The organism is Streptomyces cyaneofuscatus, from assembly GCF_042718795.1.
Classification (GTDB): Bacteria; Actinomycetota; Actinomycetes; order Streptomycetales; family Streptomycetaceae; genus Streptomyces; species Streptomyces cyaneofuscatus_A.
The window spans coordinates 55808-110482 of record NZ_JBHXOX010000020.1 but is presented as its reverse complement, the minus strand read 5'-3'; the positions used below and the strand labels follow the sequence as shown (position 1 = coordinate 110482).

Here is a 54675-nt window from a genome sequence, read left to right as displayed (position 1 = left end):
ACTCCGGTCGTGCCCCCCGGAGCGGACTCCGGGGACGCCTTCTCGGCAGCCTCGATCCGCTCGTCACTCTCCGCATTCATGGAGCTCAACCTACCCGACCCGTCGTCGTCACTTGAATGGGCGCATGACTCAAAGTTACACACCGCTGAGCGAGGGACCCGAAGCATCACAAATGGGTCAGAGGGGTTTACAACGCCACCGTAGGTGGCATGTCGATTTCGCCGACGTGCGAATCCCCGAGCGCACACTGAGCGAAAGGCCCTGGCGCTTATGAACACCACGGTCAGCTGCGAGCTGCACCTGCGCCTCGTTGTGTCGAGCGAGTCCTCACTGCCTGTACCCGCGGGCCTGCGGTATGACACGGCCGATCCCTATGCCGTGCACGCCACCTTCCACACCGGAGCGGAGGAGACGGTCGAGTGGGTTTTCGCCCGTGACCTCCTTGCCGAGGGGCTGCACCGGCCCACCGGCACCGGAGACGTCCGCGTCTGGCCATCTCGTAGTCACGGTCAAGGCGTCGTCTGCATCGCCCTGAGCTCTCCAGAGGGAGAAGCCCTGCTCGAAGCTCCGGCGCGAGCCCTGGAGTCGTTCCTGAAGAGGACCGACGCCGCGGTTCCGCCCGGCACCGAGCATCGTCACTTCGATCTCGACACGGAGCTCTCCCACATCCTGGCCGAGAGCTGAGCCAGGCCGATAGCTGCCCGGCGCCGTCCGACTCGGGGAGACGGCGTCGCGCGGACAACCACATAAGGCAGACACCGGCGCCGTCGCCGCGGAATCCACCGCGGTGACGGCGCCTGTGCGTGCGCCACGCCCCCAGGAGCGGATCGGTGGCCTCCTGCATGCCGACGGCCTCGGTGAGGTGTCTCCGCTCGCCCGCAGGCCCGCACCGGGCCGGGGAGCGGCCGGGTGAGCCAGTAGAGTCAGCCGCCATCGGCGGGCGCCCGCCCGCCGGAGGCCAGGGAGCGAAGCGTGCTGATCCCTCACGACACCCGGATCGCCCTCGACACGGTGGTCGATCTGGTGAACACCGCACCGGAGAGCGAGCCGCCCGAGGACGGCTCCGGCCCGACGGACGGAACCGTGGACGGGCCCGAGGACGGGCTCGCCGATCTCCCGGCGCTGTACGCCTTCGCCGAGCGCCACCTCATCAGCGGCGTCGGCACCCTCGGCGAGAAGGACCTCGAAGCCGTACAGGCCGTACGGAGCCGCTTCGCCGAGGTCTTCGCCGCGCCCGACGCCCGTACGGCGGCCGACCTCGTGAACCGGCTCGTCGCCGCGGCCGGGACCACGCCCCAGCTCACCGACCACGACGGCTACGACTGGCACGTGCACTACTTCGCCCCGGACGCCTCGCTTTCCGACCACCTCGCGGCCGACTGCGGCATGGCGCTGGCCTTCATCATCGTGGCCGGCGAGCAGGAGCGGCTGCGGCGCTGCGAGGCGCCCGACTGCGGACGCGCCTTCGTCGACCTCTCGCGCAACCGGTCCCGGCGCTACTGCTCCAGCCGCACCTGCGGCAACCGGCTCCACGTCGCCGCGTACCGGGCCCGGCGCCGGGAGGCCGGGGCCTAGGGCCGGGTCATAACAGGAACAGGTCGTGCAGCGCCGCCATCAGCAGCAGACTCCCGACGACCGTCAGGAAGATCATCAGGGGTGGCTGGGAAAGCGCGAAGAGGCAGCCACGGGGCTCTTCGGCGGGGGGTGCGGGGGCTTCGCCCCGGGATGTGTCCACCATCTCGGGGTGATCATGACTCACCCGCGACCCGGTTGGCGGTCAACCTGACCTATTGAGCCGGGAGTTCACCGTCCCGTGGCCCTCCGGAATCGCTCCGGCGTCCGAGACGCCGTCAGGCATTCGGACCCGGCCCGGCGAAAACCGCGCGTGTTTCCGACGCCGTGCGCGTTTCCGACGCCGTGCGTGTTTTTCCGACGCCGCGCGTGTTTCCGACGCCGTGCGAGTCTCGGATGCCGTGCGAGTCTCGGATGCCGTGCGAGTCTCGGATGCCGTGCGAGTCTCGGATGCCGTGCGTGTCTCAGATGCCGTGCTTCTTCAGGATCGCCTCGATGTCGCTGAAGTCGTCGCCGGGCGCCGCCGCCTCCTGCTTCTTCTTCGGCTTCGCCGTAGCCGCCGACGGAGCCGACGCCGGCCGGGCCCGGCCGCCGGCGCCAAGCGAGGGCGCCGAGGCTCCCGGGGCGACGGCCTCGTTGCGCTCGGCGGCCCGCGCGGCCTTGCGCTCCGCGCGGGTGGTGCCGGTGCGGCGCTCGATGGCCCGGGTGGTCATGAAGAGCAGCCAGGCGAGGCCGAGCACGCCGAAGCCGATCCAGACGCTCGGCTTGAACGCGATGCCCGAGACCCACTCGACGACGCCGGTCAGGACGAGCCCTACGGGTACGAGTGAGTAGGCGGCGATCCTGGTCGCGGTGAGGAACCGCTTGCGGTACGCGGTGATCGCGGCGATGCCCAGGCCCGCCGCCGACGCCGCGGAACAGATGGTCTCGGCAAGCATCGGGGCCTCCAGGCGCAGGGGAAACGTCCCCTCCATCCTGCACCGACGACCGGCACAGGGGCCACGGCGCCGGTCCACTTCAGGGACATTTCAGGGCCGTGCTCCTCCGCAGGTGCCGGTCACCGCACTGGGCCGCAGGTGCCGATTGGGAGCTGCCGGTACGGCCTGGAAGACTGGCTCCATGAGCGAATCCACCCCTGCGGCGCCGGTCGTCCTCGACCTCTGGTGCGATCTCGAATGCCCCGACTGCCACCAGGCCCTCAGCGATGTACGCGCCGTGCGTGCCCGGTACGGCGACCTTGTCGAGATCCGGCTGCGGCACTTCCCGCTGGAGAAGCACAAGCACGCCTACGCCGCCGCGCAGGCCGCCGAGGAAGCCGCCGTCCAGGGCCAGGACTGGCCGTACATCGAGGCCCTCCTCTCCAGGACCGAGGAGCTCGGGAAGACCGGTGAGCCGGTGCTGCTCGATGCGGCCCGTGAACTGGGGCTGGACGTGGAGGAGTTCGACACCGCGCTCATCGACGGCCGCCATCTGCTGATCGTCGACGCCGACCAGGCGGAGGGCAAGGCGATCGGGGTCACCGGCACGCCCACCTATGTGATCGGGGACGAGCGGCTGGACGGCGGCAAGAGCCAGGAAGGGCTGCGCGAGCGGATCGAGGAGATCGTCGACCGCCGCCTGGCCGCACGGGGCTGACGCCCGCCTGGCCACGAACGCTGACACGCGCCTGGCCGCACAGGGCTGACGCCCGGCTGGCCATGAACGCTGACGTGCGGGCCCGGACGGCAGCGGCTACCTACAGCGCCTTGGCCAGGTTGTACCGCGTCGTCGCGTAGCCGAGCGACTCGTACAGCCGCAGCGCCGGGGTGTTGGCCGCGAAGACGTGCAGGCCGAGCCGGTCCTGGCCCCAGGAGCGGGTCTCGTCCTCGGCGAGGAGCATCAGGGCCCGCCCGAAGCCGCGGCCGCGGTGCTCCTCGCGCACCTCGACGTCGAAGACGAATCCGGCGGTCCGGCCGGGCTCCAGCTCCCGCAGGGCCAGCCAGACGTGGCCGACCACCGCGCCACCGTGGACCAGCACCCGGAACCGTACGTTCTCGGTGGCCAGCCCGTCCGGGAGGTTCCCGGCGTGGTCGGCCTCCGACTTGAGCCGGGCCTGCTCGGGCGGTACGCCGCGGTCGATCCACTCCTGCGCGTAGGACCGGACCGCCTCGCGCAGCCACTCCGCGTACTCCTGCTCGCTCATCGGCCGCGCGGTGAGGCCCTCGGGGAGCGGTACGGGGTCGGGGCCGAGGGTCTTGACCATGTTGCGGCTGCGTTCGGTGTAGCCGAGTGCGGTGGCGAGGCGGCGGGCGGGGTCATTGTCCGCCGGGACCTCGGTCCGTACGTGGGTGCAGCCCCAGCCCCGCAGCACCTCCTCGGCGGCGAGCGCGGCGATGGTGCCCCGGCCGCGCCTGCGCCGCGCCTCGTCGACGCCGAGGGAGCGCACCACCCCGGCCGAGGCGCCGAACGCGTCGTCGGTGCTGATCGACACGGCGCCGACGGGCCGGCCGTTGTCGCACACGTCGTAACTGCGCGCCCGCGCACCGTCGGCGCCTTGCTGGAGCGGCCCGGACGGCCGGAGTGTCGTGGTCATCAAGGGTTTGTATCCCCTGCGCGGTCCCACGTCACGCGCTTTTCCGGTCCGGGAGAAAGGGCTTACGGCCGGAAAACGCTTACGGGTTCGACGCTTACGGGTCCAGGTCGTTCCCGGCCCGCTCGTCGAAGATCCGCATGGCCTTCGCCGTCACCGGCCCGGGCTCCGGCGCCAGCTCCCGGTCGTCGACGCGGTGCACGGCCTGGATGTCACGGAGGGTCGAGGTCAGGAAGATCTCGTCGGCCTCGGCGAGCACCTCCATCGGCAGGTCGCTCTCCTGCGCCCCGGTCCACTCCACGGCCAGGGCCCGGGTGATCCCCGCGAGGCATCCGGAGGCGACCGGCGGGGTGTGGATGCGGCCGTCCAGCACGACGAACACGTTGGACCCGGTCCCCTCGCAGAGCCGGCCGGCCGTGTTCGGGAACAGCGCCTCGGAGGCCCCCCGCTCGCGGGCCCGGGCGAGGGCGACGACGTTCTCCGCGTACGAGGTGGTCTTGAGCCCGGTGAGCGCGCCGCGCTCGTTACGGGTCCAGGGGACCGTGATCACGGCGGTGGTGTCCGGGCGGCGGCTCACCCCGTCCAGCGCGACGACGAGGCTGGGCCCGGCGGTGCCGCGATCCGAGCCGAGCGGGGAGAGCCCGCCGGTGTACGTGATCCGGAGCCGCCCGAGGGTGACGGGGTTGGCGTCGATGACCGCCGTGGTGGCGCGCCGGACCTCGTCCAGGTCCGGGTCGGGCAGGCCGAGGCCGCGCGCGGAGCGGATGAGGCGGTCGAGGTGGCGGGTGAGGGCGAAGGGCTTGCCCTCACCGGTGCGGACCGTCTCGAAGATGCCGTCGCCCACGGTCAGCCCGTGGTCCAGCACCGACAGCCGGGCATCATCGGCGTCCCGTAGTCCGCCGTTGACCCAAATCCTCATGAAACGGTCCTTCCTGTCTGTTCGAACCCGGTCTGCTCGAACGTGCCCGACGCTACAGCGAGCAGCCGCGACGCCTTCAGTTCGGTCTCGTCCCACTCGCGCTCCGGGTCGGATCCCCAGGTGATGCCGGCGCCGGTCCCGAAGCGGAGAAGGGGCGCGGGGCCGGTGCGGTCGATCCAGAACGTCCGTATGCCCACCGCCAGGGAGGCCGTGCCCCGGTCGGCGTCGACCCAGCCGACCGCGCCGCAGTACGGCCCGCGCGGCGCTCGCTCCAGCTCCTCGATGATCCGCAGCGCACTGGACTTGGGCGCCCCGGTGACCGAACCGGGCGGGAACGCCGCCGCCAGCAGCTCCGGCCACCCCGCCCCCTCGGGCAGCTCACCCCGCACGGTGGAGACGAGGTGGACAAGGCCCGGGTGCTTCTCGACGACGCAGAGGTCGGGGACGGTGACGCTGCCGGTCGCGCAGACCCGGCCGAGGTCGTTACGGACCAGGTCCACGATCATCACGTTCTCCGCGTGGTCCTTCTCCAGCAGATCGCCCTCGGTGCGCCCGGTCCCCTTGATCGGCCCGGACTCGACGGTCCGCCCGTCCCGGCGGAGGAACAGCTCGGGGGACGCGGTGGCGACCTCCACCCCGTGGCCGGGCAGGCGGATCGTTCCTGCGTACGGGGCCGGGTTGCCGCGCGCGAGCAGGCCGGTCAGGGCGTCCACGTCGGCCCGGCCGGGCTCGGTCTCGGGCAGCGGCGCGGAGAGAACCCGGCAGAGGTTGGCCTGGTAGACCTCGCCCGCGGCGATGTATTCACGGATCCGCCGTACGCCCGCCGTGTAGGCGTCACGGTCCAGTGAGCTCGCCCACTCCCCGGCGGCGGGGCCGCGCCAGGCTCCGGGCACGGGGGCGGGCACGTCCTCCCGGCGTACGGAGGAGAAGCGGGCGCAGACGGCACGACCCTCGAAATCTGCGCATACCGCCCAGAAACCGGACGAATCCAAAGCCGAGGGATCGTGGGTCACATCCTGGAGACCGGAGGCGACGAGGCCGCCGAAGCGGGCCATGGGAGCGAGGGGGAACACCCTGCCGAGTCTAGAACCGCCCGCGATGACCTGCGTCGGGGCGACGGTACGGCGGCGCTACGGCGACCATCTGCGCAAACGCGTTTTTGTACTGGCCCGGGAATCCGCTAGAGTTCAACACGTCGCCGGGACGCGCAAGCGGGCCGGGAAAGACAAGCGGACGTAGCTCAGTTGGTAGAGCGCAACCTTGCCAAGGTTGAGGTCGCCAGTTCGAACCTGGTCGTCCGCTCGCAGAAGGTGGGGGATTCTTCCCGAACCCCCATCCCTGGTGGAGTGGCCGAGAGGCGAGGCAACGGCCTGCAAAGCCGTCTACACGGGTTCAAATCCCGTCTCCACCTCCAAGGACGATTAGCTCAGCGGGAGAGCGCTTCCCTGACACGGAAGAGGTCACTGGTTCAATCCCAGTATCGTCCACTGATCCGCAAGGATCATCGGTCCGCAAGGATCACCCGCGCGATTAGCTCAGCGGGAGAGCGCTTCCCTGACACGGAAGAGGTCACTGGTTCAATCCCAGTATCGCGCACGCAGTACACGCGGGTTCGCCCTGCGCGATTAGCTCAGCGGGAGAGCGCTTCCCTGACACGGAAGAGGTCACTGGTTCAATCCCAGTATCGCGCACCACCGAGAACCCCCGGTCGTATCGACGACCGGGGGTTCTTCTGTGCGTCTCGGAAGGCTTCGGAAGGCTCAGGACGAGAAGAGCATCCGGCCGAAGCCCTTCTGGCGGTGGTGGCCGTGGTGCCCGCCGTGCTGCTGGCCGTACTGCGGGGCGCCCCAGGCCGGGGCGTGGGCCGGCGGAGCCGCCTGCGGGTAGGCCTGGGGGGCGGGCGGCGGGGGCGGGGCCTGCTGGGCCCACTGCGACTCCAGGCGGGTCAGCGACTCCAGCTCGCCGTAGTCGAGGAATATCCCCCGGCAGCCGCTGCACTGCTCGATCTGGACGCCGTTGCGGTTGTACGTCTGCATCTGCGCGTGACACTTGGGACACTGCATCATTCGGCTCGGCTCCTCGCCCTCGTCGTACCGTCACCGGAAAGCCTGCCCGGTAGTGGTCCGTTCAGCCTACGACGCGGACCCGGCCGCCAACTCGGGCGGGAATGTAGCGATTCGGGCACAGGAATCGATCATCAGCTGCTCCATCTCGTCCGGCTCCCGCCCCTCAGCCGCGCACTTGGCGAGGGCGACGGCCGCCGTCTGGACCGTCAGCGCACGGGCGGGGACGTCCAGTTGCGGCCAGGGGTCACCCTCGGCGGGCACGGCGGGGCCACCGGCGGACCGGTAGGCGTCCAGGAACAGCAGCCAGTCCTCCGGGGCCAGCACCCCGGCCGCGTACCAGGCGGCGGGCCGGGCGAGGTCCCAGGCGGGGTCCCCCTGCCCCGCGTCGTCCACATCGATGAGCAACCAGGGCCCGTCCGGGGCGGGATGGCGGACGAGCTGCCCCAGGTGCAGGTCCCCGTGGCAGAGGAAGCCGGACCGTGCGGCAGGCGGTGCGGCCTCACCCCGCGCCCAGGCCGGCAGGGCACGCCAGGCGGCCTGTACGGGGAGGACCGCGGCGTCGCCGGGGAGGGCGGCGATCGTCCGGGCGACCGCGCGGGCCGCCTTGAGGGGGCCGCGCATCGGCGGGGCCGGGAGCGGGAGCGGGAGCGGAGAAACGGTTCGGTGGAGGCGGGCGAGCAGGACGGCGGCTTCGGCCCAGGGGGCCGCGTCGGGGTCCCGGGGATCGACCGGGGTGCCGTACGGCCAGAAGGTGACGGGGCGGGGGACGGGCCCCGCCGTATCGGGCGTCCCGGGGGTGGTGAGCGGCGCGAGGAGGATGCCCGACAGCTCCGGCGCCGAGGCCAGGGCGAGGCGGGCCGCCAGGGCGTCGCGGTCGATGTCGGCGGCGTGCGCCTTGGCTACGACGGGGCCGCTACGGACCACGGTCCCGTCCGGCCGGTCGGCCAGGAGCCGGGGCGGCCCGCAGGCGCAGGGGGTTTCGGGCGGGTGGTGGAGGCGGAGGCGGTGGGCCAGGGTGCCCAGCTCATGGATGACGGACTCGCGGGAGGCGGGCTCGGGAGTGGCGGGCTCGGGGACGGGCGACACGGCAGTGGCCGGCCCTGGAGCAACCGGCCCGGCGGCCTCGGAAGCAGCCCGCCCCCCGGGCTGGGGAGTGGGTGTTTCGGGAGCGGGCGGCCCTGGAAGAACCGGCCCGGCGGCCTCGGGGTCGGCGCGCCCCGCGGGCTCGGGAGTGGGTGGCTCACGGTCGACTGAAGTTGAGGTCATACGCAACGGCTCCCCGGCAGCGGTCGGGCCCGGCCCTGCCACCGGTCCCTGCTGAGCGTACGCCGCAGCCGGGGGCGGAAGGCGGTGCAGCCCGCTGGGCGGGGCGCCGGGGCGGGCCTCGCCCGGTTCGTACCGGCGTGTCCCGGTGCCTGTCCCGGTCTCCGTCCCCGTTCCCGGTCTCCGTTCCCGTTCCTGTTCCCGGGCATGCGGCCACATGTCCCCAACCTCGGGTCATGCGGCCACATGTCCCCAACCTCGGGTCATGCGGCCACGTGTCCCCGGCCCCGGAGCAGGCGGCCACGTGAGACCGGTCCGGACAGCGCGATGCCCGGTCAGCTCCCCAGCTGACCGGACAAACGCTGCCGTCCGCCGCACCCCCGTCCCCACGGGGCTGTTGGCCCGATACCTGGGTCCGGACCGCTCTTCCGGACCCTGGCGCCGCTCAGCGCCCCAGCATCACAGCCACGGACGACGCCTGTGTGACCACCGCGTCCCAGCCGCCGAAGGCGACTGCGAGCAGGGCCGCCAGGGGGAGAACCATGGCCGTCGCCACCAAGGGATGACGGGTGCCGGACGGGCGGGCGCCGAACGAGGCGTACGCCTTGCGTCCCTGCGTGCGGATCATGGTCCGCGTTGCCGTGTCCGCCATGGTTCCTCTCCTGACCTGATGTGGAGCGACGGGCGTGTGACCTCGGGGGACGAGTGCTCGCCCGCCGCTTGATCTCAACATTAGGTAACCGGCGAGCACGGGGCGTCATGCCCGCGTACCGAATCCCGGGCCTCCCGGAGGATGAGCCGCCGGTGGTCGGCGTACTCCCCTGGGTGGAGACGGTCCGCCCGGCGTTGGGGACATCCCGGAGGGGTCGCAGGGGGGTCACCACCCCCGGGGGAGGCCCGGGAAGGGCCCCGGCGGGTGACTTCACTCACTCCCCGCACCCTCCGAAGGAGGGTGCGTCGCGTTCCACGACAGCCCCTGAGGACGGTCACCGTGTACGTCCGGGTGGCATGCACGCGCTCTCCGACCGACGCCTCTCGGCCACCATGGCTCGATCCAACACCCTTTGTTCGAACGTTCTTTGCCGCCCCTCCCAGGCCGACGGGCCCGGAACCGCGGCCCGATGACCGCCCTTCACCTTTCCCGCCGTGCACGGACAATCGAATCCCCGGTGAGGGCGCGGCCTCTGAGCGCACCGGGCGCGGGGTACGTAAGCTGTGCCTCGTCAGGCGGACCAGGCAGCGGGGATGGGCAGACGATGGCGATGATGCGGCTCCGGCGCGAGGACCCGCGTCTCGTCGGCTCGTTCCGGCTGCACCGACGGCTCGGCGCGGGCGGCATGGGCGTGGTCTACCTCGGCTCCGACCGGCGCGGTCAGCGGGTGGCGCTCAAGGTGATCCGGCCCGATCTGGCGGAGGACCAGGAGTTCCGTTCGCGGTTCGCGCGCGAGGTGTCCGCCGCGCGGCGGATCCGGGGCGGCTGCACGGCCCGGCTGGTCGCCGCCGATCTGGAGGCGGACCGCCCCTGGTTCGCGACGCAGTACGTCCCCGGCCCCTCCCTGCACGACAAGGTCGCCGAGGAAGGCCCCCTGGCCGCGGCCGAGGTGGCCTCGATCGGCGCGGCGCTCTCCGAGGGCCTGGTCGCCGTGCACGAGGCGGGCGTGGTCCACCGGGATCTCAAGCCGTCGAACATCCTCCTCTCCCCCAAGGGCCCGCGCATCATCGACTTCGGTATCGCCTGGGCGACCGGGGCAAGCACGCTGACCCATGTCGGTACGGCGGTGGGGTCGCCCGGCTTCCTCGCGCCCGAGCAGGTCCGGGGCGCGGCGGTGACCCCCGCGACGGACGTCTTCTCGCTCGGCGCGACGCTGGCGTACGCGGCGATGGCCGACTCCCCCTTCGGGCACGGCAGTTCCGAGGTGATGCTCTACCGCGTGGTGCACGAGGAGGCACAGCTCCACGGGGTGCACGACGCGCTGGCCCCGCTGATCCGCGCCTGCCTGGCGAAGGATCCGGAGGAGCGGCCGAGCACGCTCCAACTGTCCATGCGGCTCAAGGAGATCGCGGCGCGCGAGGCGCAGGGCCTGCACGAGAGCCGGCCGCCCGCCCAGCGTTCGGCCCCGGACACGGACCGGCCCACCGGCCGGCTCGACGGCCCGTACACCGAGCAGCACACCCGCCGCGCGGAAGGCCCGTCCTCGGCCGGCCGGCCGCAGCAGGGCCGGCGGCCCGGGCCTTCGCGTTCGGGGGGCGGGGGCGCGCCGCGCACCGGTGGGTCCCGGCCGCAGCAGCGCTCGCCGCGTTCCACCACGGGGTCCGGGAAGCGGCCGGCTGCGACGAACGGCAGGCCGGGGACGCGTCCCAGGGCCCGTACGACCTCGGCGGGACGGCGTCCGGCCAACCCCAAGCTGCTGCGTCAGCGGCTGGTGGTGTTCGTGGTGGTGACGTTGCTGGTAGCGCTGGGGATCGCGGCCGCGCAGGGATGCCAGGGGCCGGCGCGCGGGCTGGGGGGCGGGGGCGAGCAGCCGAGTCGGCCGAGCGCGGTGTCGCAGGGGCAGCAGGTGCAGGTGCAGGTGCCGATGACGGTTCCGGAGCGAGTCCAGGCCGGGCTGCGTTGAGCCCGGCTCAGCTCTCCGGGCGGCCCGTCGCCACCGCGTAGAACGCGACCGCCGCCGCAGCGCCGACGTTCAGCGAGTCGACGCCGTGCGCCATCGGGATGCGGACCCACTCGTCGGCGCCCATCAGCGCCTTCGTGGACAGCCCCTCCCCCTCCGCGCCCAGCATCAGCGCGACCCGCTCCAGCCGGTGCGGGGCCGCCTCGTCGATGCTGGTGGCCTTGGGGTCGGGGGTGAGGGCGAGGAGCCGGAAGCCCGCTTCCCGTACGGACTCCAGCCCCTTGGGCCAGGCTTCGAGGCGCGCGTACGGTACGGAGAAGACCGCACCCATCGACACCTTGACCGAGCGACGGTAGAGCGGGTCCGCACAGTCCGGGGAGAGCAGGACGGCGTCCATGCCGAGGGCGGCCGCGCTGCGGAAGATCGCACCGATGTTGGTGTGGTCGTTGACCGACTCCATGACCACCACCCGGCGTGCGGTGGTGAGGAGTTCGTCGGAGGTGGGCAGCGGCTTGCGCTGCATGGAGGCGAGCGCCCCGCGGTGGACGTGGTAGCCGGTGACGCGTTCGGCGAGCTCGGGGGCGACGGCGTACACCGGGGCCGGGACCTCGTCGATGACGTCGCGCATGACGTCGACCCACTTGGCGGAGAGCAGCATCGAGCGCATCTCGTACCCGGCGTGCCGGGCGCGCCGGATGACCTTCTCACCCTCCGCGATGAAGAGGCCCTCGGCGGGCTCGCGCCGTCGCCGCAACTCGACGTCGGTCAGGCCGATGTAGTCGCTCAGGCGCGGGTCGTCGGGGTCGTCGATGGTGATGAGATCTGCCACAGGGTGATACTGCCTTGTCCGGTCTGCGGTGCCAACGCCTGGGATGGGATGCGTAACCGCGGGTTACTGGGCGGGGTCCGACTTCACTCGGTCGACTTCACTCGGTCGACTTCACTCGGCCGACGAGGCGTCGTCCGGCTGCGGCGTGGAGTCCGGGCCGACGGCGACGACCTCGCCGATGACGATCACGGCGGGCGGGCGCACGTCTTCGGCGGCCGCGCGCTCACCGACGTCCGCGAGGGTCGCGTCGACCCGGCGCTGGGCGGCGGTGGTGCCCTCCTGGACGAGGGCGACCGGGGTGGCCGGGTCCTTGCCGTGGGCGATCAGGGCGGCGGCGATGGCGCCGATCTTGTCCACGGCCATGAGGAGGACCAGGGTGCCTCGCAGCCGGGCGATCGCCTCCCAGTCGACCAGGGAGCGCGGATCCTCGGGCGCGACATGGCCGCTGACCACGGTGAACTCGTGGGCCACGCCCCGGTGGGTGACCGGGATGCCGGCCGCTCCGGGGACGGAGATGGTGCTGGAGATCCCGGGGACGACCGTGCAGGGGATGCCCTCGGCGGCCAGCGCCTGCGCCTCCTCCATGCCGCGGCCGAAGACGAACGGGTCGCCGCCCTTGAGCCGGACTACGGCCTTGCCGGCCTTGGCGTGCTCGATCAGCGCCTGGTTGATCGCCTCCTGGGCCATGAACCGGCCGTACGGGATCTTCGCCGCGTCGATCACCTCGACGTGCGGCGGCAGTTCGTCGAGCAGGTCGCGGGGGCCGAGGCGGTCGGCGATGACCACGTCGGCCTCGGCGAGGAGGCGGCGGCCGCGCACCGTGATCAGGTCCGGGTCGCCGGGGCCGCCGCCGACCAGGGCGACGCCGGGGGTGTGGTTGCGGTGGTGCGGGGCGGCGATGGTGCCGTCGCGCAGGCCCTCGACGATGGCGTCGCGGAGGGCGGCGGAGTGGCGGGGGTCGCGGCCCCGGGGGGTGGTGTTGAGGACGGCGACGGTGATGTTGTCGATACGGCCGGTGGCGGGGGTCCAGGCCGTGGCGGCCTCGGCGTCGTCGGCCCGTACGCACCAGGTGCGGGTGCGCTCGGCCTCGGCGGAGGCGGCGTCGTTGGCGGCGGTGTCGGAGGAGGCGACGAGGGCGTACCAGGTGTCGGCGAGGTCGCCGTCCTGGTAGCGGCGGCGCTCCCAGCGGATCTCGCCGGCGTCCGCCATGGCCTCGACTGAGGCCGTCGCGGACGGGGAGATCAGGGTGATGACGGCACCGGTGGCGATGAGCTGCGGGAGCCTTCGCTGGGCGACCTGGCCGCCGCCGATGACGACGGTGCGGCGGCCGTGGAGGCGCAGTCCTACGGGGTACGCGGGGTGATCGGCGTGGTCGGTGCGACCAGCGCTCTCGGCGTGACCTGCGTGGTCTGCGTGCTCGGCCATGGCGGTGCGGGCTCCTCGTGCGGGGTGCTGCGTAGGGCCGCTGCGGCGGTGGAGCGGCTGTGACGTGCGGAAGTGGGGGGGGCTGGGTGGGGAACACGATACGGGGTGGGGGCCGGGGGGTGGCTGGGGTGGGGCGCCTGCGGCGGGCCTGTCCCCTCCCCGCCCCTTCCCGAAACCGGGGCTGTGCCCCGGGCCCCCTTCGTCCTCAAGCGCCGGACGGGCTGGGGTTTCGGGGCTGTGCCCTGGGCCCCCTTCGTCCTCAAGCGCCGGACGGGCTGGGGTTTCGGGGCTCCGCCCCGGGCCCCGCTCCTCAAACGCCGGAGGGGCTGAAATGCAAGCGCCCGGAGGGGCTGGAGGGGGCTACTTCTCCGTCACTCCCGCCGCGTCGAACGTCGCCACCTCGTGCATCGCCCGTGCCGCACTCTGCACGATCGGCAGTGCCAGCAGCGCGCCCGTCCCCTCGCCCAGGCGGAGGTCGAGGTCGACCAGGGGGCGCAGGCCCAGTTTGTTGAGGGCGGCCACGTGGCCCGGTTCCGCGCTGCGGTGGCCGGCGATGCAGGCAGCCAAGGCCTCGGGGGCGATGGCGCGGGCGACCAGGGCCGCCGCGCCCGCGCTCACGCCGTCCAGGATCACCGGCGTACGCAGGGAGGCTCCGCCGAGGAGGAAGCCCGCCATCGCGGCGTGTTCCAGGCCGCCGACCGCCGCGAGCACGCCGATCGGGTCGGACGCGTCCGGCTGGTGGAGGTCGAGCGCACGCCGTACGACGTCGACCTTGCGGGCGTGCATCTCGTCGTTGATGCCGGTCCCCCGGCCGGTCACCTCGGAGGCGTCGGCCCCCGTGTAGACGCAGATCAGGGCGGCGGACGCGGTGGTGTTGGCGATGCCCATCTCACCGGTCAGCAGCGCCTTGTTGCCCGCCGCCACCAGGTCGCGGGCGGTCTCGATGCCGACCTCTATGGCGGCCAGGACCTCGTCGCGGGTGAGGGCCGGGCCCGTGGTGAAGTCCGACGTGCCCTTGCGTACCTTGCGCGGCAGCAGGCCCGGCGTCGCGGGCAGGTCCGTGGCGACGCCGACGTCGACGACGCAGACCTCCGCACCGACCTGCGCGGCGAACGCGTTGCAGACGGCTCCGCCCCCGAGGAAGTTCGCCACCATCTGCGCGGTGACCTCCTGCGGCCAGGCCGTGACGCCCTGGGCGTGCACCCCGTGGTCACCGGCGAAGATCGCGACGGCCGCGGGCTCCGGGATCGGTGGCGGGCACATCCGGGAGAGACCGGACAACTGCGCCGAGATGATCTCCAGCATGCCGAGCGCACCGGCCGGCTTGGTCATCCGCTTCTGCCGCTCCCACGCCTCGCCGAGCGCCTTCGCGTCCAGCGGGCGGATGGCGGAGATCGTCTCCTGGAGCAGGTCGTGCGGCTCCTCGCCGGGCAGCGCGCGGCGGCCGTACGTCTCCTCGTGGACGACCCAGGAGAGCGGACGGCGCTTGGACCAGCCCGCCTGGAGCAGCTCGGGCTCCTCGGGGAACTCGTCGACGTAACCGACGCAGAGGTACGCGACCACCTCCAGGTGCTCCGGCAGGCCGAGCGCGCGGACCATCTCGCGCTCGTCGAAGAAGCTCACCCAGCCGACGCCCAGACCCTCGGCACGGGCCGCCAGCCACAGGTTCTCCACAGCGAGCGCCGAGGAGTAGGGGGCCATCTGCGGCTGCGTGTGGCGGCCGAGGGTGTGGCGGCCGCCCCGGGTGGGGTCGGCGGTGACGACGATGTTCACCGGGGTGTCGAGGATCGCCTCGATCTTCAGTTCCTTGAACTGCTTCGCCCGGCCCTTGGGGAGCGACTTGGCGTACGCCTCACGCTGGCGCTGGGCCAGTTCGTGCATGGAGCGCCGCGTCTCGGCGGACCGGATGACGACGAAGTCCCAGGGCTGCGAGTGGCCGACGCTCGGCGCGGTGTGCGCGGCCTCCAGCACCCGGAGCAGGACCTCGTGCGGGATCGGGTCGCCGCGGAAGCCGTTGCGGATGTCCCGGCGCTCGCGCATGACCCGGAGCACCGCCTCGCGTTCGGCGTCGTCGTAGCCGGGAGCGGGCGGGGTCAACGGCTCCTGGGGGGCCGCCGCCTCCGCCGCAGGCTTCTCGACCGGCTGCTCGACGGGCTGCTCGACCGGCTGCTCGTCGAGCTCCGGGGTCTCGATGACCTCGGGTCCTGTGCCGCCCTCGGCGTCGGTCACGGCTGCGGCCACCGGCTCCGGGTCGACAGCGGGGGCGGGGGCAGGGGCGGGCTGTACGGGCTCCGCCGCCGTGGCGGGTTCGGGGGTCGGCTGCGGCGCCGCCTGTTCGGGCTGCGGCTCGGGCTGCGCCTCGGCCGTGGCTGCGGGCTCGGGAGCCTCTACGGCCTCCTCAACCGGCTGTACGGGGTCGGCGGCGAGCGCCTGCTCCTGTACGGGAGCCTGGGGCTCCGGGACGGAGGCGTCCACCGGGACGGACTGCACCGGCGCTTCGGGCTCGGCCGGAGCATCCGCGGGCGCGGCGGGCATCTCCACGGGCGTCTCCGCCGACGCCTCGGCGGGCAGCTCCGTCGGGGCCACCGCTTCCGCCGGAGCTTCCGGCTGCTCGGCGACGACCGGCTCCGGGACGACCGTTTCTGCCGGGGCCACCTGGTCCACCGGCTCGGGCTCCACGACGACCTGATCGGGCACCGGCGCGAGCTCGGGCTCGACCACAGCCTCGGCCTGCACCGGCTGCTCGGCCTCCACCGGCTGCTCGGCCTGCACCGGCTGCTCGGCGGGCTCGGCCGGAACGACCGCCTCGGGCTGGACCACCTCTTCGGGCTCGGCAGACGCGACCGCCTCGGCCTCCGCGGGCTGCGGCACGACCTGCGCGGGCGGGGCCACCGCCTCCGGCGCGACCGGCTGCTCGGCCTCCACCGGCGCCTCCGGCGCTGCGGCCTCGGGCACCGCGACCGGCTCGGCAGGAGCCTCGGCCTCGACGACCCCCTCGGCCGCCGTCTCAGGCTCCACGACCGGCGCGGGCCCAGCGGAAACCGCCACCGGCTCCTCGGCCACGGCCGGTACCGGCGCCTCCGGCTCGGGCTGCTGCTGCGGCGGCGGGCCCCACGGGGACGCGCCCTGCGGCGGGATCTCGCCGAGTTGCGGGCCCGGCAGCTCCGAGGCCGGGCCGGCCGGGGCTTCGAAGTATTCGGGGCCGGTCACCGGCGGGCTCGCGTGGCGGGCGGGAGGTGCCGTGCGCACCGCTCCTGCGGGGCCCCGGTCGGCCAGCGAGCGGACGACGCCGCCGCCCTGCGTGCCGCCGCCGTACGACGGGGCCTCGGCCGGTGCCGGGCCCCGGTGCAGAGGGCGGCGGGCCGGGGCAGGGGCCTGCGCCTGCGCGCCGACCGGCGTGGGGGCCTGCACGGGCGCGGGGGCGGGGGCGGGGGCCGGGATCCGTACGCCGTCGAGGTCGACGGAGCCCGTGTCGCGGCCGCCGGACTCATGGGTGCCGTACGCCTCGGCGGGGAGCGGGGCCTCCTGGCCCTGCGCGGGGACCTGCGGCTGCGTCGCGTACCGCGGCTCCTGGTGCGGGGCCTGGAACTGCGGGTCCGCCTGCTCCTGAGCCGGAGCGGCGGGGGCCGGAGCGGCAGGCGCCGAAGCGGCAGCAGCCGGAGCCGGAGCGGCGGCGGGCGCCTGCGGGGCCGCGGCCTGGGCGGGCTGAGCCCGCGGGGCCGCCACGGTCTGGACCGTCTGCGGGTCGCTCCACGCGCCCTGGGAGGTCGGCATCAGCAGAAGGTCGTCGTCCTCGGGTGCGTGCTCGGAGGGGTCGAGGAAGGTGTACGCGTCCGGGGCGGGGATGCCCGGCTGCTCCACCATGCCTGCGTTCTCCGGCAGTCCCTCGCCCGGGATCCGGCCGGTGTCAGTCATGCGTACCCCTCGCCCATCGTCAGTGCTCCTTCGGCCCTTCGCCCGGGACGCCGAGACCACGGCACGCCGGTGCTCGTCATGAAGAACGAGCGGGCTCGCCGCGCGGCACGAAGCGCCCGCGGACCTCTTCTTATTCTCGCGGCCGTTCGCCGCCGCGGCAGGAAGTTCCGCCACGGCTCGCTGTGGACTGCGCCACGTCGCGCGTCCCCCGGTTGGTGCCGTACCACAGAGCGGAACAAAAGAGTCCACTTTTCCGGACATTGACGAACGAAGCGACGAACGTCCGGGCGCGGTACAACAATCGGCCAGCCTACCTCCCGTACCAGGTGGAACGGTCAGGGGGCGACGTCCGAACGCCGTGCGGAGAGAAGGAACACGACGGACCGTTCGCGCTCGGTCCACACCTCGGTGTCCAGGTCGACGGACTGGAGCAGCGAGCACGCGACGGTGTAGCCGTTGCCGGTGAGCGCCGCGCCGACGGCCTCGGCCTCGTCCCGGGTGGAGGCGTGCGTGACGATGCGTTCCGGGCGCCGGTCCATGACGGCCCGGACCACCGGGACACCGCCGCCCCCTATCCGTACGACGTCGGGTTCGGGCAGCCGTTCCAGCACGTGCGGGGCGCGGCCGCAGACGATGTGGAGCGGTACGCCGAAGGCGCGGGCGGCCGCGTCCGTACGGGAGCAGGCTCCCGGGTCGGCGTCCACCGCCAGCACGGCCGCGCCGAAGCGGGCCGCCTCGACGGCCAGGGCGCCGCTGCCGCAGCCGATGTCCCAGACCAGGTCGCCGGTGCGGGGGCCGAGGATGGCCAACTGGGCGGCGCGCAGGTTCGGGGACTCCCCCTCGCCGGACTCCCGCATACCTGTCGCGCCGGCCTCCCGGTAGGCCTCGGAGGGCAGGGCCCAGCCCCGGATGCCTTGCGGGTGGGCAGGCTCGCGGCCGGCGAACCAGGCGGCTGTGGCGGTCGCGTCGGGGCCGCCGCCGATGACGATGACGACGTTGGGGTCGCGCCAGGTGTGGTCGGCGGCCTTCTCGGAGGTGAGGACGGTGACGCGTTCGCGGTCGGTGCCGAGCTCCTCGCAGATCACGAAGGTGCGGTGGACACCTTCGAGGAGGAGGGCCAGTTCGGCGGGGCCCGCGCCCGGTGAGGTGAGGACGGCGACCTTGTGGTGGGACCGGCAGACGTTGACGGCGCGGCGCAGGGTGCGGGGGTGGGCGACGACGATCTGGGCGTCGTCCCAGGGCATGCCGGCCCGGGCGAAGGCGGTGGCCACGGCGGAGACGGCGGGGACGACCTCGACTTCGAGGCCGTGTTCGGGGGCGCGCAGGGTGCGGACGACGCCGAAGAAGCCGGGGTCGCCGTCGGCGAGGACGACGGCGCTGCCGCGGTGGCCGGCGATGCGGCGGGCGGCCAGGTCGACGCTGCCGAGGCGGATGCGCTCGGCGCCCTCGGGCACCTCGGGCAGAGCGAGGTGGTGGGCGGCGCCCGCGACGAGCGTTGCGGCCGAGAGCGCGGCCGTGGCCGCTCCGGGCAGTGGCGAGCCGTCCCAGCCGATCACCGTGACCCGGTCGGCCATCGTCGTCTGTCTCCTGGGGTGTCGGAGGGTGCGGGGCTTCGGCCCGCGCGGTGGCGGGCAGGGGTGAGAGTACCTGGTCCCGATCGGGGCCTCGCCGGGGGCCTCGGCCAGGCGCCGCCCGGGCCGTGCGGGGTCACTTCCAGTCGTTGTACGTGCCGTAGCCGCCGGCGTCGGCCAGTTGCTCGGCGACGCCTTCGAGGTCCTCGGGGAGGAGGCCCCAGACGATCAGGTCGGTACGGATGTCGGTCCAGCCGCCGTCGGTGCCGTTCTCGGTCCGGGTCCGGGCGATCCGGGCGTTGCGCAGGACGCCCTCGCTGATGCAGCCGAGCTTCTGCGCGACCTGCTGGGAGGCGGTGTTGTCGGCGGGGGTGCGCAGCTCGATGCGTTCGAAGCCCTGGTCGCGGAAGAGCCATTCGGCGACCGCCAGCACGGATTCGGTGGCGTACCCCTCGCCACGCGCCCAGGGGGCGGTGATGTAGCGGACCTCGGTGGCCAGGGTGCGCCAGTCGGTGTTGAGGAGCTGGACGCTGCCGACGAGCCGCTGGGTGAGGAACTCGGTGACGGCGAGGGGGAGGCCGCGGCCCGAGGTGCGTTCCCCGGGGGCGATTCTGCGGACCCAGCGTTCGGCGTCGACCTGGGTGTACGGGTGCGGTCCGTCGGTCCAGGCGGTGACCGCCTCGTCGTTCATCATCTCGATGTACGCGGGGATGTCGGCCATCTCGAAGGGGCGCATCACCAACCTGTCCGTGCTGATGGAGACGGACGGAAAGGTGGTAGTCATGCGCAGCTCCATGCAGAAGACCGGGGTAAAAGCGAAGACCGGGTAAAAGCACAGCATGCAGCATCGCATCCGCGGTGTGCATGGGCGGGTCCGCACGACGGAGCCCCGCCCCTTCCCGGGGGAAGGGGCGGGGCTCCGTCGGGCAAGTGCCTGATGGAGGTCAGGACTTGGCGGGGGTCAGGACGCGGCCGGGGCGCCGAAGGAGGAGATGATCGAGCCCTGGTAGGTGTCCTCGATGAACTTCTTCACCTCGTCGGAGTTGAGGAGCTTGGCGAGCTTCTCGACCCGCGGGTCCTTCTCGTTGCCCTCCTTGACCGCCAGGAAGTTGGCGTACGGGTTGCCCTCGGCCTTCTCCAGGGCCAGGGAGTCCTTGGCCGGGGAGAGCTTGGCCTCGATGGCGTAGTTGCCGTTGATGACGGCGGCGTCCACGTCGTTCAGGGCGCGGGGCACGGTGGCGGCCTCCAGCTCCTTGAACTCCAGGCCCTTCTTGTCGGTGATGTCGCTCAGCTTGGCGGTGGTGCCGACGCCGTCCTTGAGCGTGATCAGGCCGTTCTCGGCGAGGAGCTGGAGGGCGCGGCCGCCGTTGGTGGTGTCGTTGGGGACGGCGATGGTCTGACCGGCCTTGATGTCCTTGAGGTCCTTGATCTTCTTGGAGTAGAGACCGAGGGGCTCCAGGTGCACGTTGACGACCGGGACGATGGTGGTCTTGTTCTTCGCGTTGAAGTCGTCCAGGTAGGGCTTGTGCTGGAAGAAGTTGGCGTCGACCTGGCCGTTCTGGGTGGCGGTGTTCGGCAGGACGTAGTCCGTGAACTCCTTGACCTCCAGCTTGAGGCCCTCCTTCTCCGCCAGGTTCTTCTTGACGAAGTTCAGGATGTCGGCGTGCGGCGTCGGGGACGCGGCGACGACCAGGGCCTTGGAGGTGTCGGCCTTGGCGCCGCTCTCGCTCTTGGAGGCCGGGTCGGAGTCCGTACCGCAGGCGCCGAGGCCCAGGGCGAGGGCGGCGGCGGACGCGACGGCTGCGGTGATCTTGATGTTCTTGCGCACGAAAAGTGCCTCTTTCTCAGTGGTGGTGCGCCCGGACAAGGAGTTCGGGCTTGATGGGGAGTGAAAGTCTTCGGGGTCCGGCGGCCTTCAGGAGGCGGTGCGACCGCGGCGGGCCAGCAGCCGGACGGTGAGGTCGCCGATCAGCTGGATCACGCTGACGAGCACGATGAGGAGCGCGACGGTGATCAGCATGAACTGGTTGTCGAAGCGCTGGAATCCGTAGGTCACGGCCTTGGAGCCGAGCCCTTCGCCGCCGACCGCGCCGGCCATCGCGGAGTAGCCGATGAGCACGATGAGGGTGGTGGTGACACCCGAGACGAGCGAGGGCAGTGCCTGCGGCAGGAGTACCTTGCGGACGATGGTGGGGATGGAACCGCCCATCGACTGCACCGCTTCGACGAGCCCGTGGTCGACCTCCCGGATCGCCGTCTCGACGAGCCGGGCGAAGAACGGGATGGCGCCGACGGCGAGCGGGACGATCATCGCGGTGGGGCCGATGAAGGTGCCGACGACCCAGGTGGTGAAGGGGATCAGGGCGATCAGCAGGATGATGAACGGCAGCGAGCGGCCGATGTTCACGATCACGCCGATGACCTTGTTCACCGCGGTGTTCTGGAGCAGTCCGCCCTTGTCGGTGAGGACGAGCAGGACGCCGAGCGGCAGTCCGCCGAGGACGGTGACCAGCGCCGACCACAGCACCATGTAGAGGGTGTCGAGGGTGCCCTGGGTCAGCAGGGGCTGCATTTCGGACCAGGTCACTTGACGGCCTCCTTGGTGATCGCGGCGGGCGCCTGCTCGGGGACGGTCGCGGCGGCGCGGGCCCGGGGGCCGTTCTCGTCCTCGACGACCTCGGCCTGGAGGCCCTGTTCGCGCAGGAAGCCGATGGGGACGACGTTCTCCTCGAACCGGCCGGGCAGCTCGATGCGCATCCGGCCGATCTGCCTGCCGCCGACGGTGTCCATCGCGGCGCCGAGGATCGAGATGTCGATGTTGTACGTACGGGAGAGCTGCGAGATCACCGGCCGGCTCGCGGCCTCGCCGTGGAAGGTGACGTCCACGACCGTGCGGTCGGGCCCGGAGGCGGTCCCGCCGACCGGGAACAGCTCGCTCGCCAGCTCGGAGCCGGGGGTGGCGAGCAGTCCGCCGACCGTGCCGGACTCCACGATCCGGCCGCGCTGCATGAGGGCGGCGGAGTCGCAGATGGTCTTGACGACGTCCATCTCGTGGGTGATCAGCAGGATGGTGAGGCCGAGCTGCTGGTTGAGGTCGCGCAGTAGTTGGAGGATGGAGCGGGTGGTCTCGGGGTCGAGGGCGGAGGTCGCCTCGTCCGAGAGCAGCACCTTGGGGTCGCCCGCCAGGGCGCGGGCTATGCCCACGCGCTGCTTCTGGCCGCCGGAGAGCTGACCGGGGTAGGACTTCGCCTTCTCGGCGAGGCCGACCAGGTCGAGGAGTTCCCTGGCCTTGCGGGTGCGCTCCTGGCCGGAGACGCCGAGGATCTCCAGGGGGAGTTCGACGTTGTCCAGGACGGTGCGCGAACTCAGCAGGTTGAAGTGCTGAAAGACCATGCCGATCTTGGTGCGGGCCGCGCGCAGCTCCTGGCTCGCCCGGCGGCCGCGCCCGGCGAGGGCGGTGAGGTCCTGACCGGCGACGGTCACCGTGCCGGAGGTGGGGCGCTCCAGCAGGTTGACGCAGCGGATGAGGGAGGACTTCCCGGCGCCGCTCTGTCCGATGACGCCGTATATCTCGCCCTCGCGGACATGGAGGTCGACTCCGTCGATCGCGGTGACCTCACGGTCGCGCGACTGGTAGACCTTCGTGAGGCCCGTCGTGGTGATCACAGGGGTTTCCGTCACTGTCGAGTGCGCGGCGCGGGTGTCCGCCGGGCACGGGGCAAACGTCTGAAGAGACTGATGTCGGTCTGGTCGGCCGGTTCACGTCTCAGCACGGCTGTGTACGGCGGTCGGCCGGAGATCAGCGCATGCTCGGGCGGCTCGTTCCACAGGGGGCGAACGGCGCAAGGCTCGGGTCTCGCTTCGGGGCGCGAGGCTCAGGCGGGGGCCCTCAGAAGGCGCGCATTCGACACATACAACGAGCACCGGGCGTACTGATCGCCTCGGTCGCAAGGGTGCGGCTGCTCGTCGTGGTCATGCGCCCAGTAAAACAGACGTACGCCTGGGCACGAACCCGGCTGTCCGGAATGCGGACAGCCGTGGATGGTCGGCGGCCGCCTTCCGGGGCGACGCGACGACGTACGACCGCAAGGCTCTGACCTGCGCTTACGGGGGTGGGCGAGGAGGCCGAACGGACCTGGGGGCGGGCGGGCGCGGGGGCGGTGCGGGTGGTCGTTGTGGCCAAGGCCACGATCAGCGGCACCACGGCCCCGCAGGGCCGGGGCCGGGCGGGGCCGCACGCGGGCGGGCGGTGCGGCCGTAATACCCTCGCTACATGCTTGACGCCCTGACGGTCGCGGTCGCCGTGACCGCGCTCCTCCTCGCCGCCTGGTGCGGACACGCCGCCTACAAGGACCAGCCGACGAAGGACTGGCACTTCATCGGGATGGCCGTCGTGACCGTGCTGGCCTTCGCCCAGCTCGTGGTGGGCATCGTGCAGCTGGCGCGCGGGGAGCGGCCGGAGCAGGGGATGGCGGTGTTCCTCGCCTATCTGATCGGCTCGTTCGCGGCCGTGCCGGCGGCCGGTGTGCTGTCGCTGTCCGAGCGGACCCGCTGGGGTTCGGTGACGGTGGCGGCGGGCGCGGTGGTGCTGGCGGTCCTCGAAGTACGGCTCTACGACATCTGGGGTGACTGACGTGAGTGACACCGAACGCCCCGAGGCGGATGCGGCGGCTCGACCCGAGGCAGACGTTGCGGCTCGACCCGAAGCCGACGCGGCGACTCGCTCCGAGGCCGACGTCTCGGCTCGCCCCGAGGCCGACGCTGCGGCGAAGCCGTCCTTCGAGCTGGGCACGGGGCCCGGCCGGGTGCTCGTCTGGTTCTACGGGGTGTTCACGGTCGCGGCGGCCTCGCGTTCGATCGTCGAGGTGGTCCGGGGATTCGACCGGGCGCCGCTCGCCTACTCGCTCTCGGCCGTCGCCGCCGTCGTCTACGGGTTCATCACGTACTCGCTGGTGCGCGGGGGCGAGAGGGCCCGCCGGGCGGCGCTGGTGTGCTGCGCCGCCGAGCTTCTGGGCGTCCTCGTCGTCGGCGCCTGGACGCTGGCCGAGCCGTCCGCCTTCCCCGACTCCACCGTCTGGTCGGACTTCGGGATGGGCTACCTGTTCATCCCGGTGATCCTGCCGGTCACCGGGATGATCTGGCTGCGGCGCGCCAAGAGGGCCTGACGCCGGGCCCCCGGGGCTCTTTCAGGCGCTGGCCACGAACTCCTGGGCCGCCGCCTCCTTCTCCAGCAGGATGAGCCGGACGCCGTCCGTCCCCGTGGCGTCGCCGACCTGGGCGTATCCGGCCCGCCGGTAGAGCCGGAGGTTGCTCTCGCTGCGGTGTCCGGTGTGCAACCGGAAGCGGGTGGCGGCGCGGTCGGCCGCCAGGGCCGCCTCCGTCGCGTTCAGCAGCCGGGTGCCGAGCCCGTGGCCCTGGAGCCGGGGGTGGACGCAGAGCTTGCCGATCTGGCCCGTACCGTCCGGGTCGGTGAATCCGCGGACCGAGCCCACGACTTCGTCGCCGAGGCGGGCCACGAAGACCAGGTCGTCGGCGACTTCGCCGCGCACCGCGTCGAGGGTCTGGACGAGCGGGTCGATCCGGTAGTTGTCGTACAGCTCGGCCTCGCGCTGGAAACAGAGGTACTGGAGCCGGAAGATCTGCTCCACGTCCTGTGCCGTCGCCGCCGAGATGATCACGCTCATGCTCATGTGTGCACGCCTCCCGCTCACCTGTCCGCCCGGTTGCCTACCGCCCTCTTCCCCGCAGTTCAGGGGCGGCAACCTCCGCCGCCAGCATTCTGCGCAGACATCCAAGGCAACGGGAACGGATCGGGCCCAAACTCCCCTGTGACATACCCAACTCCCCTGCGATTTCGCGGTAGGTCGGGTCGGTGGGCGCCAGCATCGCGTCCAGCAGCCGGGAGCAGCGTCCGGGCAGCCGGGCCATCGCGGCGCGCAGCGCCCGGCGTTCGGCGGCCCCGAGCGCGATCCGCTCCGGGGAGCCGGCGGCCGGGTCGGCGGGTTCCGTTCCGGCGTACGGGCGTTCCCGCCGGGCCGTGCGGCGCCCCTTGCGTGCCTCCGCGCGGACGGTGTCGCGCACCCAGCGGGCCGGGTCGCGGGGCGGCACGGTCGCGGTGGGGCGCTCCAGCAGCCGCAGCCATACGGTCTGTTCGAGGTCGGCGGGGTCGAGGCCGGCGGCGGGTGCCTCGGCTCTCGCCTCCGCCCGTACCAGGGGCTGTAAGGCGCGGACGGCGAGGGCGGTGTCAGTGGCGGTGGTCCGGTCGGGTCCATGATCGAGAAGCGTCATGTCCGGGCGGACGTGGTGGTGGCCCGGCCGGTTGCCCCGTACGCACGGCACCACCCGACCGGGGCAGGGACGGGCGCGGTGCTGACGCGCGTACGGGCCCGGCGGGCGGCGGCCGGTTCCGTACGCGGGTCCCCGCCGGTCGGGGCTCAGCGGCCATCGAAGTCCGCCGCCGCCAGCAGCGCGGTGTCCGGGTGGTCGGAGAAGATGCCGTCGATGCCGGTGGCGAAGTACGCGGCGGCGGCGCCGAAGACGTCCCCGTAGGCGTTGGGGTCGGTGCCGCGCCGGAAGTCGGCGGGCAGGAAGCTGTTCTCGTTGCGCAACGTGTACGGGTGCAGGAGCAGGCCGCGCGCGTGCGCGTCCTTCACCAGCGTGGTCGGCGTGGTGAGCCGGCCCGCGGCGTCCTTGGGGATGACGAGGTCGAGCGTGGGGCCGATGCCCTGGGCGTAGGAGGCGATCCACTTCAGCCCGGCGGGGGTCACGAGGTCGGCCACCGTGCGCGGGTCACCCGACTCGACGAAGTCCCAGGGCCGTGTCGTCGGTCCGGAGAGGAGGACGATGCGCGGGGTGTCCACCAGCCGGGCGAGGCGCTGGACGGAGCTCGGCTCGAAGGACTGGAGGATGAGCGGGGCGTTCCTGCGGTCCCGGCCGTAGCGGCGCAGCAGCCGGGCCAGCGGCTCCTCCAGGCCGAGGCCCAGGCTCCGGAAGTACGTGGGGTGCTTGGTCTCCACGTACAGCCAGACGGGCTTCTTCCGCTTGCGACCCTCCTGGTCGGCCCAGCGCAGGACCTCCTCGAAGGTGGGGACGGTCCAGCGGCCGTCGTAGAGGGTGTTGTCGGGGCGGTTGCCGGGGATGCGCTCCTTCGCCCGCAGGGTCTTGAGCTCGGCGAGGGTGAAGTCCTCGGTGAACCAGCCGGTGTAGCTGACACCGTCGATGGACTTCGTGGCCTTGCGGCCGGCGAACTCGGGGTGGTCGGCGACGTCCGTGGTGGCGGTGATGTCGTTCTCGTGCCGGCAGACGAGGTGGCCGTCCTTGGTCGGCACGAGGTCCTGCTCGACGATGTGCGCGCCCAGGTCCAGCGCCAACTGGTAGGAGCCGAGGGTGTGCTCGGGGCGGTAGCCGCTGGCGCCGCGGTGGCCGATCACCGTCGGTACGGGCAGGTCGCGCAGCGAGCCGTGGCCGCCTCCGTGGCCCCCGCGTCCCCGCTCGGCGGCCTGTGCCTGTGCCGTACCGGCGAGGCCCAGGGCCGCGGTGGAGAGGACCGCGGCGCCCAGAAGGGCCCGCCGTCCGGGAGTGCCGGACACACGCTCCGTCATGAATGCTCCTCGCTCGGTACTGTCCTGACATCTGTCGGGCGGGACATCTGTCGGGCGGGGCCCGATCGTAGGCAGCCGGGCGGGTCCGCGGGGCGGATCAGGGGCGAACATGGCGGAAACACACGTCAACATCGCGTATCCACTCCGTGAACCCGATGTGCGATCAGCCCATACCCGCGAGTATCGTCCTCATCTGCACAGTCCAACACTTCGCTCCACCGGACACCACCGCGCACCACCCCCCGCACCACCTCACTCGCCCCGGCCGGCCCGGCCACGACACCGGAGGAACCGTTGTCCCGTCAAACGGTCATCAAGGCAGTGCTCGGACCGATTCTGCGCCTGATGTTCCGCCCCCAGGTGGAGGGCGCGGAGAACATTCCCGGGACCGGGCCGGTGATCCTCGCGGGCAACCACCTCACCTTCATCGACTCGATGATCATGCCGATCTGCTGCGACCGGCCGGTGTTCTACATCGGCAAGGACGAGTACGTGACCGGCAAGGGGCTCAAGGGCCGCCTGATGGCCTGGTTCTTCACCGGCTGCGGCATGATCCCGGTGGACCGGGACGGCGGCCGGGGCGGCGTCGCGGCGCTGATGACCGGGCGCCGGGTGCTGGAGGAGGGCCAGGCCTTCGCGATCTACCCGGAGGGCACCCGCTCCCCCGACGGCCGGCTCTACCGGGGCCGTACGGGGATCGCGCGGCTGACGCTGATGACGGGCGCCCCGGTGGTCCCGTTCGCCATGATCGGCACCGACAAGCTCCAGCCGGGCGGCGCCGGGCTGCCCCGGCCGGGCAAGGTCACGGTGCGCTTCGGCGAGCCGATGGAGTTCTCCCGGTACGAGGGCATGGACCGCGACCGCTATGTGCTGCGGGCGGTGACGGACTCGGTGATGTCCGAGGTGATGCGGCTCTCCGGCCAGGAGTACGTGGACATGTACGCGACGAAGGCCAAGGCCGCCTGATTCCGTAGTCCCCGCATACGGAAGGGCCCGCACCCCGGAGAACGGGGTGCGGGCCCTTCCGTATGCCGTACGCGGGACTACGGGTGCTCGATGCCGTCCTCCAGCTTCTGGCCCCGCAGCAGGAACCAGGCGGCGACGGCCGCCGCGAGGAGCACCGCCGAGCCGACGCCCGCGGCGGACCGCATCCCGTCGACGAACGCCTCCTGAGCCGCCGAGACCAGCGGGCCCGCCTGGGCGGCGGGCAGGGCGGTCGCCGCTTCGACGGCCCCGCCGAGCGACTCGTGGGCCGCCGACTCGACATCGGCGGGGATGCCCGCCGGGGTCGGGAAGCCCCGGTAGACGCCGGTGACGATGGAGCCGAGCAGGGCGATGCCGAGGGCGGCCCCGAGCTCGTACGCCGTCTCGGACACGGCGGAGGCCGAACCGGCCTGCTCCTGCGGAACGCTGGAGAGGATGACGTCGGCGGTGACGGTGAAGGAGAACCCGGCGCCGACGCCGACGACCAGCAGCATGGAGCCGAGCAGCGGGTAGCCGGTGTGCTGGTCGAGGAGGGTCACCGTACCCAGCGCGAGACCGACCGCGCCGAGTCCGCCCGCCACGACCGAGCGCACCGAGAACCGGCGGGCGGCGAATCCGGCCAGCAGACCGGCGGTCACCGCGCCGATGGCGGCGGGCAGTTCGGCGAGACCCGCCTCCAGCGGCCCCCGGCCCTGGACCAGTTGCAGGAACTGGGAGAGGAAGAAGACCAGGCCCGACAGGCCGAGGATGGTCAGCAGGTCGGCGAGGACCGCGCCGGAGAAGCCCCGGTGGTGGAAGAGCCGCATGTCCAGCAGGGGTGCGGGCAGGTGGAGCTGCCTGCGGACGAACCAGGTGAGCGCGCCGGCGCCGAGCACGGCAGCCACGCCGGGTCCCCAGCCCAGCCCGTGCGAAGCCGTCTCCTTGATGGCGTACACGATGCCGATCATGCCGACCAGGGAGAGCCCCACGCTGGGCATGTCCCACGGGCCGGGGGCCGGGTTCTTCGACTCCGGGATCAGCTTGACGCCGACGACGACCAGCACGGCCATCACGGGCAGGTTGATCAGGAAGACCGAACCCCACCAGAAGTGTTCGAGCAGGAACCCGCCGACGACCGGTCCGACCGCCGCACCCGCCGACGCCATGGCGCCCCAGATCCCGATGGCGAGGCTGCGCTCGCGCGGGTCGTGGAAGAGGTTGCGGATCAGGGCGAGGGTGGACGGCATCAGCGTGGCGCCCGCGACACCGAGCAGGGCCCGGGCCACGATCATCATCTCGGGCGTCGTCGCGTACGCGTTGAGGACGGAGACCGCGCCGAACGCCACGGCGCCGATCAGCAGCAGCTTCTTCCGGCCGATGCGGTCGCCGAGGGAGCCCATCGAGACGAGAAGACCGGCGATGACGAACGAGTAGACGTCACCGATCCACAGGAGCTGGTTGCCGGTGGGGGCGAGGTCCTCGCTGAGGAACGGGGTGGCGAGGCCGAGGACGGTCGCGTCGACGGCCACCAGCAGCACGGCGAGGACGAGCACGGCGAGCGCGATCCACCGTCCGGGGCGGCGCTCGTACTCCGTGGTCTTCGGGTGCTGGTCGATGCTGGTCACTGCTCCACGCTCCGGCGGGCTCCGCCGAGCAGCAGCTCGACGATCATGTACTGGAAGTCCTGTGCGGCGACCCGTCCCACCTGGACGGCCCAGGCGCCGGTGCCGATGAGCCCGTAGAGGGCCTCGGTCAGCCAGGCGGGGGTGAGGTCGATGCGGAATTCGCCGCGTTCCTGGCCGCGGCGGAAGAAGGCGGAGACCCGGGCGTCGGCCCGGTTCCAGCCCTCGTGGACCTGGTCGCCCTCGAAGAGCTGGTTCTCCGTCACGAGGAACGAGAGCAGGCCGGCGCTGGGCTCGACGGCCGCGATGAGGCGGCGCAGCCCCTCCTCGGAGGTGCCTTCGTCGAGCCGGGCGGCGTCCAGGGCCGCCTCGAACGCCTGGATACCGAGATCCTCCAGCGCCTTCACCAGCGCGTCGCGTCCGGCGAAGTGGCGGTGGAGGGTGGCGCGGCCGATACCGGCTGCCTTGGCGACCTCGTCCATGGTGGCGGTCGATTTGTGGGTCAGCAGGGCGGCGGCGCTGCGCAGCACCTGCTCACGGTCGAGAGTCATGAGACAAGCTTAAACCATGTGAGACATGGCTGTCTCATCGAGGAGGTGCGGCGAACCAGGGGTGTGCACCCGGTGCGTGAGGTGTGACGGGATCGGCAGGAGGTGGACCCACTCCTTGCCACTCTCAACGTATAGCGCATGGGGGGTCTTGCCGCAAGACCCCCCATAGGCCGCAGAATCGACGGCCTGGCTTCCTCCCCGCCATCCCACCCCACGACTGAACGGACGCCGTGAACCCCCTCCCCACCAGCGCTTTCCACCTCCCCGACCACCTCTCCCCCAAGGCCGACCCGGCGCTGATCGCCGACGACGAGCGGCACTTCGCGGCCATCGCCCGGACCCTCGACGCGTCGATCGCCGAGCTGACCGGGCGCCTCGACGCCGAGCGCCGGGCCCCCGGTGGCACCGGACGGCAGGCGATGGACCGGGACGCCGAGATCCACCGGCTCACCGCCCGCCTGCGCACCCTGCGCCGCTTCGGGCTCGACCTGTGCCTCGGGCGCATGGTCGCCGAGGACGGCTCCGCACCCGTGTACGTCGGCCGGCTCGGCCTCACCGACAGCGAGGGCCGCCGACTGCTGGTCGACTGGCGCTCCCCCGCCGCCGAGCCGTTCTTCGGCGCCACCCACGCCACCCCGATGGGCCTGGCGAGCCGCCGCCGCTACCGCTGGACCGGCGGGTCGATCAGCGACTACTGGGACGAGGTGTTCGCCCCGGACGCGTTCGCCGGGCATGCCGCGCTCGACGACCAGTCCGCGTTCATCGCGAGCCTCGGCACCAACCGCTCGGAGCGGATGCGCGACGTGCTCGGCACCATCCAGGCCGACCAGGACGCCATCATCCGTGCGGGCTCCCGGGGCGCGCTCGTGGTGGACGGCGGGCCGGGGACGGGGAAGACGGTCGTCGCGCTGCACCGCTCGGCGTACCTCCTGTACGCGGACCCGCGCCTCGCCCAGCGGAGGGGCGGCGTCCTGTTCGTGGGCCCCTCCCGGCCCTACCTCGGGTACGTCGCCGATGTGCTGCCGAGCCTCGGGGAGGAGGGCGTGCAGACCTGCACCCTGCGGGACCTGGTCGAGGAGGGAGCGACGGCCGCACCCGAGGCCGACCCGGAGGTGGCCCGGCTGAAGGCGTCGGCGGAGCTGGTGAAGGCGGTGGAGAGGGCCGTCCGGTTCTACGAGGAGCCGCCCACCGAGCCCCTGACGGTCACGACCCCCTGGGCCGACCTCCGGCTGACCGCCGCCGACTGGGCCGTGGCGTTCGAGGCCGCCGGGCCCGGCGCCGTACACAACGAGGCGCGCGACCAGGTCCGTGAGGAGCTGCTCACGCTCCTGGTGGAGAAGTTCGACGGTGACGTCTCTGCGGACCTCCTCCGGAAGGCGCTCGGGCAGGACCGGGAGCTGGCCGCCGCCTTCGACCGGGCGTGGCCCCTGCTGGACCCGGCCGAGCTGGTCGGGGACCTGTGGTCGGTCCCCGCGTACCTGCGCCTGGCCGCCCCCTGGCTCACCCGGGACGAGGTGCGGCTGTTGCAGCGCGCGGACGCGCGCGCCTGGACGGTCTCCGATCTGCCGGTCCTGGACGCGGCGCGGCAGCGGGTCGGTGACCCCGAGGCGTGGCGGCGCAGGCGTCGGGCTGAGGCGGCCGCGGCCGCCGAGCGCGCGGGCATGGCCCAGGTCATCGACGCGATCCTCGCGGACGAGACCCTGGCCGACGCCGATGTCGACAGCGAGGGCGCGCTGGTGATGCTGCGCGGCCAGGACATGAAGAACACCCTGGTCGACCCGGCCGCGTCCACCGGTACCGAACCGGACCGGCTCGCGGGCCCGTTCGCGCACATCGTCGTGGACGAGGCGCAGGAGCTGACCGACGCCGAGTGGCAGATGCTGCTGGTGCGGTGCCCGTCCCGGAGCTTCACCGTCGTCGGGGACCGCGCGCAGGCCCGGCACGGGTTCACGGAGTCGTGGCGCGGGCGGCTGGAGCGGGTCGGGCTCGACCGGGTGGCGCTGGCCTCGCTGACCGTCAACTACCGGACGCCGGAGGAGGTCATGGCGGAGGCCGAGCCGGTGATCCGGGCCGTGCTGCCGGACGCCAACGTGCCGGTCTCGATCCGTTCCGGCGGTCTGCCGGTCGTATACGGCCCGGTGGCGGATCTCGACGCGGTCCTGGACACCTGGCTCGCCGCGCACCCGGACGGGATCGCGTGTGTCATCGGCGATCCGGCGTTCCGGGCGACGCCCCGCGTGCGGTCGCTGACGCCGGAGCTGTCGAAGGGCCTTGAATTCGACCTGGTGGTGCTCGTGGACCCGGAGGCGTTCGGGGAGGGCGTCGCGGGGGCGGTCGACCGGTATGTGGCGATGACCCGGGCGACCCAGGAGCTCGTCGTCCTGACCGGCTGACGAGCTCCTGAGGTTCGGCGGGCCCTCGTGTCAGTGCCAGGGAAGGGCCGCGCGGTGGCGCCAGTACGACTCCGGCTCCTCCACCAGGGCCTCCAGCCGGTCCCGCTGCTCCTCGTCCAGGCCGACGACGGGGGCGTGCAGGTTCCCGGCGAGCTGGGTGACGGTGGCGGCGCCGGAGAGGACGACCCCGGCCCAGGGCTGGTGCAGGACGAGCGCCAGGGCCACCGCGTCGCCGCCCACCCCCGCGTCGGCGGCGATCTCGCGGAACACGGCGGGCGCCTCGTCCCCGGCCAGCCGCCCGTTGGCCATGCCCTCCTTGACGATCACGGTGAGCCCGGCCTCGTGGGCCTCGGCGAGAGCGGGGGCGGCCGAGGTCTCCAGGGCGTTGTAGGTGGCCTGGACCGTACGGAAGAGGGGGTTGCCGTCCACCGTGAGCGCGAGCGCGGCCCGGATGGCGTCGGCCTGGTTGGGGCCGCTGGTGGAGAAGCCGACGGCGACCCCGTCGGCGGCGAGGGCGGCCAGGCGCTCGTGGAGTTCCTTGTCGGCGAGGGCCGGGCTGTCGGGGGTGAGCGAGTGGATCTGGTAGAGGTCGAGCCGGTCGCCGAGGAGTTCGCGGGTCTCGGCGCGCTGGCGCTCGAAGGTGGCGAGGCCGTGGTCCTTGACCTCGTGGGCCTCGGCGTCGGTGCTCCAGTCAGCGGTGTAGGTGTACCCCCACTTGGAGCCGACGACGAGGTCGGTGAAGGAGGGCCGGGCGTCCAGCCACTCGCCCAGGAACTCCTCGGCGCGGCCGTAGGAGCGGGCCGCGTCGACGTACCGGACGCCCTGCGCGTACGCCGCGTCCAGCAGCTCGTGCGTACGGGCGCGCAGGTCTTCCACGTCCCGGCCGTCGGGGAAGTCCTGGTCCCGGTGGAGGTTGATGTATCCGGGCCTGCCGACGGCCGCGAGACCCAGTCCGATGTGGGCGGTCGGGGTCGTCGCGGTGGCCAGGGCGGTGAAGGGCATCGCGGGCTCCTCGGGGTCGGTTGCGGATACTCCTACCCCGGTCAACGTAGCCCGCGACACCTTTCGTACACCTGCGACGACGCCGTACGCACACGACGCGGTACGGCTACCGGCGGGCGGTCGCCCAGGCGTTCTGCGCCTCCAGGTCCTTCTTCACCTCGGCGAGCTGTACGGCGACGGCGGAGGGGGCCGTTCCGCCCCGGCCGTTGCGGGAGGCGAGGGCGCCCCGCACGTTGAGGACGGTGCGGACCTCCGGGGTGAGGTGCTCGGAGATCGTGGCGAACTGCTCGTCGGTGAGCTGGTCGAGCTCGATGCCGTGCTGCTCGCACTCCTTGACGCAGGCGCCCGCGACCTCGTGCGCGACCCGGAACGGCACGCCCTGCCGGACCAGCCACTCCGCGATGTCGGTGGCGAGCGAGAAGCCGGCCGGGGCCAGCTCCTCCATGCGCTCGCGGTTGACGGTGAGGGTGGCCATCATGCCGGTGAAGGCGGGGAGCAGGACTTCGAGCTGGTCGCAGGAGTCGAAGACGGGCTCCTTGTCCTCCTGGAGGTCGCGGTTGTACGCGAGCGGGAGGGCCTTCAGCGTGGCGAGGAGGCCGGTCAGGTTGCCGATGAGGCGGCCGGACTTGCCCCGGGCCAGCTCCGCGATGTCCGGGTTCTTCTTCTGCGGCATGATCGACGAGCCGGTGGAGAAGGCGTCGTGGAGCGTGACGAAGGAGAACTCCTTCGTGTTCCAGATGATGACCTCCTCCGCGATCCGGGAGAGGTTGACGCCGATCATCGCGGTGATGAAGGCGAACTCGGCGACGAAGTCCCGCGAGGCGGTGCCGTCGATGGAGTTGGCGACCGAACCGTGCTCGAAGCCGAGGTCGGCGGCGACCGCCTCCGGGTCGAGCCCGAGCGAGGAGCCGGCGAGCGCGCCGGAGCCGTACGGGGAGACGGCCGTGCGCTCGTCCCACTGGCGCAGCCGCTCGGCGTCCCGGGAGAGCGACTGGACGTGGGCGAGCACGTGGTGGGCGAAGAGCACCGGCTGGGCGTGCTGGAGGTGGGTGCGGCCGGGCATCGCCACGTCCGGGTGGGCCTCGGCGAGGCCGACCAGCGCGCCCTGGAGGTCGGCGATGAGGCCGCCGATGGTCCGGGCGTGGTCGCGCAGGTACATCCGGAAGAGGGTGGCGATCTGGTCGTTGCGCGACCGGCCGGCCCGCAGCTTGCCGCCGAGGTCGGGGCCGAGCCGCTCAAGCAGACCGCGCTCCAGGGCGGTGTGGACGTCCTCGTCGGCGATGGTCCCGGTGAACGAGCCGTCGGCGACATCGGCTTCGAGCTGGTCGAGCCCTTCCTGCATCCGGGTCAGCTCGTCCTCGGTGAGCAGGCCCGCCTTGTTGAGGACGCGGGCGTGGGCGCGGGAGCCGGCGATGTCGTACGGCGCGAGCCGCCAGTCGAAGTGGACGGAAGCCGACAGCTTGGCCAGCGCCTCGGCCGGTCCGTCGGCGAAACGCGCGCCCCAGAGCCGGACGTCACCGTTGTTGCTGCTCACTGCATGCTCCTCAAAACGCAAAGACACGGTGCGGGTATGCGACCGCCTCCCCGCCGTGTGCGGACGGGGAGGCGGCTGTACAACGAGTGGGGTCAGGCCAGGTCGCGCTTGGCGGCGATCTTCGACGAGAGGCCGAAGAGCTCGATGAAGCCCTGCGCCTTGGACTGGTCGAAGGTGTCGCCCGAGTCGTAGGTGGCGAGGTTGAAGTCGTAGAGCGACTCGTCGGACTTCCGGCCGGTGACGACGGCGCGGCCCGCGTGCAGGGTCATCCGGATGTCGCCGGTGACGTGCTGGTTGGCCTCGTTGATGAAGCCGTCCAGGGCCCGCTTCAGCGGGGAGAACCACAGGCCGTCGTAGACCATCTCGCCCCAGCGCTGCTCGACCTGCCGCTTGTAGCGGGCCAGCTCGCGCTCGACGGTGACGTTCTCCAGCTCCTGGTGGGCGGTGATCAGCGCGATCGCGCCGGGCGCCTCGTACACCTCACGGGACTTGATGCCCACGAGCCGGTCCTCGACCATGTCGATCCGGCCGATGCCCTGGGCGCCGGCCCGCTCGTTGAGCTGCTGGATCGCCTGGAGGACGGTGACGGGGCGGCCGTCGATGGCGACCGGCACGCCCTCCTTGAAGGAGATGACGACCTCGTCGGCCTCGCGCGGGGTGGCGGGGTTGGAGGTGTACTCGTAGATGTCCTCGATCGGCGCGTTCCAGATGTCCTCCAGGAAGCCCGTCTCGACGGCCCGTCCGAAGACGTTCTGGTCGATGGAGTACGGGGACTTCTTGGTGGTCGCGATCGGGAGGTTCTTCTCCTCGCAGAAGGCGATCGCCTTGTCCCGGGTCATCGCGTAGTCGCGGACCGGGGCGATGCACTTCAGGTCGGGGCCGAGCGCGGAGATGCCGGCCTCGAAGCGGACCTGGTCGTTGCCCTTGCCGGTGCAGCCGTGGGCGACGATCCCGGCGTTGTGCTTCTTGGCGGCGGCGACGAGGTGCTTGACGATGGTCGGCCGGGAGAGGGCCGAGACCAGCGGATAGCGGTCCATGTAGAGGGCGTTGGCCTTGATCGCCGGGAGGCAGTACTCCTCGGCGAACTCGTCCTTGGCGTCCGCGACCTCGGCTTCGACGGCACCGCAGGCGAGCGCGCGCTTGCGGATGACGTCCAGGTCCTCGCCGCCCTGGCCGACGTCCACGGCAACGGCGATGACCTCGGCGCCCGTCTCCTCGGCGATCCAGCCGATGGCGACGGAGGTGTCCAGGCCGCCCGAGTAGGCGAGTACGACGCGCTCGGTCACGGGTTTCTCCTTACGGTGCAATCACTGATGGGTATAACTATGCAGTGGTCCGTATGTTTTGTCAAAGCGGCAGGTCAGGTGTGGTGGGAACGGTCGTACGGGCTGGATCCTGTCGGCCGGTCGGGCTCACTTGACGGCGATGCTCCACGCGCCCTCACCGGCCGGGGCGGCGTCACCGAGGGCGGCCCACGCGGCGGCGTCGAGCGTGAAGGCGTCGAGGAGGTAGGCGGCGACCGCGTCGGCGACGAGGGCGACGCGGTCGGGGTCCTCGTCGGTGGTCTCGGCGACCATCTCACCGGCGACGCCGCCTAGGGTGTGTTCACCTTCGGCGATGGCGAGCAGGGCCTTCGGGGACGGGCTGAGGTGGTAGGCGTCGGTGAACCACTCCGGCCCCCGGGTGGAGAGCTGCGACTGGTCCTTGCCGCCCGCGACGACCAGGGCCGGGGTGGTCATGGTGGAGTAGTCCGGCCTCATGAACGGAAGGTGCTCGGCGGCGAACGGGGTGAGCGTGTCGCCGGTTCCGGTCACCGCGATCAGCGCGCCGGCCGAGACCGCCGGGTGGGAGAAGTCCTCACCGGGGACGCCGTCGGCGTCGAGCACCCGTGCGCCGAGGAGCGCACCGGCACTCTGGGCGCCCCAGGAGTGGCCGACGACCGCGACCCGCTCACGGTCGACGCGCGCCTCCAGGCCGCCGGCCTGACGCAGGATGTCGCCGAGGCCGTCGAGCACCGCGTGGAGGTCGGAGATCCGCACACGCCAGATGGTGGCGAAGCGCGGATCCTCCCAGCCGATGCCGTTGCGGCGGGAGTCCAGGTGGGTGGGTTGCACCACGACGAACCCAGCGGCCGCCCACCGGTCGACGAGGGGCTCGTATCCGTCCAGGGACCAGGCGTTGCCGTGGGAGAAGACGATGACGGGCAGGTTCCGGCCCGACAGCGGGGCGGTGACCTTCACCTGGAGGCCGATGCCGCGGCCGGGCGCGGGGACGGTGATGGGCTTGACCGCGACGATGGGGCGGTCGAGGGGGCGTGAAGACATGGAGGACCTGCGCTTTCCGCACGGGGCCGCTCTGCCATACTTTGGCGGAGCGTCGTTCCGCCAATTTAGCGGAACATTGTTCCGCGAGCAATGGAGGATCCCGTGCCGGAACCGGTCGGAGTACGCCGAGCCCAGGCGGAGCGCACCCGCAGCGGCGTGCTGGCGGCCGCGTCGGCGGTCTTCGTGGACCAGGGGGTCCAGGCCCCCGTCCGCGACATCGCCGAACGCGCCGGTGTGGGCGTGGGCACGATCTACCGGAACTTCCCGACCCGGGCGGACCTCGTCACCGCCGTCTACCGGCACCAGATCGACACCTGCGCCGCCCTCGCCCCCCAGCTCCTGACGGAATCGGCCTCCCCGTTCACCGCCCTGACGCGGTGGGTCGACGCGTTCGTGGAGTTCCTGGTGACCAAGCACGGGCTGGGTGCCGCCCTGGGGTCCGATGATCCGGGGCTGGAGAACCTCCACGCCCTCATGCTCGACACCCTGGTCCCGGCCTGCGCGATGCTGCTGGAAGCCTGCGCCGCCGCCGACGAGGTCAACCCCGGCATCAGCGCCTACACGCTCATGCGCGCCATCGGGAACCTCTGCATCACCGGTCCCGACTACGACCGGGCCGAGGCGCGGCACATGGTCGCGACGCTCCTCGCCGGATGCCGTCGCGCGGTGTAGTGGCAGAGCCTGGCGGGCCGGCGGCTTTCGGTACCTCGCCCGGCTCTCGGTACCTCGCGAGGAGCGAGCCGCTGGGCCGTACGGAGCAGGTCCGGTGGGCGGTCGCACCCGGCCGCCGTACGGTCCGGAGCATGCGCCGACGACCTCTGCCGACCTTCGCCGTACTCCTCACCCTGGCCCTGGGCTCCCTCGGGGCCGCCCCCGCCGACGGCCCGCCTCCCCTCCCGTACCGGCTGGCGTACACCGGCGGCGGCTCGCAGCTCATCACCGCCGAGGCCCCGGACACCGCCTCCACCACGGGCACGGTGACCTGGTGGGAGCGGCGCGGGGGCAGGTGGGTGGCGGCGGGGTCGGCGCCCGCGCGGTTCGGGGCGAACGGGCTGGCCGACGGCGCGACCCGGGAGCAGGGCACCAGCACCACCCCGACCGGCCTGTACGACCTGCCGTACGCCTTCGGCATCCAGGAGGCCCCGGCGCGGACGCGGTACGCCTACCGCAAGGTGAACCAGGACTCCTGGTGGTGCCAGGACAACGCCTCGGCGTCGTACAACCGTTGGGTGGAACCGCGTCCCGCCGACTGCCGGGCGGAGGAGGCCGAGCACCTGGTCGCGTACGGCACGCAGTACGCCCACGCGCTGGTGATCGGCTTCAACTACGACCGTCCGGTACGTGGCCGGGGCGCCGGGATCTTCCTGCATGTCAACGGGCGCGGGGCGACGGCGGGTTGTGTGTCCGTCCCCGCCGACGCCATGGCGGAGATCCTGGCCTGGGCGAAGCCGGAGCGGCGGCCGCACATCGCGGTCGGGACCTCGTCGGGCCCGACCGCGATCACGCGGCTCTGATCGGAAAGGCTCAGCGGTCGTTCTGAGCGAGCCTCAGCAGGTGGTCGGCGAGCGCCTGGCCGCCGTCCGGGTCGCGGCTGATGAGCATCAGCGTGTCGTCGCCCGCGATGGTGCCGAGGATGTCGTGCAGTTCGGCCTGGTCGATGGCCGAGGCGAGGAACTGGGCGGCGCCCGGCGGCGTACGCAGCACCACCAGGTTGGCCGATGCCTCCGCCGAGATGAGCAGTTCGGCCGAGAGCCTGCGCATCCGCTCCTCCTTGGCCGAGCCGCCCAGCGGCGCCTGCGGGGTGCGGAATCCGCCCTCGCTCGGCACCGCGTAGATCAGCTCGCCACCGGTGTTGCGGATCTTGACCGCGCCGAGCTCGTCCAGGTCGCGGGAGAGCGTCGCCTGGGTGACGCTCAGCCCGTCGTCGGCGAGGAGCTTGGCCAGTTGGCTCTGCGAGCGGACCGGCTGCCGGTTCAGGATGTCCACGATCCGGCGGTGGCGGGCGGTGCGGGTCTGCGGCACGGACGGTCCGCCGTGCTCGGTCTCCTGCGCCTCGGTCATCGTCGTCGCCTCATTCTCCGGAGGGTCATGCTCCGGATCGTCCGTCCCCGTGTGCCGCGTCGAGAGCGCTCGGCAGGATCTCCAGGAACGCGTCCACCTCCGCGTCACCGATGATCAGCGGCGGCATGAGCCGTACGACATCGGGGGCGGGCGCGTTCACCAGGAGGCCGGCTCCCTGGGCCGCCTGCTGCACCTGCGGTGCGAGGGGTCCGGTGAGCACGATACCCAGCAGCAGGCCGCTGCCGCGGACATGGGAGACCAGCGGGTGTCCCAGCGCCTCCACGCCGTCGCGGATCCTCTCGCCGAGCCGCTTGACCTCGTCGAGCGCGCCGTCGGCCGCGAGGGTGTCCAGGACGGCGAGTCCGGCGGCGCAGGCGATCGGGTTGCCGCCGAACGTGGTGCCGTGGTGACCGGGCTTCAGCAGGTCGGCCGCCGGGCCGAACGCGACGGTCGCGCCGATCGGGAGGCCGCCGCCGAGCCCCTTGGCGAGGGTGACGAGGTCGGGCTCCACGCCCTGGTGGGCCTGGTGCTCGAACCACTGGCCGCAGCGGCCGATCCCGGTCTGCACCTCGTCCAGGACGAGCAGCGTGCCGGTGGCGCGGGTGATCTCCCGGGCCGCCTCCAGGTAGCCCTTGGGCGGGACGACGACGCCGTTCTCGCCCTGGATCGGCTCGATGACGACGAGGGCGGTGTCGGTGGTGACGGCCGCGCGCAGGGCGTCCACGTCCCCGTACGGCACGTGCGTGACGTCACCGGGCAGCGGGACGAACGGCTCCCGCTTCCCTGGCTGGCCGGTCAGCGCGAGCGCGCCCATGGTCCGGCCGTGGAAGCCGCCGTCGGTGGCCACCATGTGGTGGCGCCCGGTGAGCCGGCCGATCTTGAAGGCGGCCTCGTTGGCCTCGGCGCCGGAGTTGGCGAAGAAGACCCGGCCCGGGCGGCCGAAGAGCTGGAGCAGCCGCTCGGCGAGGGCTACCGGCGGCTCCGCGATGAACAGGTTCGATACGTGGCCGAGGGAGGCGACCTGCGTGGAGACGGCCTCGACGACGGCGGGGTGGGCGTGGCCGAGGGCGTTGACCGCGATGCCGCCGACGAAGTCGAGGTAGCGGGTGCCGTCCTCGCCCCAGACGTACGCGCCTTCGCCGCGGACGAGCGGCAGGCTGGGCGTGCCGTAGTTGTCCATCAGCGCGCCCTGCCAGCGCGAGGTGAGTCCTGCGGCCTCTGTGCCGGTCATGATTCCCCCTGGTCGGATGCTGCGTGTACGTCGATGGGGGCGTCCGGCACGACCATCGTGCCGATGCCCTCGTCGGTGAAGATCTCCAGCAGGATCGAGTGCTGGACCCGCCCGTCGATGACGCGGGCGGTCTCGACGCCGTTGCGCACGGCGTGCAGACAGCCCTGCATCTTGGGGACCATGCCGCTGGACAGCTCGGGCAGCAGCTTCTCCAGCTCGCTCGCGGTGAGCCGGCTGATGACGTCGTCGCTGTTGGGCCAGTCCTCGTACAGCCCCTCCACGTCCGTGAGGACCATCAGCGTCTCGGCGTTCAGCGCGGCGGCGAGCGCGGCGGCCGCGGTGTCGGCGTTGACGTTGTAGACGTGGTGGTCGTCGGCGGAGCGGGCGATGGAGGAGACGACCGGGATGCGGCCGTCGTCGAGGAGCGCCTGGATGGCCCCGGTGTCGATGGCGGTGATCTCGCCGACCCGGCCGATGTCGACGGACTCGCCGTCGATGGTGGGCCGGTGCTGGGTGGCGGTGATGGTGTGGGCGTCCTCGCCGGTCATGCCGACGGCGAGGGGGCCGTGCTGGTTGAGGAGGCCGACGAGCTCGCGCTGGACCTGTCCGGCGAGCACCATCCGTACGACGTCCATGGCCTCCGGGGTGGTGACCCGCAGCCCGGCCTTGAACTCGCTGACCAGGCCCTGCTTGTCGAGCTGGGCGCTGATCTGCGGGCCGCCGCCGTGCACGACGACGGGCTTGAGGCCGGCGTGCCGCAGGAAGACGACGTCCTGGGCGAAGGCGGCTTTCAGCTCCTCGTCGATCATGGCGTTGCCGCCGAACTTGATGACCACGGTCCTGCCGTTGTGCCGGGTCAGCCAGGGCAGCGCCTCGATGAGGATCTGCGCCTTCGGGAGGGCGGTGTGCTTCCGCGCGGCGCTCATGAGCTGTACGCGCTGTTCTCGTGGACGTAGTCCGCGGTGAGGTCGTTGGCCCAGATGACGGCGGACTCGGTGCCGGCGGCGAGGTCGGCGGTGATCTTGACCTCCCGGTAGCGCATGTCGACGAGGTCGCGGTCCTCGCCCACTCCCCCGTTCTTGCAGACCCAGACGTCGTTGATGGCGACGTTGAGCTGGTCCGGCTCGAAAGCCGCCTTCGTCGTGCCGATGGCGGAGAGGACACGGCCCCAGTTGGGGTCCTCGCCGTGGATGGCGCACTTGAGGAGGTTGTTCCGGGCGATGGACCGGCCGACCTCGACGGCGTCGTCCTCGGTGGCCGCGTTGATCACCTCGATCCGGATGTCCTTGGAGGCGCCCTCGGCGTCGCCGATGAGCTGCCGGGCGAGGTCGTCGCAGACAGCCCGTACGGCCTCGGCGAAGGCGCCCTGCTCCGGGGTGATGCCGCTGGCGCCGGAGGCGAGCAGGAGCACGGTGTCGTTGGTGGACATGCAGCCGTCGGAGTCGACCCGGTCGAAGGTGGTGCGGGTGGCGTCGCGGAGAGCGGCGTCCAGCTCCGGGGCGGGCACGTCGGCGTCGGTGGTGAGGACGACGAGCATGGTGGCGAGGCCCGGGGCGAGCATGCCCGCGCCCTTGGCCATGCCGCCGACGGTCCAGCCCTCGCCGCCCGCGACGGCCGTCTTGTGCACGGTGTCGGTGGTCTTGATGGCGATGGCGGCCTTCTCACCGCCGTGTCCGCTGAGGGCGGCGGCGGCCTGCTCGATGCCGGGGAGCAGCTTGTCCATGGGGAGCAGGATGCCGATGAGCCCGGTGGAGGCGACGGCGACCTCTCCGGCGCTGTGGCCTTCCAGCACCTCGGCCACCTTCTCGGCGGTGGCGTGGGTGTCCTGGAACCCCTGGGGGCCCGTACAGGCGTTGGCGCCACCGGAGTTGAGCACGACGGCGGTGACCTCGCCGCCCTTGAGGACCTGCTCGGACCAGAGGACCGGGGCGGCCTTGACGCGGTTGGAGGTGAAGACGCCCGCGGCGGCGCGACGGGGCCCGTGGTTGACCACGAGGGCCAGGTCCGGGTTACCGCTCTCCTTGATTCCGGCGGCGATGCCCGCCGCCGAGAATCCCTGTGCTGCCGTGACGCTCACGGTGCAACTCCGATCGTCGTGAGACCTGTGTCCTCGGGGAGCCCGAGGGCGATGTTCATGCTCTGGAGGGCGCCGCCCGCGGTGCCCTTGGCGAGGTTGTCGATGGCGGTGACGACGACGATCCGCCCGGCGGCCTCGTCGTACGCGACCTGGACCTGTACGGCGTTGGAGCCGTACACCGCGGCGGTGGCGGGCCACTGCCCCTCGGGCAGGAGGTCCACGAACGGCTCGTCCGCGAACGCCTTCTCGTACACCGCGCGCAGGGACTCCGCGCTCACGCCCGGCCCGGCCTTCGCGCTGCACGTGGCGAGGATGCCGCGGGGCATGGGCGCGAGAGTGGGCGTGAAGGAGACGGTGACCGGGTGCCCGGCGGCGGCGCTGAGGTTCTGGATCATCTCGGGGGTGTGGCGGTGCCCGCCGCCGACGCCGTACGGGGTCATGTTGCCCATCACCTCGGAGCCGAGCAGGTGCGGCTTGACCGCCTTGCCCGCACCCGAGGTGCCCGACGCGGCGACGATGACGGCCTCCGGCCCGGCGATACCGGCCTCGTACGCCGGGAAGAGCGCGAGCGAGACGGCGGTCGGGTAGCACCCCGGCACCGCGATCCGCTTGGACCCGGCGAGCGCGGCCCGCCCGCCCGGCAGCTCGGGCAGCCCGTAGGGCCAGGTCCCGGCGTGCGGGGACCCGTAGAACCTCTCCCAGTCCCCCGCGTCCTTCAGCCGGAAGTCGGCCCCCATGTCGACGACGAGGACCTCGTCCCCGAGCTGCTCGGCGACGGCGGCGGACTGCCCGTGGGGCAGCGCCAGGAAGACGACGTCGTGCCCGGCGAGGACCTCGGCGGTGGTGGGCTCCAGCACCCGGCCGGCCAGGGGCCGCAGATGCGGCTGGAGCGAGCCGAGCGTCTGCCCGGCGTTGGAGTGTCCGGTGAGGGCACCGATCTCGACGCCGGGGTGCGCCAGCAGGAGTCGGAGCAGCTCACCGCCGGCGTATCCGCTCGCCCCTGCCACCGCTGCGCGTACCACCATCGGAACCCTCCTCGTCGATGGCATGACTATACGCAGTGCCGCACTTTTATGCAATCAGGGTCGATGTGTAGATGCTCTGGCAGCGGCGCATGACGAAGACCCGGATCACCGGAGCCAGGTACGCGTCATGGTCATCCGGTCGGCTGGCCGAGGCTCTTTCCGGCGTCGGAGTGACGCCGGGTCACCAGGTAGCCGAAGGCGGTCGCGAGGACGTACATGAGCACCGAGTAGACGGCGCTGGGGATCGCGACCTCGGTGCTGTCCAGCACGCTGAGCGCGATGGTGAGGGCCACGGTCGTGTTGTGGATTCCCACCTCCATGGAGCTCGCTATCGCCTGGCGCTCGTCGAGACGGAGCAGCCGCGCACCGGCATAGCCGAGGGTGAGGCTCGCGAGGCAGAAGATGCCGGTCACCAGCCCGACCTGCTGCATGTAGTCGGCCAGGTTCTCCCGCTCACCCAGCAGGGCACCGACCGAAACGATCACCAGCACGACGATGGAGAAGATCCGGACCGGGCGGTCGGCGCGGGCGGCGAAGCCGGCGGAGCGCCGACGGACCGCCATACCGATGGCGACCGGGATGAGCACGATGGCGATCACCTGCACCACCTTGCCGAGTTGCAGGCCGAGGTCGCCCTGGGCGTCGAAGTGGTCGATGGCGAGGTTGGTGATGACCGGGATGGTGATGGCGGCCAGCACCGAGTTGATCGCGGTCAGCGTGATGTTGAGGGCCACGTCTCCTCGGAAGAGATGGCTGAACAGATTGGCCGTGGTCCCGCCGGGGGACGCGGCCAACAGCATCACGCCGACCGCGAGCAGGGGGTCGAGGTCGAAGAGCTTCACCAGCCCGAAGGCCACGAGCGGAAGCACCAGCACCTGCAGCACCAAGGCGACGACCACCGCCTTCGGTGACCGGCTGACCCTCCTGAAGTCGTCGGTGGTCAGGGAGAGCCCGAGGCCGAACATGATGATCGCCAGGGCGATCGGCAGGCCGGTGGTGATGAGTGCCGAGTCGTTCATCGGTGTCCTTGAGGTCGGGAACTGGACGGGGGTGAGGACGGCGGGCGTGTTCCGGCCCACGTGATGGGCGTGTGAGGGGCGGGGGTCGTGGCCGCACGGAGGACCGTGGAGTCGCTGTCACCGTGGGGGTGGCCGGGACGCGTAGGACCGCACGCTCGTGGACCTGGTCGGCCGCTTCGGGGCGTAGGTGAGTCTGACCCACCGCCGAGCTGATGGGGAAGGGTGGCGCAGGCGGCGCTTCCCCGCACCGGGCGGCCGGCAGGACGGGTGCGGAGCCAGTACGAGCGGGCCGTGATGATCAGGGCGGTGCCGTAGACGCCGAAGGCGACCATCCCGATCCAGCCGACCAGCAGCGCGTCGCCCGAGGAGGGGAAGTCGCCGCGCCGCATCGTCACCGCGCCGGCCGTGGCCAGGGTCAGGTATCCGACGCCCACAACGCCGTACGGGGCGAGTGTGGCGGCGCCGAGGAGCGCCGGGGCGAGCGGGAGCCAGGGCGGCACCCGTCGGCCGCGCAGGAACAGCGTCCAGCGCGGGAACACCTGCCCCCACGGGCGGGCCAGGCCCCAGAGCAGGCAGACGCCGAGCGCGGCCAGCAGCGCGGTGGGGTCCAGGCCCCGGGACTCCAGGGCGAGGAAGACCCCCGAGGCGCCGTTTTGCTCCGAGGCCGCGAGCATCTCCTCACCGGTGACCCCGGCGAACGTCCCGCCGGACGCCCAGACCAGCTTCATCGCCGCGTACGGGACGAAGGCCAGCGTCCCCGCCCAGGCGGCGCGCTGGACGAGCCGCGGCGCGGCGGACGGCTCGCGTACGGCGGCCCCGGCGGGCTCACGGTCGGACCGGGCCGTGGCCGCGAGCAGGACCGCTCCGACCGCCGCAAGGGCCTTGTTCGCGGTGGCGGCCCAACTGTCCACGCCCTGACCGAGCATCAGCGTGATCACATCCATCAGCAGGCTGAACGCGGTGATCGCCGCCAGCCCGCAGACCACCCGGAGCAGTACCCGTAGCGCAGGCCGCAGCCCGTACCGCACCACCGCCCCGGCGACCGTGGCCCCCAGCGCACCCACCGCCACGACCGCCCAACCCGGTCCGGACGCCGCTGAGTCACCGCCGTACGGGAACAGGGAGGTCCCGCTCAGCGCGCACGCCAGGCCGAAGCCCGTGTACAGCAGCGCCCACAGCGTCGTCGCCCGGGCCACCCGTCCTGGCCGTCCCTGCCGGCGGGGCCGTCGCTGCCACCCGGCGCTCCGGGGCGCCTTCGTCGTCCGTTCAGCATGGGTCATGTGCCGAACGTGGCATCGGCCGCGGGGGCGTGGCGTCGGCCGCCGGAACGATCCCTCTCCCCCGGTCGGGCGAGTGACCTGTGAGAGTCCCGTACCGCGTTTCCCCTCGCGCCCGTTCCGGCGGCCCGCACCGCACTAGCCTGGGGTCCCATGATCGTATGGCTCAACGGCACCCACGGCGCGGGCAAGACGACGACCAGTGCGCTCGTGCAGCAACTGATTCCGGATTCACGGGTGTTCGACGCCGAGAAGGTCGGCGAGACGCTCATGGACATCACGCCGGCGCTGTCCCGGACGGACAACTTCCAGCACTGGCCGCCGTGGCGGCCCCTCGTGGTCGAGACGGCCCGCCAGGTGCTCGACTACACCGGCGGCACCCTGGTGATGCCCATGACCGTCCTCGTTGAGGACTACTGGCGTGAGATCAGCGCGGGCCTCGCCCAACACTCCATTCCGGTACGGCACTTCGTGCTCCATGCCGACCAGGAGACGCTCCGCGGGCGCATCGAGGGAGACACGGACATGGGCCCCTCCGCCTTCCGCCTCAAGTACCTCGCCCCCTACGCCGAGGCGGCCCGCACCTGGCTGCACGACGAGGCCGAGGTCGTCGACACCACGCACCTCACGCCGGCCGAGGCAGCCCGGCGGATCGTGGAGGCCGTCAGGAGCTGAGGTCGGCGCCGACCGGGCCCGCGCAGGTCGGGGCCGGTCGGGTCAGGGCAGGTCGTGGCGTACGAGGGCCCTGGCGACCGGCTCGCCGCTGCGCTGGGCGTACGTCATCCGCTCGCGTACCTCGCGGACCGTGCGGGGCCGGTAACCGGGGCCGCCGCAGCAGCTCTTGTGGAAGCCGACACCGGCGTTCAGCAGAACGGTGAGCGTGCGCCATGCCGCCGTGTCCCGGCGGCGGGGCGCGGCGAACGCCGATCCCACGTGGACCATCGACTCCGCACAACGCGGGCAGCTCCGCCGCCTCGTGGGGTCGTGGGGCTGCTTGTAGGAGGCCCGGCAGGGAAGGCAGACGTACGAGGTCTTCGCGGGGGGCATGGGTTCAGGCTAGGGGCCGCGTCGCCGGATGACCATCGAGTTCCGGGCGCCCGCTGTCACCAGCAGTTGCAGTCGGTGCCGTGGAGCAGCAGGAAGACCGCCGTCGGCTTTCCGCTCTAGCGACCGCGCGGCTTTCCGCGCTTGCCGCCGGACTGGCCGGCCCTGCCTCCCTTGGGGGCGGCCGCGCGGCGGCCGGTGCCGGGCTGCTTCCCGCCGGTCGCGGGCTTGTGCCCGGAGCCGGCGGCCGCGCCGGCCCGCTTCGCCTTCGCCTTGGCCTTCTCCTTCGCCGACGGCTGCGGCGGGGTGGCGGCGCGGCCCCGGGTGCTGTTGACCGTGCGGCCCCGGACGATGCCGATGAACTCCTCCACCAGGTCCGGAGTCGGCTCCTCCTGCGGCCACGAGAGGGCCACGCGGGACTCGGGGGCCTCCAGGACCGGCCGGTAGGTGAGGTCCTTGCGGTGGTGCAGGCGGGCCAGGGACTGCGGCACGAGGAGCACGCCCACGCCCGCCGCCACCAGCTCGATCGCGTCCGCCGTGGTGGCCGGGCGCTCGATCGCGGGGCGGCCGGGGAGGGTCTCCCAGTCCAGGACGTCGTCGAGCGGGTGCAGAACGATCTCGTCCGCCAGATCGGGGAGCGTGACCTCCTCCGCGGCCGTGGCGGCGTGGTCCTTGGGGATCACCACGACCGTGGTCTCGGTGTAGAGCGGGATCGCGCTGAGCACGTCCCGGTCGACCGGGAGCCGTACGAGCCCCGCCTCGGCACCGCCGTCCGCCAGCAGCCGGCCGGCCTCGGCCGGAGGGACCTGGACGAGCTCCAGAGGGGTGTCGGGCAGCCGCTCGTGCCAGACCCTCACCCACTTGGTCGGCGTCACACCGGGGACGTACGCGAGCCTGAAGGGAGGGGGCGTAGCAGAGGGGGTATCCGAGCCTGTCACGGATCCAGGCTACCGGCAGGTGGTCGGAGGTATGTCCCATGGTCGATACCCTGGACCCATGACGTCGCACAAGACCGCCCAGACCATGAAGCCCGCCACCGCGGCGAAGAAGCTGGGTGTGTACCTCCAGGCCACCCCCGCCGAGTTCCAGGAGGGTGCCGTCTCGCGCACCGAGCTCAACGCCCTCCAGACCGACCCGCCCGCGTGGCTGGTCGAGCTGCGCCGCACCGGGCCGCACCCCCGCCCGGTGGTCGCCGCGAAGCTCGGCATCTCCATCGCGGGGCTCGCCCGCGGTGGGGTCACCGACGCGCTCACCACCGAGCAGGTCGACGCCCTGAAGGACGAGATGCCCGAGTGGCTCCGGAAGGAGCGGGCCACCCAGGCGGAGGTCCGCAAGGAGGCCGCCCGCATCAAGGAGCGCAACGCGGAGCGCGCCGCCCGGTCGAACTGACCGCGGCCCCCGGAGAGAGCACGGGAAAGCCCGGCCGACGCATCGCGTCGGCCGGGCTTTCCCGCATGCCGGGAGCATGCGGAAGCGCGCCGGACCCGAAGGCCCGCTTCGGTCAGAGAACGCCGGACTCGGCGATGGTGACCTTGGCGCGGGTGCGGCCGCTGGAGGAGCCGAGCGCCTCGATCTTGCGGACGAGCTTCAGGCTGTCCTCGTCGGCGACCTCGCCGAAGACGACGTGCTTGCCGTCCAGCCACGGGGTGAGCACCGTGGTGATGAAGAACTGCGAGCCGTTGGTGTTCGGGCCGGCGTTGGCCATCGAGAGCAGGCCCACGCGGTCGTGCTTGAGCTTGAAGTTCTCGTCGGCGAACTTCTCGCCGTAGATGCTCTTGCCGCCGGTGCCGTCGCCGCGGGTGAAGTCCCCGCCCTGGAGCATGAAGTCGGTGATGACGCGGTGGAAGGACGAGCCGGCGTAGCCGAAGCCCTTCTCGCCGGTGGCGAGCGCGCGGAAGTTCTCCGTCGTCTTGGGGACGACGTCGTCGAACAGGTTGAACGTGATCCGCCCTGCGGGCGCGTCGTCGATGGTGATGTCGAAGTAGACCTTGGTTGTCATGGTGACATCCTCACATTCCTGGCAACCGCAGGCGAAACCCGGGTTGGGTCGACGGTGTGGAATGTTGCGTTCCGGTCATTCCCGGGCGGTGTCGTCGAGGACCGCGCGTACACCGCGTCCACCAGGGCCGTCTTCCGTGGATCGTCGGCCACGCCGGAGCCCATCCGGTTCATGACGTACCCGAGGGCGATTCCGGCTTCCGGGTCGGCCAGGCCGCAGGAACCGCCCGCGCCGTCGTGGCCCATCGCCCGCGGATTGGGGCCGTACGAGCCGTTGCGTCCGCTCAGCCAGAGGCCGAGCGCGATCTCCGTCTTGTGGGCGAAGGCGTCGCCGAGGACCAGGTCGCGGCAGGCGCCCTGGCTCTCGCGGACCCGTTCGACGGCCTGCTCGGAGAGGATCCGGTGCCCGCCGAGGCTGCCGCGTCCGGCGAGGATCCCGTAGAGCGCGGCGACGGCGCGGGCGGTGCCGTGGCCGTTGGCGGCGGGGATCTCGGCGGCGCGCCACCCGGGCGTGTTGGCGGCGGCCCGGCCGGTGGGCGGGTTGAGCAGCGAGGCGACGGCCACCGGCTCCATCCGGGCCAGGAGCGCGGCCTGGGCGGCGCGGTCGGCGCGTTCCTGGACGAGTTCGGCGAGCCGGTGGGTCTCCTTCTCGGGGAGGCCGAAGGTGAAGTCGATGTCCAGCGGTCCGGTGACCTCCTGCCGCAGGAACTCCCCGGGCGGCATCCCGCCGACCCGGCGGACCACCTCGCCGACGAGGAACCCGTACGAGATCGCGTGGTAGCCGGACCGGGTCCCCGGCTCCCACATGGGCGCGGTGGCGGCGAGCCTCGCGCAGGTCAGCTCCCAGTCGTACAGCTCGTCGAGCGTGTGGGGTGTGCCGACTCCGGCGACCCCGGAGCGGTGCGAGAGGAGGTGGCGTACGAGGACGGACTCCTTGCCGTGCGCCGCGAACTCCGGCCAGTACGTGGCCACGGGGGCGTCCAGGTCGAGCAGCCCCCGGTCGGCCAGGATGTGGGCGCAGAGCGCGGTGGGGCCCTTGCCCGTGGACCAGACGTTGACGACGGTGTCCCGCTCCCAGGGGCGGGTGCGGGCCTCATCCGCCCAGCCGCCCCAGAGGTCCACCACGGGGACGCCGTCGGAGAGGACGGTGAGGGCCGCGCCCAGTTCGCCGCGGGCGGTGAAGTTCTCCTCGAAGGCGTCCCGGACGCCGGCGAAGCGGTCGTCGCAGTGGCCGTGGATCTGTGGCACCTGGGCTCCTTCGGTACGTGCGTGGCGGGACCGATGCCCCTGCAACGTACCGACCGGTCGGACCGGAAGGAAGGGCGCGAGCCCGGCGGGCTCAGCGGATGCCGGGTCAGCGGATGCAGGGTCAGCGGATGCCGGACTCCAGGCTCAGGCTCCAGCGGCCGGGCACTCCGGCGAGCGTGATCGTGGAGAGCGGGCGGACGTCCACGTTCCAGTACGCCGTCGGCGGCACGTTCAGCGCGTAGACCAGGGCCGCGCGGATCACCGCGGGTTCGGCGACCGCGACGATGAACCCGTCGCAGGCCGGGCGGGTGTCCAGCCAGCCCCCGATCCGCCCGATGAAGGTGAGGAGGGACTCGCCGCCGTGCGGGGAGCCGCCCGGGTCGGCGAGCCAGGCGGCGACGGCGGCCGGTTCGCGGGCGGCGACCTCGGCCAGGGTCATCCCGCGCCAGCGGCCCATGTCGCAGTCGCGCAGGGCGGGCTGGGCCATCGGGGCGTAACCGAGCGCGTCGCCGGTGGCACGGCTGCGCGGGGTGGGCGAGCAGTACCGCAGTTCGGCCGCCCCGAGCGGCACCAGGGTGTGGGCGACGAGCTGCACCTCGTGCCAGCCGGCCTGGTCGAGCGGCCGGTCGTCGTCGAAGCGCTCGGCCAGGCGGGGCGACGTGCGCGCCGCCGCGACCAGGGTGACCCGATGCGTCATGGCGGGATGCGTCATGGCCGGATCGTGGTGCCGAACGGTTGAACGGTCAAGGGGGCACCGGGTGGCGCGGTCCCCGCTGGTCAGTTTCCGGCCACCCCCGGCAGGCCCAGCCCGTCGTACGCCGTACGCAACCGGCGCACGCCCTCCGCGATCTCGGCCGCTCCCGACACCGCCGCGAAGCTCAGCCGCACGTGTCCCGCCGGGGGTTCGGCGCAGAAGTACGGGCTACCCGGGGCGATGGCGACCGAGGCGCGCAGGGCGGCGGCGGCGACAGCCGCCTCGTCGGGGCCCGTGCCCGCGCCGGTCGCCGGGATCCGCGCCCAGAGGCTGCCGCCGCCCGCCGGCACGTGGGGCAGGGCGAACTCCGGCAGCTCGGAGCGGAGGGCGGCGGCCATCACCGTACGGCGGCTCGCCAGCTCCGCCGCGACGGCGGCCAGGTGGCGGCCCCAGGACGGGGAGCCGACGAGTTCGAGCGCGGCCTCCTGGAGCGGCCTCGGTACGAAGAAGCTGTCGACGACCTGGATGGCGCGCAGGCGTTCCAGCACCGGGCCCCGGGCGGCCAGCGCCCCGACCCGGAGGCTGGGCGAGGTGACCTTGGTGAGCGAGCAGACGTGGACGACCACCCCGTCGGGGTCGTCGGCGGCCAGGGGCGCCGGGAGCGGTCCGGCGTCCTCGTGGACGAGCCGCCGGGCGAAGTCGTCCTCGATGACGAACGCCCCGGCCGCCCGGGCGATCGCCAGGACCTCGGGCCGGCGGGCGGGGGCGAGGGTGGCTCCGGTGGGGTTCTGGAAGAGCGGCTGGGTGACGAGGACCCGGGCCCCGGTGGCCGTGAACGCGTCGACGAGCAGCTCGGGCCGGACCCCGTCCGCGTCCATCGGGACGGGGACCGGGCGCAGCCCCGTGGCGCGGGCGACCGCGAGCATGCCGGGGTAGGTGGGTGACTCGACCAGGACCGGGGCGCCGGGCGGGGCGAGGGCGCGCAGGGCGGTGGCCAGGGCGCTCTGGCCACCCGCGGTGATCAGGACGTCGGCGCCGGAGAGGGCCGGGCCGATCTCGCGGGCGAACCAGGACCGCAGTTCGGGCAGCCCATCGGTGGGCGGGCGGCCCCAGGCGCCCGGGCGGCGGCCGGCCCGGGCGAGGGCGGCGGCCAGGGCCCGCTCCGGCTGGAGGGAGGCGTGGAGGTAGCCGCCGTTGAACTCGATGGTGCCGGGCGGTGGTGCGGCGAGCGTGGCCAGGACCCCGGAGGCGTCGACCGTACGCGGCACGACCTCGGGTCCGCCGTCGCCGCTCAGCGACACCTCCTGCCAGGACGTGTCACAGGGGGCGGGCACCTCGGCACGCGGCTCGGCCCGGAAGGCTCCGGAGCCGGGGCGGGTGGTGACGAGCCCTTCGGCGGCGAGCTGGGCGATGGCGCGGGAGACAGTGACCGGGCTGACCCGGAAACGTTCGACGAGCGCGCGGCTGGACGGGAGCTTTCCACCGGGTGAGTAGCGGTTGAGTTCGGCCCGCAGGGAAGTGACCAGTTCGGCGACGCTGCTACGCTCTTGCATGAGAGCACAGGATAGCGCTACCGGACCTGGAACGATAGCGGTCACCACTGATATGGCGGCCTCGCCGACCCCCGGTACGGAGATCCCGCCGACGCCCGGTCCCGGCGCCCCGCCGCACACCGCCAAGGCCTCCGCCCCGGACGCCCCGCCGCACACCGCCGAGGCCTCCGCCCCGGACACCCCGCCGCACCCCGCGCAGCCGCCCGCCCGCCGTGGCACGCTCCTCGCCGCGCTCGGCGTCGTGGCGTTCTCGCTCACCTTCCCCTCCACCGCCTGGGGCCTGGAGAGCTTCGGCCCCTGGTCCCTCGTCGCCCTGCGCTCCACGCTGGCCGCCCTGATCGCGGGCGGCTTCCTGCTGGCGGTCCGTGCACCGGTGCCCGCGCGCCGCCACTGGGGCGGGCTCGCGGTGGTGGCGGGCGGTGTGGTGATCGGGTTTCCGCTGCTGACGACCCTCGCCCTCCAGACCTCCACCACCTCGCACGCGGCCGTGGTCGTGGGGCTGCTGCCGCTGACGACGGCGGTGCTGGGATCCCTGCGTACCGGCGAGCGCCCTTCCCGTATGTTCTGGGTCGCGGCCCTCGCCGGGGCGACCGTCGTCATCGGCTTCACCGTGCAGCAGAGCGGCGGCGCCCTCACCTCGGGCGACCTGTATCTGTTCGGCGCGCTGCTGGTGTGTGCGGCCGGGTACACCGAGGGTGGCCGGCTGGCCCGGGTGATGCCGGGGTGGCAGGTGATCGGCTGGGCGCTGATCCTGTGCCTGCCGCTCGCGGTGGCGGGCAGCGCGGTGGCCGTGCCGCTGGAGCCGGTCCACCTCACCGCGCACGGCGTCCTCGGCCTGGTCTGGGTGGCCGCCGGATCGACGTTCTTCGGGCTGTACGTCTGGTACAAGGGCATGGCCGAGATCGGTGTACCCCGGGCCAGTCAACTCCAGCTCGCCCAGCCGCTGCTGACGCTGGCGTGGTCGTTCCTGCTGCTCGGCGAGGAGGTGTCGGCGGCGGCTCCCCTCGCGGCGGTGGCGGTGCTGGTCTGCATCGCCGCCACCCAGCGGACAGGCCGCCGGGGCCGGGCGGCGCGGCGTTCAGCAGGGGAAACCGCACCCGTGCGGTCATAGACTTGGCCGTACGGGCAGGCGGACCGTCACCGTAAGGAGGTCACTCCCGATGGAGGCACACGCGGGCGACCGGTTGCTGATGCACGGCAGGACCGTGGGACAGCACGACCGGGTCGCAGAGATCATCGAAGTGCTCGGGGACGGGGGCGCCCCTCCGTACCGGCTCCGTTTCCCCGACGGGCACGAACACCTGATGTCCCCCGGCCCCGACAGCGTCGTCCAGCACATCGAGGCACCGCAGGGCCGGCAGCCGCAGTAGGAGGAGAACCGACCGGGAGCTGGGGGCAGGGGTCCGAGCGGCCCCCAGCCCCCTCACACCGCCCGGTCAGCGTGGCGCGCGCACCCGGTCCTGGTAGTGGTCGGCGACCACCCGGGCCATCGCGCCGATCCGGTCCGCCGCCACATGCTTGGCGGAGAAGAAGATGTGCCCGCCCACCTCCTCGTGGTCCCGGGCCAGGGTGAGGTGGCGGGAGAGTTCCGCCGGGTCCTGCCAGGGAGCGGGCTGGGCCGGGTCACCCGCCTTGTACAGCGCCTCCCCCACGTACAGGCCCACGCCCGTGCCCCGCACGGTGGCGGCCCACCAGGCGAGGACCTTGGCGTAGTCGGCGGTGGCGAGGCCGATGTGCCAGTAGATCTGCGGGCAGATGTAGTCGATCCACCCTTCCCGGACCCATTTACGGGTGTCGGCGTGCAGGTCGTCGTACGTCTCCACGCCCGCCCGGGTGTCGGAGCCCAGCGGGTCGGTGGCCTTGTTCCGCCAGACGGCGAAGGGGCTGATGCCGAACCGGACGCCCTGCCGGGTCTCCCGGATCCGCTCGCCCATCTCGCGCACCAGCCGGTCCACGTTGTCGCGGCGCCAGGCGGCCTTGTCCGGGAAGCCGCCCCCATACCGCTCGTACGCGGCGTCGTCCTCGAACTCCTGGCCCGCCACCGGATACGGGTAGAAGTAGTCGTCCCAGTGCACCGCGTCGATCTCGTACCGGCGCACGGCGTCCAGCATCGCGTCCTGGACGAAGCGGCGGACCTCCGGCAGCCCCGGGTCGTAGTAGAGCTTCCCGCCGTACGGCAGGACCCACTCCGGGTTGCGCCGGGCCGGATGCGAGGCGGCGAGGCGGGTGGGGTCCGTGTGGTTCGCCACCCGGTAAGGGTTGAACCAGGCGTGCAGTTCGAGCCCCCGGTCGTGCGCCTCACGGACGGCGGTGGCCAGCGGGTCCCACCCTGGGTCCTGGCCCTGGACTCCGGTGAGGCAGTCGGCCCACGGTTCGTACGGGGAGGGCCACAGGGCGTCCGCGGTGGGGCGGACCTGGAGCACCACCGCGTTGAGCCGCAGTTCGACCGCCCGGTCCAGGTGGGCGATGAGCTCGGCCTCCTGGGCCGACGCCGTCAGGCCCTTCTTGGACGGCCAGTCCAGGTTGGCGACCGTGGCGATCCAGACGCCCCGCAGCTCGCCCCGAGCGAGACGGTCCTCGCCGCCGCCTCCTTGCCATACGGGAGAGGCCACCGCGTCACCGCCCGTCGTCATCGCCGCCACCAGTCCGGCCGCAACCGCCACGAGCGATCTCCGGGTCATTCCTGTACGTCGCATGCGCCACACTCGTCCCTTCAC

Annotated in this window: 54 protein-coding genes and 5 tRNA genes (1 of these 59 running past the window's edge); 19 read left to right on the top strand and 40 right to left on the bottom strand. The window is 72.5% G+C overall.

What is annotated here, in order from left to right:
• Positions 1-80: the start of a TIGR02611 family protein gene (locus ACFWRT_RS23195; RefSeq protein WP_380953450.1), read on the bottom strand. The gene continues 385 nt to the left of window position 1, outside the view; only the first 80 of its 465 coding nucleotides appear in the window; the start codon lies at positions 78-80; the stop codon falls past the left edge of the window.
• Positions 81-270: 190 nt separating this feature from the next.
• On the opposite strand from ACFWRT_RS23195, the gene ACFWRT_RS23190 reads away from it, so the two are divergent.
• Entirely contained in the window at positions 271-684 is a 414-nt protein-coding gene (locus tag ACFWRT_RS23190; protein ID WP_003959770.1) for an SsgA family sporulation/cell division regulator, read from the top strand.
• Positions 685-972: 288 nt separating this feature from the next.
• Positions 973-1575 carry a CGNR zinc finger domain-containing protein gene (locus ACFWRT_RS23185; RefSeq protein WP_380953449.1) on the top strand — a complete coding sequence of 201 codons (603 nt, stop codon included), beginning with the start codon at positions 973-975 and terminating at the stop codon, positions 1573-1575.
• Between the two features lie 7 nt (positions 1576-1582).
• On the opposite strand, the gene ACFWRT_RS23180 is transcribed toward ACFWRT_RS23185, so the two are convergent.
• Positions 1583-1738, bottom strand: a complete 156-nt coding sequence (locus tag ACFWRT_RS23180; protein ID WP_018515251.1) for a hypothetical protein — start codon at positions 1736-1738, stop codon at positions 1583-1585.
• Positions 1739-2036: 298 nt separating this feature from the next.
• On the bottom strand, positions 2037-2510 hold the full coding sequence (locus ACFWRT_RS23175; protein WP_380953448.1) for a hypothetical protein: 474 nt from the start codon (positions 2508-2510) through the stop codon (positions 2037-2039).
• Positions 2511-2691: 181 nt separating this feature from the next.
• Here ACFWRT_RS23175 and ACFWRT_RS23170 point away from each other — a divergent pair, with 181 nt between their 5' ends.
• Complete coding sequence (locus tag ACFWRT_RS23170) at positions 2692-3207, top strand: DsbA family protein (RefSeq protein WP_380953447.1); 516 nt, start codon at positions 2692-2694, stop codon at positions 3205-3207.
• 100 nt (positions 3208-3307) lie between these two features.
• On the opposite strand, the gene ACFWRT_RS23165 is transcribed toward ACFWRT_RS23170, so the two are convergent.
• The 3 genes from ACFWRT_RS23165 to ACFWRT_RS23155 all read right to left on the bottom strand — a co-directional run bounded on the left by ACFWRT_RS23165 (position 3308) and on the right by ACFWRT_RS23155 (position 6115).
• On the bottom strand, positions 3308-4144 hold the full coding sequence (locus ACFWRT_RS23165) for a GNAT family N-acetyltransferase (RefSeq protein WP_380953446.1): 837 nt from the start codon (positions 4142-4144) through the stop codon (positions 3308-3310).
• Positions 4145-4238: 94 nt separating this feature from the next.
• On the bottom strand, positions 4239-5060 hold the full coding sequence (locus ACFWRT_RS23160) for an aminotransferase class IV (protein ID WP_380953445.1): 822 nt from the start codon (positions 5058-5060) through the stop codon (positions 4239-4241).
• The gene (locus tag ACFWRT_RS23155; RefSeq protein WP_380953497.1) at positions 5057-6115 is read right to left on the bottom strand and encodes a chorismate-binding protein; all 1059 of its coding nucleotides are present in this window, start codon (positions 6113-6115) and stop codon (positions 5057-5059) included. The genes ACFWRT_RS23160 and ACFWRT_RS23155 overlap by 4 nt, the downstream gene beginning before the upstream one ends.
• A gap of 174 nt (positions 6116-6289) precedes the next feature.
• On the opposite strand from ACFWRT_RS23155, the gene ACFWRT_RS23150 reads away from it, so the two are divergent.
• The 5 genes from ACFWRT_RS23150 (at position 6290) to ACFWRT_RS23130 (ending at position 6754) form a co-directional block, all read left to right on the top strand.
• A tRNA-Gly gene (locus ACFWRT_RS23150) sits at positions 6290-6362 on the top strand.
• A 38-nt stretch (positions 6363-6400) separates the two neighbouring features.
• Positions 6401-6474 (top strand) — tRNA-Cys (locus tag ACFWRT_RS23145).
• Position 6475: 1 nt separating this feature from the next.
• Positions 6476-6547 (top strand) — tRNA-Val (locus ACFWRT_RS23140).
• Positions 6548-6584: 37 nt separating this feature from the next.
• A tRNA-Val gene (locus ACFWRT_RS23135) sits at positions 6585-6656 on the top strand.
• Between the two features lie 23 nt (positions 6657-6679).
• A tRNA-Val gene (locus ACFWRT_RS23130) sits at positions 6680-6754 on the top strand.
• Between the two features lie 66 nt (positions 6755-6820).
• Here ACFWRT_RS23130 and ACFWRT_RS23125 read toward each other — a convergent pair.
• The 3 genes from ACFWRT_RS23125 to ACFWRT_RS23115 all read right to left on the bottom strand — a co-directional run bounded on the left by ACFWRT_RS23125 (position 6821) and on the right by ACFWRT_RS23115 (position 9041).
• On the bottom strand, positions 6821-7126 hold the full coding sequence (locus ACFWRT_RS23125) for a TFIIB-type zinc ribbon-containing protein (RefSeq protein WP_380953444.1): 306 nt from the start codon (positions 7124-7126) through the stop codon (positions 6821-6823).
• A 66-nt stretch (positions 7127-7192) separates the two neighbouring features.
• Complete coding sequence (locus tag ACFWRT_RS23120) at positions 7193-8212, bottom strand: phosphotransferase family protein (RefSeq protein WP_380953443.1); 1020 nt, start codon at positions 8210-8212, stop codon at positions 7193-7195.
• A gap of 622 nt (positions 8213-8834) precedes the next feature.
• Entirely contained in the window at positions 8835-9041 is a 207-nt protein-coding gene (locus ACFWRT_RS23115) for a hypothetical protein (RefSeq protein ID WP_326706790.1), read from the bottom strand.
• Positions 9042-9645: 604 nt separating this feature from the next.
• Between ACFWRT_RS23115 and ACFWRT_RS23110 the strand changes: the two genes are divergently transcribed.
• Positions 9646-11004, top strand: coding sequence for a serine/threonine-protein kinase (locus ACFWRT_RS23110; protein ID WP_380953442.1), 1359 nt, complete (start codon positions 9646-9648; stop codon positions 11002-11004).
• A 7-nt stretch (positions 11005-11011) separates the two neighbouring features.
• Here the strand turns inward: ACFWRT_RS23110 and ACFWRT_RS23105 are convergent, their stop codons facing one another.
• The 8 genes from ACFWRT_RS23105 to ACFWRT_RS23070 form a co-directional block, all read right to left on the bottom strand.
• Positions 11012-11830, bottom strand: coding sequence for a TrmH family RNA methyltransferase (locus tag ACFWRT_RS23105; protein ID WP_380953441.1), 819 nt, complete (start codon positions 11828-11830; stop codon positions 11012-11014).
• A 111-nt stretch (positions 11831-11941) separates the two neighbouring features.
• A complete protein-coding gene (cobA, locus tag ACFWRT_RS23100; RefSeq protein WP_380953440.1) occupies positions 11942-13255 on the bottom strand; it encodes a uroporphyrinogen-III C-methyltransferase in 1314 nt (437 codons plus the stop codon).
• Between the two features lie 360 nt (positions 13256-13615).
• Positions 13616-17170, bottom strand: a complete 3555-nt coding sequence (cobT, locus tag ACFWRT_RS23095) for a nicotinate-nucleotide--dimethylbenzimidazole phosphoribosyltransferase (RefSeq protein WP_380953439.1) — start codon at positions 17168-17170, stop codon at positions 13616-13618.
• A gap of 335 nt (positions 17171-17505) precedes the next feature.
• Positions 17506-18744 (bottom strand): precorrin-6y C5,15-methyltransferase (decarboxylating) subunit CbiE, encoded by a 1239-nt coding sequence (gene cbiE / locus ACFWRT_RS23090; RefSeq protein WP_380953438.1) that lies wholly within the window; start codon positions 18742-18744, stop codon positions 17506-17508.
• Positions 18745-18877: 133 nt separating this feature from the next.
• Positions 18878-19582, bottom strand: coding sequence for a GNAT family N-acetyltransferase (locus tag ACFWRT_RS23085; RefSeq protein WP_380953437.1), 705 nt, complete (start codon positions 19580-19582; stop codon positions 18878-18880).
• Positions 19583-19702: 120 nt separating this feature from the next.
• Positions 19703-20569, bottom strand: coding sequence for a MetQ/NlpA family ABC transporter substrate-binding protein (locus tag ACFWRT_RS23080; protein WP_380953436.1), 867 nt, complete (start codon positions 20567-20569; stop codon positions 19703-19705).
• Positions 20570-20656: 87 nt separating this feature from the next.
• A complete protein-coding gene (locus ACFWRT_RS23075) occupies positions 20657-21328 on the bottom strand; it encodes a methionine ABC transporter permease (protein WP_380953435.1) in 672 nt (223 codons plus the stop codon).
• Positions 21325-22407, bottom strand: coding sequence for a methionine ABC transporter ATP-binding protein (locus tag ACFWRT_RS23070; protein WP_380953434.1), 1083 nt, complete (start codon positions 22405-22407; stop codon positions 21325-21327). The genes ACFWRT_RS23075 and ACFWRT_RS23070 overlap by 4 nt, the downstream gene beginning before the upstream one ends.
• 607 nt (positions 22408-23014) lie before the next feature.
• On the opposite strand from ACFWRT_RS23070, the gene ACFWRT_RS23065 reads away from it, so the two are divergent.
• The gene (locus ACFWRT_RS23065; protein WP_380953433.1) at positions 23015-23374 is read left to right on the top strand and encodes a hypothetical protein; all 360 of its coding nucleotides are present in this window, start codon (positions 23015-23017) and stop codon (positions 23372-23374) included.
• 151 nt (positions 23375-23525) lie between these two features.
• A complete protein-coding gene (locus ACFWRT_RS23060) occupies positions 23526-23906 on the top strand; it encodes a hypothetical protein (RefSeq protein ID WP_380953496.1) in 381 nt (126 codons plus the stop codon).
• Positions 23907-23927: 21 nt separating this feature from the next.
• Here the strand turns inward: ACFWRT_RS23060 and ACFWRT_RS23055 are convergent, their stop codons facing one another.
• From ACFWRT_RS23055 to ACFWRT_RS23045, 3 genes are all read right to left on the bottom strand, one after another.
• A complete protein-coding gene (locus tag ACFWRT_RS23055) occupies positions 23928-24431 on the bottom strand; it encodes a GNAT family N-acetyltransferase (protein ID WP_380953432.1) in 504 nt (167 codons plus the stop codon).
• Between the two features lie 37 nt (positions 24432-24468).
• The gene (locus ACFWRT_RS23050) at positions 24469-25029 is read right to left on the bottom strand and encodes an RNA polymerase sigma factor (RefSeq protein WP_380953431.1); all 561 of its coding nucleotides are present in this window, start codon (positions 25027-25029) and stop codon (positions 24469-24471) included.
• Between the two features lie 146 nt (positions 25030-25175).
• Positions 25176-26342, bottom strand: a complete 1167-nt coding sequence (locus ACFWRT_RS23045; protein ID WP_380953430.1) for a glycerophosphodiester phosphodiesterase — start codon at positions 26340-26342, stop codon at positions 25176-25178.
• A gap of 294 nt (positions 26343-26636) precedes the next feature.
• Between ACFWRT_RS23045 and ACFWRT_RS23040 the strand changes: the two genes are divergently transcribed.
• Positions 26637-27308 carry a lysophospholipid acyltransferase family protein gene (locus ACFWRT_RS23040; RefSeq protein ID WP_026242069.1) on the top strand — a complete coding sequence of 224 codons (672 nt, stop codon included), beginning with the start codon at positions 26637-26639 and terminating at the stop codon, positions 27306-27308.
• 77 nt (positions 27309-27385) lie between these two features.
• On the opposite strand, the gene ACFWRT_RS23035 is transcribed toward ACFWRT_RS23040, so the two are convergent.
• Entirely contained in the window at positions 27386-28930 is a 1545-nt protein-coding gene (locus tag ACFWRT_RS23035) for an MFS transporter (protein ID WP_380953692.1), read from the bottom strand.
• A complete protein-coding gene (locus tag ACFWRT_RS23030) occupies positions 28927-29478 on the bottom strand; it encodes a TetR/AcrR family transcriptional regulator (RefSeq protein WP_380953691.1) in 552 nt (183 codons plus the stop codon). Before ACFWRT_RS23030 ends, ACFWRT_RS23035 begins: the two co-directional genes overlap by 4 nt.
• 230 nt (positions 29479-29708) lie before the next feature.
• On the opposite strand from ACFWRT_RS23030, the gene helR reads away from it, so the two are divergent.
• A complete protein-coding gene (gene helR / locus ACFWRT_RS23025; RefSeq protein WP_380953690.1) occupies positions 29709-31871 on the top strand; it encodes an RNA polymerase recycling motor ATPase HelR in 2163 nt (720 codons plus the stop codon).
• A gap of 30 nt (positions 31872-31901) precedes the next feature.
• Here helR and ACFWRT_RS23020 read toward each other — a convergent pair whose 3' ends face one another.
• From ACFWRT_RS23020 to ACFWRT_RS23005, 4 genes are all read right to left on the bottom strand, one after another.
• Positions 31902-32873 (bottom strand): aldo/keto reductase, encoded by a 972-nt coding sequence (locus tag ACFWRT_RS23020; RefSeq protein WP_380953689.1) that lies wholly within the window; start codon positions 32871-32873, stop codon positions 31902-31904.
• A 106-nt stretch (positions 32874-32979) separates the two neighbouring features.
• Entirely contained in the window at positions 32980-34407 is a 1428-nt protein-coding gene (argH, locus tag ACFWRT_RS23015) for an argininosuccinate lyase (RefSeq protein WP_380953688.1), read from the bottom strand.
• A 92-nt stretch (positions 34408-34499) separates the two neighbouring features.
• Positions 34500-35693 carry an argininosuccinate synthase gene (locus ACFWRT_RS23010; RefSeq protein ID WP_015607439.1) on the bottom strand — a complete coding sequence of 398 codons (1194 nt, stop codon included), beginning with the start codon at positions 35691-35693 and terminating at the stop codon, positions 34500-34502.
• A 126-nt stretch (positions 35694-35819) separates the two neighbouring features.
• Positions 35820-36731, bottom strand: coding sequence for an alpha/beta hydrolase family protein (locus ACFWRT_RS23005; RefSeq protein WP_380953687.1), 912 nt, complete (start codon positions 36729-36731; stop codon positions 35820-35822).
• 102 nt (positions 36732-36833) lie between these two features.
• On the opposite strand from ACFWRT_RS23005, the gene ACFWRT_RS23000 reads away from it, so the two are divergent.
• Both ACFWRT_RS23000 and ACFWRT_RS22995 read left to right on the top strand, forming a co-directional pair.
• Entirely contained in the window at positions 36834-37403 is a 570-nt protein-coding gene (locus ACFWRT_RS23000; protein ID WP_380953686.1) for a TetR/AcrR family transcriptional regulator, read from the top strand.
• Between the two features lie 131 nt (positions 37404-37534).
• Positions 37535-38245: a L,D-transpeptidase family protein gene (locus ACFWRT_RS22995; protein ID WP_380953685.1), complete on the top strand. Its 711-nt coding sequence runs from the start codon at positions 37535-37537 to the stop codon at positions 38243-38245.
• Between the two features lie 10 nt (positions 38246-38255).
• Here the strand turns inward: ACFWRT_RS22995 and ACFWRT_RS22990 are convergent, their stop codons facing one another.
• The 7 genes from ACFWRT_RS22990 to ACFWRT_RS22960 all read right to left on the bottom strand — a co-directional run bounded on the left by ACFWRT_RS22990 (position 38256) and on the right by ACFWRT_RS22960 (position 45424).
• A complete protein-coding gene (locus ACFWRT_RS22990; RefSeq protein WP_380953684.1) occupies positions 38256-38792 on the bottom strand; it encodes an arginine repressor in 537 nt (178 codons plus the stop codon).
• Between the two features lie 25 nt (positions 38793-38817).
• A complete protein-coding gene (locus ACFWRT_RS22985; protein WP_380953683.1) occupies positions 38818-40023 on the bottom strand; it encodes an acetylornithine transaminase in 1206 nt (401 codons plus the stop codon).
• A complete protein-coding gene (argB, locus tag ACFWRT_RS22980) occupies positions 40020-40949 on the bottom strand; it encodes an acetylglutamate kinase (RefSeq protein WP_380953682.1) in 930 nt (309 codons plus the stop codon). The genes ACFWRT_RS22985 and argB overlap by 4 nt, the downstream gene beginning before the upstream one ends.
• Positions 40946-42100: a bifunctional glutamate N-acetyltransferase/amino-acid acetyltransferase ArgJ gene (gene argJ / locus ACFWRT_RS22975; protein ID WP_380953681.1), complete on the bottom strand. Its 1155-nt coding sequence runs from the start codon at positions 42098-42100 to the stop codon at positions 40946-40948. Before argJ ends, argB begins: the two co-directional genes overlap by 4 nt.
• On the bottom strand, positions 42097-43125 hold the full coding sequence (argC, locus tag ACFWRT_RS22970; RefSeq protein ID WP_380953680.1) for an N-acetyl-gamma-glutamyl-phosphate reductase: 1029 nt from the start codon (positions 43123-43125) through the stop codon (positions 42097-42099). The genes argJ and argC overlap by 4 nt, the downstream gene beginning before the upstream one ends.
• A gap of 131 nt (positions 43126-43256) precedes the next feature.
• Complete coding sequence (locus tag ACFWRT_RS22965; protein ID WP_380953679.1) at positions 43257-44144, bottom strand: bile acid:sodium symporter family protein; 888 nt, start codon at positions 44142-44144, stop codon at positions 43257-43259.
• The gene (locus tag ACFWRT_RS22960; protein ID WP_380953678.1) at positions 44141-45424 is read right to left on the bottom strand and encodes a hypothetical protein; all 1284 of its coding nucleotides are present in this window, start codon (positions 45422-45424) and stop codon (positions 44141-44143) included. The genes ACFWRT_RS22965 and ACFWRT_RS22960 overlap by 4 nt, the downstream gene beginning before the upstream one ends.
• Positions 45425-45574: 150 nt before the next feature.
• On the opposite strand from ACFWRT_RS22960, the gene ACFWRT_RS22955 reads away from it, so the two are divergent.
• A complete protein-coding gene (locus ACFWRT_RS22955; RefSeq protein ID WP_380953677.1) occupies positions 45575-46096 on the top strand; it encodes an AAA family ATPase in 522 nt (173 codons plus the stop codon).
• A gap of 42 nt (positions 46097-46138) precedes the next feature.
• On the opposite strand, the gene ACFWRT_RS22950 is transcribed toward ACFWRT_RS22955, so the two are convergent.
• On the bottom strand, positions 46139-46468 hold the full coding sequence (locus tag ACFWRT_RS22950) for a deoxyxylulose-5-phosphate synthase (protein ID WP_380953676.1): 330 nt from the start codon (positions 46466-46468) through the stop codon (positions 46139-46141).
• A gap of 116 nt (positions 46469-46584) precedes the next feature.
• Positions 46585-47403 (bottom strand): LysR family substrate-binding domain-containing protein, encoded by an 819-nt coding sequence (locus tag ACFWRT_RS22945; protein ID WP_380953675.1) that lies wholly within the window; start codon positions 47401-47403, stop codon positions 46585-46587.
• Positions 47404-47461: 58 nt separating this feature from the next.
• On the opposite strand from ACFWRT_RS22945, the gene ACFWRT_RS22940 reads away from it, so the two are divergent.
• Positions 47462-47854, top strand: a complete 393-nt coding sequence (locus ACFWRT_RS22940) for a DUF5997 family protein (RefSeq protein ID WP_380953674.1) — start codon at positions 47462-47464, stop codon at positions 47852-47854.
• 112 nt (positions 47855-47966) lie between these two features.
• On the opposite strand, the gene ACFWRT_RS22935 is transcribed toward ACFWRT_RS22940, so the two are convergent.
• The 4 genes from ACFWRT_RS22935 to ACFWRT_RS22920 all read right to left on the bottom strand — a co-directional run bounded on the left by ACFWRT_RS22935 (position 47967) and on the right by ACFWRT_RS22920 (position 51958).
• The gene (locus tag ACFWRT_RS22935; protein WP_380953673.1) at positions 47967-48464 is read right to left on the bottom strand and encodes a peptidylprolyl isomerase; all 498 of its coding nucleotides are present in this window, start codon (positions 48462-48464) and stop codon (positions 47967-47969) included.
• Positions 48461-49711, bottom strand: coding sequence for a serine hydrolase domain-containing protein (locus tag ACFWRT_RS22930; RefSeq protein WP_380953672.1), 1251 nt, complete (start codon positions 49709-49711; stop codon positions 48461-48463). The genes ACFWRT_RS22935 and ACFWRT_RS22930 overlap by 4 nt, the downstream gene beginning before the upstream one ends.
• A gap of 121 nt (positions 49712-49832) precedes the next feature.
• Positions 49833-50408 carry a histidine phosphatase family protein gene (locus tag ACFWRT_RS22925; protein WP_380953697.1) on the bottom strand — a complete coding sequence of 192 codons (576 nt, stop codon included), beginning with the start codon at positions 50406-50408 and terminating at the stop codon, positions 49833-49835.
• A gap of 80 nt (positions 50409-50488) precedes the next feature.
• Positions 50489-51958: an aminotransferase-like domain-containing protein gene (locus ACFWRT_RS22920; RefSeq protein WP_380953671.1), complete on the bottom strand. Its 1470-nt coding sequence runs from the start codon at positions 51956-51958 to the stop codon at positions 50489-50491.
• Between ACFWRT_RS22920 and ACFWRT_RS22915 the strand changes: the two genes are divergently transcribed.
• Both ACFWRT_RS22915 and ACFWRT_RS22910 read left to right on the top strand, forming a co-directional pair.
• Complete coding sequence (locus ACFWRT_RS22915) at positions 51957-53069, top strand: DMT family transporter (protein ID WP_380953670.1); 1113 nt, start codon at positions 51957-51959, stop codon at positions 53067-53069. The genes ACFWRT_RS22920 and ACFWRT_RS22915 overlap by 2 nt on opposite strands.
• A 49-nt stretch (positions 53070-53118) precedes the next feature.
• Positions 53119-53328, top strand: a complete 210-nt coding sequence (locus ACFWRT_RS22910) for a DUF1918 domain-containing protein (protein ID WP_018515301.1) — start codon at positions 53119-53121, stop codon at positions 53326-53328.
• A 66-nt stretch (positions 53329-53394) separates the two neighbouring features.
• Here the strand turns inward: ACFWRT_RS22910 and ACFWRT_RS22905 are convergent, their stop codons facing one another.
• Positions 53395-54654 carry a glycoside hydrolase family 10-like protein gene (locus ACFWRT_RS22905; protein WP_380953669.1) on the bottom strand — a complete coding sequence of 420 codons (1260 nt, stop codon included), beginning with the start codon at positions 54652-54654 and terminating at the stop codon, positions 53395-53397.
• Positions 54655-54675 lie beyond the last annotated feature (21 nt).

Excerpts from the sequence above, each read along its gene's own strand:
- ACFWRT_RS23160 (WP_380953445.1), bottom strand. The coding sequence starts at position 5,060 with ATGAGGATTTGGGTCAACGGCGGACTACGGGACGCCGATGATGCCCGG.
- ACFWRT_RS23110 (WP_380953442.1), top strand. The coding sequence starts at position 9,646 with ATGGCGATGATGCGGCTCCGGCGCGAGGACCCGCGTCTCGTCGGCTCG.
- cobT (WP_380953439.1), bottom strand. The coding sequence starts at position 17,170 with ATGACTGACACCGGCCGGATCCCGGGCGAGGGACTGCCGGAGAACGCA.
- ACFWRT_RS22935 (WP_380953673.1), bottom strand. The coding sequence starts at position 48,464 with ATGACAACCAAGGTCTACTTCGACATCACCATCGACGACGCGCCCGCA.
- ACFWRT_RS23065 (WP_380953433.1), top strand. The coding sequence starts at position 23,015 with ATGCTTGACGCCCTGACGGTCGCGGTCGCCGTGACCGCGCTCCTCCTC.
- ACFWRT_RS23055 (WP_380953432.1), bottom strand. The coding sequence starts at position 24,431 with ATGAGCATGAGCGTGATCATCTCGGCGGCGACGGCACAGGACGTGGAG.
- ACFWRT_RS23030 (WP_380953691.1), bottom strand. The coding sequence starts at position 29,478 with ATGACTCTCGACCGTGAGCAGGTGCTGCGCAGCGCCGCCGCCCTGCTG.
- ACFWRT_RS22990 (WP_380953684.1), bottom strand. The coding sequence starts at position 38,792 with ATGACCGAGGCGCAGGAGACCGAGCACGGCGGACCGTCCGTGCCGCAG.
- ACFWRT_RS23045 (WP_380953430.1), bottom strand. The coding sequence starts at position 26,342 with ATGACGGAGCGTGTGTCCGGCACTCCCGGACGGCGGGCCCTTCTGGGC.
- ACFWRT_RS22940 (WP_380953674.1), top strand. The coding sequence starts at position 47,462 with ATGACGTCGCACAAGACCGCCCAGACCATGAAGCCCGCCACCGCGGCG.
- ACFWRT_RS23190 (WP_003959770.1), top strand. The coding sequence starts at position 271 with ATGAACACCACGGTCAGCTGCGAGCTGCACCTGCGCCTCGTTGTGTCG.
- argC (WP_380953680.1), bottom strand. The coding sequence starts at position 43,125 with ATGGTGGTACGCGCAGCGGTGGCAGGGGCGAGCGGATACGCCGGCGGT.
- ACFWRT_RS22955 (WP_380953677.1), top strand. The coding sequence starts at position 45,575 with ATGATCGTATGGCTCAACGGCACCCACGGCGCGGGCAAGACGACGACC.
- ACFWRT_RS22950 (WP_380953676.1), bottom strand. The coding sequence starts at position 46,468 with ATGCCCCCCGCGAAGACCTCGTACGTCTGCCTTCCCTGCCGGGCCTCC.
- ACFWRT_RS22920 (WP_380953671.1), bottom strand. The coding sequence starts at position 51,958 with ATGCAAGAGCGTAGCAGCGTCGCCGAACTGGTCACTTCCCTGCGGGCC.
- ACFWRT_RS23115 (WP_326706790.1), bottom strand. The coding sequence starts at position 9,041 with ATGGCGGACACGGCAACGCGGACCATGATCCGCACGCAGGGACGCAAG.
- ACFWRT_RS22905 (WP_380953669.1), bottom strand. The coding sequence starts at position 54,654 with ATGCGACGTACAGGAATGACCCGGAGATCGCTCGTGGCGGTTGCGGCC.
- ACFWRT_RS23175 (WP_380953448.1), bottom strand. The coding sequence starts at position 2,510 with ATGCTTGCCGAGACCATCTGTTCCGCGGCGTCGGCGGCGGGCCTGGGC.
- argB (WP_380953682.1), bottom strand. The coding sequence starts at position 40,949 with ATGAGCGCCGCGCGGAAGCACACCGCCCTCCCGAAGGCGCAGATCCTC.
- ACFWRT_RS23085 (WP_380953437.1), bottom strand. The coding sequence starts at position 19,582 with ATGCTGTGCTTTTACCCGGTCTTCGCTTTTACCCCGGTCTTCTGCATG.
- ACFWRT_RS23170 (WP_380953447.1), top strand. The coding sequence starts at position 2,692 with ATGAGCGAATCCACCCCTGCGGCGCCGGTCGTCCTCGACCTCTGGTGC.
- cobA (WP_380953440.1), bottom strand. The coding sequence starts at position 13,255 with ATGGCCGAGCACGCAGACCACGCAGGTCACGCCGAGAGCGCTGGTCGC.
- ACFWRT_RS23005 (WP_380953687.1), bottom strand. The coding sequence starts at position 36,731 with ATGTCTTCACGCCCCCTCGACCGCCCCATCGTCGCGGTCAAGCCCATC.
- ACFWRT_RS22915 (WP_380953670.1), top strand. The coding sequence starts at position 51,957 with ATGAGAGCACAGGATAGCGCTACCGGACCTGGAACGATAGCGGTCACC.
- ACFWRT_RS23165 (WP_380953446.1), bottom strand. The coding sequence starts at position 4,144 with ATGACCACGACACTCCGGCCGTCCGGGCCGCTCCAGCAAGGCGCCGAC.
- ACFWRT_RS22965 (WP_380953679.1), bottom strand. The coding sequence starts at position 44,144 with ATGAACGACTCGGCACTCATCACCACCGGCCTGCCGATCGCCCTGGCG.
- ACFWRT_RS23155 (WP_380953497.1), bottom strand. The coding sequence starts at position 6,115 with ATGGCCCGCTTCGGCGGCCTCGTCGCCTCCGGTCTCCAGGATGTGACC.
- ACFWRT_RS22985 (WP_380953683.1), bottom strand. The coding sequence starts at position 40,023 with ATGACCGGCACAGAGGCCGCAGGACTCACCTCGCGCTGGCAGGGCGCG.
- cbiE (WP_380953438.1), bottom strand. The coding sequence starts at position 18,744 with ATGGCCGACCGGGTCACGGTGATCGGCTGGGACGGCTCGCCACTGCCC.
- ACFWRT_RS23125 (WP_380953444.1), bottom strand. The coding sequence starts at position 7,126 with ATGATGCAGTGTCCCAAGTGTCACGCGCAGATGCAGACGTACAACCGC.
- ACFWRT_RS22960 (WP_380953678.1), bottom strand. The coding sequence starts at position 45,424 with ATGACCCATGCTGAACGGACGACGAAGGCGCCCCGGAGCGCCGGGTGG.
- ACFWRT_RS23050 (WP_380953431.1), bottom strand. The coding sequence starts at position 25,029 with ATGACGCTTCTCGATCATGGACCCGACCGGACCACCGCCACTGACACC.
- ACFWRT_RS23020 (WP_380953689.1), bottom strand. The coding sequence starts at position 32,873 with ATGCCCTTCACCGCCCTGGCCACCGCGACGACCCCGACCGCCCACATC.
- ACFWRT_RS22910 (WP_018515301.1), top strand. The coding sequence starts at position 53,119 with ATGGAGGCACACGCGGGCGACCGGTTGCTGATGCACGGCAGGACCGTG.
- ACFWRT_RS22925 (WP_380953697.1), bottom strand. The coding sequence starts at position 50,408 with ATGACGCATCGGGTCACCCTGGTCGCGGCGGCGCGCACGTCGCCCCGC.
- ACFWRT_RS22995 (WP_380953685.1), top strand. The coding sequence starts at position 37,535 with ATGCGCCGACGACCTCTGCCGACCTTCGCCGTACTCCTCACCCTGGCC.
- ACFWRT_RS23180 (WP_018515251.1), bottom strand. The coding sequence starts at position 1,738 with ATGGTGGACACATCCCGGGGCGAAGCCCCCGCACCCCCCGCCGAAGAG.